A 56,877-nucleotide genomic window follows, 5' to 3' on the forward strand; every position below is an offset into this window, starting at 1 on the left:
CAGCGGGAAGCGGTGGTACAGCCACACACAGTGGGCAATGACCTCGACCGGGTACCGATGCCCCTTGTACGACGGCGATGCGCTGTCCACGGACGACCCCTCCCAGCATGACCAACCAGAAGATCATCCCACCCAGTCAGTCAACGTGACAGTGCCTGTTTCCGCCAGTTACGAGGATGCGCTACCCCGGGTTTTGACACTGGCACGCCTGGCCGGAGACATCAGGCTCCGGGGGGCCTGTGTTCTTCTACTGGGTGGGGCGGTCGACCAGGGAAAGGCCCTGGTTCCCGTACTTCAGGAGCTCTATGGCCAGGTGGGCGAGGAGCCGCTGAAGATCGATGTCATCGAAGCGGTGGCCAACCTGGGGATCGGGCCCCGCAGCGATGAGGCGATGAGGCCGTCCGTCGCGGAGTGGCTGAGGCTCGGGCTGGTCGATCCCGCTGCTGGCGTACGGCTCGGAACCGCACTCAGCCTGCTGGCCCGCGTGGGCGCCGAGGAGCACGACATGCTCCGGGAAGCTGTCGTGGACTCGGTGCACCGGGGCACGTCGACCCTGGAGAGCGCGATGTGGATGTTCGGGAGGCCCGTCGGATGGGCGCTCGACCGGAGACTTCGGCGATGAGCGGACCCCGGCAGCCGGAGCCTCGTACCCGGCGCATCCCGTACCGCCGCACTCCACACCCTCACGCCCCTCTTGGACCGCCGCCCTTGAGCCGGGCCGGTAGCCCTCCGCCCCCCGTCATCGGCCCTCAACTCCCGTACGCCCGATGCCGTTCGCCTCAGACCAGCGGAGGCTTCACCGACATCATCAGGTGCCGGTGGGTCTCCGTGCTCGACTCGTGCGTGATCAAGGCCCGCTGGCCCAGATGGCCAGCAGCAATCCACCGTCTGACCATCGAGCGCGTCACGTAGGACGGCGAGCGCGTCCTGCTCCGCCTCGGCGACCGGCCGATTCAGTTGGCCACGCCGTATGCGCTCTTGCGGGAACTTGTTGCGTCCCGGGGCACGGGCACCTTGATTCGGCATGGGAGTGACTGGCTCTTCCCTGGCGGGAGCGCGGGCCAGCCCACCCATGAGTCACGGCTGCGGCAGCGGTTGATCGCGATCGGCGTCGTGTCCGGTCAGGGCCGACACACGAGCAGGCCGCACGGGCCCAGGTAAGCGTCACAACTCACCCAACCCGTGCGGCCCTTCTCACGTCACGACCCCACCAACACCGGGACTATTCATCCCCAGGTCGTAACGATGGACCTCCGGCGCAGGACACTAGCGCGCTGCCGCCGAGGTCAGCGGCCGCGTCCGCCGCGCGCCACCCGTCGCGCCCCGCGATGACGACCTGTGTGCCTTCCGCCACCAACTCCTTGGCCGCGGCCAGTCCTCGCGATCCCCCGGTGACGACGAAGGTCTTGCCCTTCAGCTCAAGGTCCATGAACACGCTCCACGAGTCTCATCCGCTACTTCTGCAGGATCTGCGGGGAATTACCACGATCTGACCAAACTCGCCATAGTTCGGCATAGTGGCCGTTGGCAGCGAGCAGTTCGTCGTGAGTTCCCTGCTCCGTGATGGATCCGTCGTGCATCACGAGGACGCGATCGGCCGATCGAGCCTGCGTCAGCCGATGGGCCACGACAAGCGCGGTACGGTCACGCATCACCGCTTCGGCGGCCTGCTCCAGCTCTGCGGCGCCCGTCGAGCCCGCCTCCGCAGTCGCCTCGTCCAGCACAACGAACCACGGATCGCTCAACACGATGCGAGCCAAAGCGATCTGCTGCGCCTGATCCGGTGTCAGCTCATGTCCCCCGTCGCCTATGACCGTGTCAAGGCCGTCGGGGAGCGCTGCTACCCACCGGGCCGCTTGTGCAACGGCCAGCGCGTGCTGAACGTCCTCGTCCGAAGCGGTGGGATTCACCAATGTCAGCGAATCCCGCACAGTTCCGGCGAAGACATGTGCGTCCTGAGTCACCAGAAAGACACCTGAGCCCGCCCTGGTCCGCTCGAAATCGTACGCAACACCGGCAACGGTCACCGTGCCGTGAGTCGGGTGGAGCACCCCTGCGGCGATCGCGCCCAGAGTCGTCTTGCCGGCTCCGGAGGCGCCGACAAGGGCGACCCTCTCTCCGGGAGCAAGTCGCAGGTCGATATCGCGCAGCACCGGTTTGCCCGGCACGTACTGATGAGTGATCCCCTTGAGGAGGACTTCTCCCGGCCCGGTCACTGGGACCGGACCGGAAGCCGAAGGCATCGCCGCAATGCCCACGAGGCGGGCCATTGCCGCGCCGATCGCCTGAAACTGGTCGAACGTGAAAAGCACTCCTCCGATGGGTGTAAAGAGACGGAGGAAGTAGAGTGCCGCCGCGGTGACGGTTCCGACCGTTGTTGCGTCGTTGCGTACGAGCACAAACCCGGTGCCGAGCACCATGCTCATCCCGAACAGCTCCGCCAGGTTGTTCCGGTTCAGAAAGCGCAGTGAGAGCCGGTACACGGAGACGGAGAGGCCGACGGCCCGATCGGAGGTCTCTTCGATCCGCCGGTGCAGCACTGCTCCGATCCCGAAAGCCCGCGCTGTCGGAGCGGCGTTGATGCCCGTGAGGAGTGCCTCGGCGCGCTCGCCCTGTGCGATCCGCTGCTCGCGGTACAACCGCTCGGAGCGTGGAAGGAACCATCGCAGGGCGAGCACGTACAGTGGTGTCGCCGTAAGCATGGCCAGCCCCAGACGCCAGTCCAGAGTCAGCACAGCAGCGGCGGTGAACACGACGGTGACGGCCGAGGTCAGGATCACCGGTATGACGTCCTTCAGCCCTTCCGACACGGTCCGCACATCGTCGGAGAGCCGGGAGAGGAGGTCACCGGTGGTGGCCCGCTCTATCCGCTCGGCAGGCAGGTGCAGCGCCCGGCCCAGCACCCGCTCTCGCAGTTCAGCCAAGGTCGGCTCGGTCGCCCGCGCCAGGGCGGCCACCGACAGCCCTCCGAGTATCGCGGCCGCCACCGTAGCGGCGGCGATGATCAGCGCCGAGGAGACAATGGTGTCCCGGCCGGCGCGGATGTCGTCGACGACTGACCCGAGAACCCAGGGCGACGCGAGCCCAGCGGCGCTCGCCAGGACGATCGTGACCGCCGCGGCGGCATTCGCACGCCGGTTGTCCCAAGCCATGCGGCCGAGGAAGACGAAGGTCTCCCGGTAGGTTCCGACCGGCAGCAGGTTCTCACTCACCGCGTCACCATGTCCCGGTAGGCAGGCCGGCCGAGCAATTCCGCATGAGTGCCTTCCTCCGCCACACTACCGCCCTTGACCCACACCACGCGCGAAGCCTGGGCAAGTAGCGCGGGACTCGTCGTGACGATCCACGTGGTGCGTGTGCGGGCGGAGTTGTGTCGCAGGGCGTTGATACCGAGGGCGACGTGCCGCTCGGTGACCGCGTCCACCGCGGTCGTAGGATTGTCGAGGAGCAGTATTGGGGGATCCGCCGCCAACGCACGGGCCAGCGCCATGCGCTGTCGCTGACCCCCGGAATAGGTGGCGCCTGTGGGCGTCACCCGCTGATCCAGCCCCTCCTTGTCGAGGGTGACGATGTCCGCCGCTGCCGCCGCGCGGAGTATGTTCATGAGCTCGCGGTCCTCGTACTGGTCGTTCAGATCGATGTTGCTCCGCAAAGTGCCTTCCAGCAGCGCGGTGTGATGGGGGTTCACCAGGCAGCGTCGGGATCTGTCCCGGACGCTCAGGTCAGTGATCGCCGCACCGTCGAGTAGGGCCTTGCCCCTCACATCCCCGCCTTGTGCCTCACCGGCGAGGAGATTCCACAGGGTCTTGGTGGCTGCCGGATCGTCCACGACGAGACAGAGCAGTTCACCCGGCCGGGACGTCAGGGTGAATCCGTTCAGCGCACCGGTGGTCACGTCGTTGAGGGAGACAGTGGGGACGTCAGCAACCAGTGGGGCCACCGCACCGTCGGCCAGCAGTGATGGCGCATGCAGAAAGTCGACGATCCGGGATGCCGAGGCATGGGCTGCCGCGACCTGCGCGCCCACCCGTCCGAGGACCTGGACAGGCACCGCGAGGAACTGGGTGAGGCCAACAATGGCGACCAGCTGCCCGATGGTGATGGACCCGTTCAGTGCCTCGTTGCCCGCGAGGAGGGTGACACCAGCCAGGAAGAGTCCACTGAGCCCGGTCGACACGCTTTCCATGACCCCGTGGGAGCCAGCCAGCCGGATGCCCGCGGCTCTGGCACCCTGGCTCTGTGCCTGATATCGCGCGGCGGCTTCGTTCTCCGCGCCAATGCCCTTGAGCACGCGCAGGCCACGTACCAGATCAGCTGCCGTTCCACTGGTTCGAGCGATCTCGGCCTGCTGGTCGCGGCTGCGGCGGGAGAGCACTGGCGTGACGAACTGGATGGCGGCCAGTACGAGTGGGATGCCGAACAAGATCACGAGCCCGATCACCACGTCCGTACGCAGCAGGACGGCGGCGCTCAGCACCACCGCGACCGCCGAGGCGAACGCATAGCCCACGGAATGGATGAGGCCGCCGACGCTCTCCGTGTCCGCTGTGGCCAGAGAAAGGGTGGCACCGGGCAGGTCGTTGGTGCGGGCACCGCGCGGCCGCAGCACGTGGTGGGCAATCTCACCCCGGCGCCGGTGGCTCTCCCACTGATCGATCCGGAACGCGTTGGCAGCGCCGTAGCGATACGTGAGCATCAGAGAGGCGAACACCAGACACAGTGCGCCGCCACCCCAGCCAAGTGTGGTGACGCTGCCCCCTGCCACTGCATGGTCGATGATGAGGCCTACCACCACGGACACCATCGCTTCGGAAACCTGCCATACCGCCAGCAGACCGAAGACACGTGCCACACCGGACTTGTTGCGTCGGATCCCCTGAAACAGCAATTCCCCTGCGGTTCCGGGAGCCGCGCCTCCCCAGCCCGGGTCGAAGGGTGGCGTTGAGCTGTTGTTCACGCGGCTCCTGTCGGGTTGTGCGCCGTGCAGTCGAGTGACCGCGACGCGCGCGGGGACGATGACACAGATGCCTCAGAACTACGATCAGAGCCGGCAGTTGGCGCTGCCAGACTTCGCGGTCGCATGTCAGTCCAGCTCGCCTCGACGAACTCGAGGCAGGCGGTCCGTCGGCTTGCACCGAGAGCGACCGTCCATCCGGTGGGGACATCGGCAAAGGCAGGCCAGAGCGAGTGCTGGCCCTCGTCGTTGATCAGCACACGGTATTCGGCGTCGTTGTTGTCGAACGGATTGCTCACGGATTGCTCGCACTGAGCTCACGCAGGCGGTTGAGGTAAGCAAGCCCGGCAAGGACTTGGTCAGTGGGTAGACCGAAGTCGATCAGGCACGCCACCTCGTCCACGCCGAGCTGCCGGAAACGATCGATCACCTTCTGTGCCTTGTCCACGCTGCCGAGCAGACCGTCGTTGTCGAAGTAGCGATCGAACGCGCGGTTCAGCAAGAACTCGGTTTCATCGGGTGTCAGACTCCCGGGCCCCGTCAACTCGTCACCAAGGTCCTTCGATCCGAGAATGAGTCCGAGAGAAGTACGCATGTACTCCGTCAAGGGAGTCCGCACCAGCTCTCGGATCGCCTCGTTGTCCTCCCCCAGGAAGGTGTGCACCATGACGGCGACATGGCCTTGCCAACCGTCGGGGTCGGATTCGGCTGCCGCCTGCCGGTACACCGCGATCTTGTCGGCGAGCTGGTCGGGATCCTGACCGAGCAAGTGGGTGAGCAGCCCAGCGCGCATCCGGCCCGCGCTTCGGAATGTCTCCACGTCGCCGCTACTGGTGATCCATATCGGCAGCTCCGGTTGGATCGGCGGCGGGAAGATCTTGACTGCTGCGCTGTTGCCCAGGCCGTCTGTGACGGCCAAGTGCTCACCGCGCCAGAGCTCTCGAACCTGCTTCGCGCGTTCGAAGAGGACCGACCTGCGGTCCGAATACTCGGTGGGATTGAGTGAGAAGTCGGTCGCGTGCCATCCCGAGGCAAGCGACACACCCGCGCGTCCCCCGGAGAGGTTGTCGACCACGGACCACTCCTCGGCGATCCGTAGCGGGTGATGCAACGGCGCCACGACGCTGCCGGCCCTGATGTCCACTCGCTGCGTGATCGCCGCGACGGCCGCGCCTGTCACCGACGGGTTCGGATAGATGCCCCCGAACGAATGGAAGTGGCGCTCCGGAGTCCAGACAGCCCGAAAGCCGTTCTCGTCGGCGAAACGCGCGCCTTCGAGCAGCAGCCTGTATCGGTCCGTGTCAACCTCAGAACTGTCGTTGGCGAAATAGAAAAGACTGAAGTCCACGTCACTCTACCTCCTTCATCGCGAACCGAGCACTGTGCAGTGACGGTCCATCAGTTGATCATTCCGAACGAACGGCAGCCTTGAGCCGGGGAAGCAGCGGGTCGACGTCCTCCTCGATCAGAGCGGCCCGGATGCAGGCGAGGTAGTCGCCGGCCACGCCCTGATCGTCGCGGTACGGAGCCGTCTTGGTGGCTATCAGCTCCAGCAGAGGGCGGATGTCGGGGCTGAAGCGCTCGATACCGGTGATGGTCGCGGCCTGGTAGCACGCGGCCACCAGAACGGACACGATGGTATGGACGTTCTCCACCAGCTGCAGGGACTTACGTGCAGCTATCAGGCCCATGCTCACCACGTCCTGGTTCTGCCCGTTGGACGGAATCGTCTTGATCGACGCGGGAGCTGCCAGGTCGAGGTTCTCCGAGGCGATGCTCGTGGCCAGATACTGTGAGCCCTGCAGGCCCGAGTACACGCCTTCGTCCGCGAGCGCGAGGAACGCGGGATACGCGGCGTTCAGATGCGGATCGAGGATGCGGTTGAGCTGCCGCTCGGCCAGCACGCCGATCTCGGTGACCGCGATGTTGAGGAAGTCACTGGACATCGCCACGTACTGCCCGTGGAAGTGGCCGCCGTGGAAGATCGTCTCCGGGGAATCGAAGATCAGCGGATTGTCGTTGCAGGAGTTGAGTTCCTCTTCGACCATGCGACGGCAGTACTCCATCGCATCCACCACCGGCCCGAGTATCTGCGGGACGCAGCGCAGCGTGTACGCGTTCTGCAGGTAGTCGGACACCGGAGTGACTTCGTCGCTGGCGCCTGCGGCCTCGGTGATCAGACGCATCACTTCCTCGTGCTCCCGGGTCAGTTCGCTGCCGGCCAGGAGACCGTGGATCACGCCTGCGACTGCGGTCTGGCCCTTGTGGTTCTTCAGAAGGTGACCAGCCTCCTCGAAAGCACGGGTCGAGCCGCGCATCACCTGGATGAATGCGGCCGACGCCCACAGAGCCAGGCGCAGTAGCCGCTCGGCACGGACCAGCGCGAGCGAGGCGGCACCGGTCATCCCGGAGGTCCCGTTAATCAGGGCGAGGCCGTCCTTGTAGCCAAGCCGGACGGGCGCCAGACCCTCCTCGGCGAGCACGCTCGCCGAGTCGCGGATCGCACCACGGTAACGGACCCGGCCTGCGCCGATCAGCGGCAGGGCAAGGTGGGAGAGCGGCGCCAGGTCACCACTCGCGCCGAGCGAGCCCTGCTGCGGGACCACCGGGTGGATGCCGCGGTTGATCATCTCGGCCATCAGTCGCAGGGTGTCCGCACCAATGCCCGAGTACCCCTTGCTCAGGCAGTTCAGCCTGGAGACCTGGATCGCCCGCACGACCTCATCGGGGAACAACGGGCCACCGCCCGCAGCGTGAGAGCGCAGGAGGTTCTCCTGCAGCTCTGTCTCGAACTTGGCCGGGATGCTCATGTAGACCATCTCGCCGAATCCGGTGGTCACACCGTAAATGGGGTGGCCTTCGGCGCCCCAGCGCTGGATCCGCTCGCAGGTGTCCTCGACCATCGCGAGCTGGTCCTCATCGACCTCGACCTTCTCCCCACCCACAGCGACCGCGTGAACGTCGTCGATCGTCAGGCCTTCGCCTCGAATGAGCACGGCATCTCCTTGATAGAACATAGGTGTTGACAACTGTCAAACGCGCACCGCGACCGTCCTGGGGGCTGCTCAGCCCACAGTGTCGGCCGCCGCGTTCGGCTCGGGGTCCAGTACGCCAGACCATGATCGGAACGCGCCGAGGCGGCGCGGGGCACCTGACCGGTTCCCCGGGCCATACGCATCGGGCGCCGGCAGGCGGGCCCGATCGACCTTGCCGCCCGCGTTGCGCGGCAGTGTGCCCACGGTGATGTACACCGACGGCACCATCCGCTCGTTCAGGTTTCGTAGCAGATGGGCCCGCCACACTGCGGGCGATCCCCCCGCTGGTGTGGGTACGACATAGGCGACCAGGCCTTGGACAGTGCCGTCGACGGGGTCGGTGGGCACCACCGCGCAGTCCAGAACCGACTCGTGCTCGGCCAGCGCGGCCTCGATCTCGGTCAGCTCGACCCGAACACCCCGTAGCTTGACCTGTCCGTCGCGCCGTCCGGCGAACTCAAGCAGACCGTCCGTCCGCCACCGCCCAAGGTCACCGGTCCGATAACAGGGGGCCGGCGCGGCTGGGGGCACATCGCCGGGGCCGGAGAGCATCCCGAAGCCGGAAGCAGAGCAGTGGGCCCGTCCGATGTAACCAAGCGTCAGATACTGACTGAGGACGACGATTTCACCTGTGACGCCGATGGGACACGGAAGATCCTCCGTGTCCAGAACCATAATCTGGCGACCTGGGATAGCACAACCAACGGGAACCATGCCTTCCCAGGATCCGGTCACCTCCATCCAGGTCGCCAGGATCGTCTCGGTCGAGCCGTAGAGATTGAACAGACGCAGACCTGGCAGGACGGCTGACAGACCGGAGACCAGCCTGCCGGAGAGCGGTTCCCCGGCCAGCAGCAGCCGATCGAGCCCACCGAGCCTGTGCGCATCCCCCCGGAAAGTCAGCACATGCAGCATTTCCCGGGCGAAACTCGGCACGGTCTGCAGGAGATTCACCTGCTGCTCGATCAGCCAGTCGACCAGGAGATCGCCATCGACACGGATGGGGTCAGGCACCGTGCACAACGTGCCACCCGCGACCAGCGTCGCGAAGATCTCGCAGATACTGGCGTCGTAAGCGGGAGACGCCCACTGGGCCGTCCGCTGTCCGGGGCCCATGTCGAACTCGTCGCCCATCCAACGCACGAACTGCGCGAGCCCGCGATGCGACTGCATGATCCCCTTGGGGCCACCGGTGGATCCGGAGGTGTACACCACGTAGACCGGGGCATCCAGGCCGACCTCAACCGGCGTGGGGCCGGGAACCGCCGAGGAAGTCAAGGCATCAGCCGCCGGAACAGCCAGAACCGTTCCGTCAAGCTCCTGTTGGAACCACAGGGCCACCTCGTCCGCCGCATCCGGCTGCTCGACGAGCAGGCAGCCGGCCCCCACCTCGGCCAGGACTTCGAAAGAGCGCTCGACGCCGTCGCCGACCGCGAGCGGAACGAAATAGGCGCCAGCCTTCAGGATACCCAGCAGGGCGGCGACCTGCCCGGTACCGGCAGGCATCCGCACCGCCACCGGCATGCCACCAGCGACTCCCCGGTCCCGCAACAGCGCGGCTATTCGGTCGGCCCAGGAGTCCAGTTGGCCATAGGAGAGACCTGCCAATGCGATCGCCTCGGGCTGCTGCCTGGCCCGTTCGCTCACCATCTCGTGCACTGGCGCAAGCGACATCCCGTCCGCCCACCTCATTGGTTGCCCAACTCATGGACTGTCAGAGATGGTTCGGACACGACTGCCGAGAGCAGGCGGAACAAGCGGGTGCCGATCCGGTCTGCCGTTGCGGGGTCGAACAGATCACTGGCGTACCGAAGCACACCGTGGAGCCCGTTTGCGACCCCCTGCTCATCGAAGGACTCGTGGAACTCGATGAAGAGGTCGAGATCGAATTCCTCGTCCACCGGCAACTCCCTGACGGTGAGCCCGGGGAAGTCCGGCTCGCCCTGCGGGCCGTTCTCCAGCACCACCGACACCTGGAAGAGCGGATGGCGCAAGCCCGAGCGCGCGGGCAGAAGCTCGTCTGCGATCCGCTCGAAGGGTACGTCCCGGTGCGCCTCTGCACCCAGCGTGGTCTTCCGTACCTGGGTCACGAGATCGCCGAAGGAAGGCGCGCCCGAGGAGGTGTCGAGCCTCAGCACCAGGTCCTCGCGGAAGAGGCCGATGACACCGTCCAGCACCGGGTCGACTCGCCCGGCGGTCGATGCACCCAACGGGATGTCGAACCCTGCTCCGAGATCAGTGAGCAGCACGGCGACGGTGGCCTGCAGCACCATGAGCAGGGTGGCCTTGTGCTTCCTGGCTACCGCGCGCAGGCCGAGGTGCAGTTCTGCCGGCACCATGAGCGGCATCGTGCCACTGTGGTGGCTCGGCCGCTCCGGACGAACGCGGTCGAACGGCAGCGCAAGCTCCAGCGGCAGTTCCGACAACTCCTCGCGCCAGTAGGCAAGTTGTCGAGCAACGACGCTTTCCGGGTCACCCTCTTCACCGAGCAGAGCCATGTGCCAGAGCGTCTGGTCCGCGAACTGGACCGATAGCGCCTCCCACACCGGTGCGCGCCCGGACAGCCGCGCGGCGTAGGCTCGGGAGAGGTCGCGCCGAAGGATCTGCATCGACCGCTCGTCGCACGAGGTCCGGTGGACCGCGAGCAGCAGAACGTGATCCTCGGAACCAAGTTCGAACAACACGACCCGCAATGGCAGGTCTACCGCACGGTCGAACGGTCTTGCGATCACTGCCTCCAAGCGAGGCATCAATTCCATCTCGGAGACGGCGACCGCCGTCAAGTCCAAGCGCGCCTTGTCCCGACTGACAATCACCTGCCGCAGGGCACCCGTGCTCTCCTGGTGCAGTGTCCGAAGTGCCTCGTGCCGGCCGAGAACGTCCGCCAGCGCGTCCTGCAGCCGATCGCGGTCAAGCCGTCCGGTGACTCGCAGCGCGACCGACCGAGCCCGGCGTGCGCCCTGGTCCTCCTGTTCCGCCGGACAATCGCGCGCCTGCCGGTAGCTGACCGGGATGGCCGCTGCACGCCCGGACCTTCTCATCGCCGGCCGCGGCTCACCCTGGCTGTCCAGCTGCTCGATGAGGGGGCCGATTGCCTCGGAGTCGAACAGATCACGCACGCCCACCTCCAGATCCGTGACCCTCCGGATGTGGTGTACCAACCGGGCCACCAGAAGGGAGTTGCCGCCGATCTCGAAGAAGTTGTCGTCCATGCGCACGGCGGGCAGCCCGACCACGGCGGCGAACAACTCACGTAGTAGTTCCGAACGAACCGAACGCGCGGGATCGGACGCACTCGAGCGCGGTTCCGGCAGCGCCGCACGGTCGACCTCGCCGGAGGCCGTCAGCGGCAACGCCGTCAAGACCATCACCAGATCGGGGACGGCGTACTCAGGCAGCGTATGCGCCAGGGACTCGCGCAGCTCGCCGCTCGTCGGTGGGGTCGCACCAGTGGCTCGCTCCACGTAGGTCACCAGCCGCTCGTCCCCGCGCTGGTCGGTGTGAATCACTGCGACCGCCCGGGCCACGCCCGGATGCTCGGCGACCTCTTTCTCGATCGCGCGAAGCCCGGCTTTCTCGGATGATTGTGCGTCGTCTATAGAGAGGTCGGTCATCGAAATTCCTCAGGTCTCGCATGTCTTGAAGGCGTACCGCAAAACGTGAGACACCTTCAGCGGGGAGTGGAGTGGTGGCATCGTATGTTGTCAGTCGGCTTCGTCGGCCCGCGCAGGTCGGCGCCGATGGTGCTCATCAGAGGCGGACGGGTCGGTCCACAACACACCGTCGGACCAGATGTACCGGGTCCCGCCCCACCTGGCTGCCGACGCGACATCTGGGAAGAAGCCCCGGCCGTTGAGGTTGGCGCTGGTATTGCACAACACTGGTATGCCGCTGATCTGCTCGTAAGCGGTCAGGATCCGGCTGGTCGCGGTGTCCACCGAGGCGTCGATGGTTTGCAGTCGGGCGGTGCCGTCCAGATGGAGAACGGCTGGAATACGGTCCGTCCAGTCTGCCCGCGTACGGTGCTCGAACAGCATGAACGGATCGCTGCCGCCGGGGCTGAAGACCTCCGCGGCGCGCGAGGCCAGACAGATGGGAGCCACCGGTCGGTACGACGCGCGATCCTTGATGGTGTTGAGCCGGTCCTTCATGGCGACACTGGTCGCCGGGGCCAGGATGCTGCGGTTGCCGAGCGCTCGCGGTCCGATCTCAGCCCGGCCAGAGAGTACGACCACGGGTTCGCCCTCGTGATGCAGAAGCTCCGCCAACTGCCGCTCGTCACAAGGTCTCGACTGCCAAGGCGCTGGCACGTTGCCGACGTCCGCACGCGGACCGGCATACACATTCCAGTCCAGGGCCAGTTTGCCTGTCTGTCGGAACATCTCGCAACTGGCAGTACCAATAGCTGCGCCCGCGTCGTTGGGAAACGGCGGGATCCAGATCTCCTCGAACAGCCCACTGCTCCGGAGCATGCTGTTCCACTTGATGTTCAGTGCGCACCCGCCGGCGAGAACCAGATTCGGCCGGTATGAGGACCCACGCTGTAGCCGCGAGGACAGACTCTGCCCCGGAAGCCTGCGTAGCGTCAGTGCTCGCAGCCGCTCCAGTATGAGGTTGCCCAGATAGGCCTGAAACGTGGCGATGAGATCAGCGTTGGTCAAGCCCGGGAACAGTTCGTCCCGGTTGACCGCGGCCTTCCGGCCGACGGCCTTGGCGTTCTCCGGAGACACGCCGGGAAAGCCCGCGAGGATCTCGTCCAGGAGCGGAAAGGCGGCCTTCTCCGCACTGCCCAGCGCTGCGTACGCCATGGCCTTGCCAGCGATGGACAGGTGGCTGCGGATAACCTCTTCGGGGTTGAGGTCATCGGTGTCCCTGATGAATGGTTCGAACTGCGAGCTGAAGTCGGCGAAGCTATTGCCTGTAATCGGCAGCAGTGTGGCCACCGAAGTGACGATCCGGGTCGTGGCCTCCACGTAGTACAGGCGCGGCGCCATCCCGCCGTCCCAGACCAAGACCAGCGCGTCCTCGGAGCGTACCGCGAACGGGCTCGAACAATAGGCTCCCATTAGATGGTTGCTGACATGGTGATAGCTGGCGTAGCCCCTTCCAGGCGCACCGAAGTCGTAGTCGCCAAAGGTGCGCCGGACAATCGGATCGCCGCCGCCGTCCCGGTCCTGGTACGGCGCCACCGTGATGGCACGCGGTCGGCCGCCGCTGAGTGTGGAGACCAGGGACGGCTCTGTTGAGACGGCCTCCTCGGCGCCGTCGGCCGGGAACCAGCCGTCGACCACGAACTGGTCCACATCGGCCGGCTCCAAACCCTCGGAGCGCAGGATCTCGGCTACCCGTTCCAGATCTCCCAGTGAGCTGTACCGTTCGCCGTTCCCCAGCTTCTCGACCTCAATGCTGAAGCGAAGCTGATTGTCCTCGATAATCGCGACTCCGCCGTCATGTGTGACTTTGATTCCACAGATCAACATGATCTGGTCCCCTTCCTTGCGAGGTGCTTCGTGTCGACTGTTTGTCACATGCCGCTTCCAGCTGGCGGCTCGGGTCATACCGGAAGCTCAGTCTCGGAGGCCCTCTCCTCAAGTCGGCCGGTGCCTCGCGTGCCCCGATCGAATGGACTTGCGGCACCCAGTAGCCCCATCGCCTCTCCGCTCATCTGCGCCGGGGCCAGGTTGCTGATCGCCTCGGCATCCGGTGCCAGGGCGGGGGTACACATCAGGTTCATCGGGATCAGGACGATCGCGAGCAGCCACCAGGGATGGCTGCGACGACCGCAATTGGCCCCGGTAAAACGGCCAACGCCGGCGCCGGCAAGCGTTCGAGGCAGCATCAAGTGGTCTCACCATCGGCCTTGACATGGCAGTTCAGCGCATGGGGCACTTCTCGCCGTCCTTGAACCCGCAACCGTCCGGGGCCACTCATGGCCGTTTCGACGGGGCCGCTTGTAGTCGTCGCAGCCAACCAGGGATACGCGAACAGCCCAACCGGCACCAGCAGAGCCCCTGGCAACGCGGCGAACGCCGCCTGTGGCCAGGACCTGCGGACGGCACCGTGCACCAAGCCGCCGACGATCGACGCGCATGCCCATGGCAGTCATCGGAAGCCGGGCCAGGAACGTCATCAAAGACGTCGTACGCACCCGGGGAAGCGCCAGTGCACGACGGTAGACATGCAGACCCATGGAGTGACCAGTCCTTCTTTCGCCGGGATGAACGGAGGAGATCAGCGGATTCACGGTGATGCCTGGCCAACTGACCTTCCACGGCCGGCCCGAACGCGATCGGACAGCCGGTTTCGGATCGGCGAGTCTCGTCGGCCCAGGTGTTCCAGGGTTCCGTCCGCTCGCCAGCGGGCCAGATCGTCAGTCCGGTACAGACGGGCGTCACGTCCCCCGGACCAGCACATGGTGTCCGCGCTGTCGGCCGCCGTCTGGAACGGACCGGACAGGAAACGCTCCGCGGTCAGCTCGGGCCGGTTCAGATACCCGCGTGCCAGTCCGGGCCCCGCGACGAAGAGCCGCCCGACAGCCCCCACCGGCACCGGTCGTCCCTCGGAGTCCAGTACGAATATCCGGGTGTTGAGGCTCGGCCGACTGGCGAACCCACCACCGTCGTGCCGTACCTCGCCGATCGTCGATGCCGCGGCTTCTGGCGACCCGTACTCGCGAAACAGCTCGGCACCGCATGCGTCGGCCGGCCACGGGTCGGACACCGGGCCCGTGCCTGCGTCGGCAAGGACGATCCGCTTCAGTCCCGGCACCCCACGCAGCTCGCCGTGGCGCAGCAGTGCGGTCGTGCCGCGCAGATGGGTCACACCGTTGGCACTCAGGAAGCCGGGGAGCGCTGAGCTATCCAGCCACGCGCGATCGGGGGCCAAGAGCAGCGTCCGCCCGTGGAGCAGGGCCAGCGGCGCCAGCACGAAGAGGTCATCGACGGCACGGCTGCCGGCTCCGAGCATGACGTCGGTTCCGCCGTCCTGGCAGATCCCATACCCCGCAGCGGCCGCATACGCCTGGCCGACCACCGAGTGGTGTTCCACCATCACACCCAGCGGCTTGCCGTCCTCGCCCAGGAGGTAGGCGACATAGGCCAAGTCGGTGCTCGCGGCGGGCGGTTGCGGGGGTGTCCACGATCCCGCTTCGAGCCGCCGAAGCAACAGCGGAGTGTTCAGGACGACGACAGCCAAGCTGTCCAGCGTTTCGGTGAGCCGCACCAGCCTGGTCTCGCCCTCGCCTTCACAGAGAATGATCCGGGTGTCGCTGTCCCGCACGATGAGCCGCGTGAGTTCGTCGGAATCGGTTGGATCGATCGGCACGCAGACGCCGCCGGCCTTCCAGACGGCCATGGCCGCCGCGACCATCCACGGGCCCCGGCCGACCTCAATGGCGATCAGCTGACCTGCCCGAACGCCGTGGGCCTCGGTCAAGTAGCCGGCGAGCCGGTCGGACTCCTCGTCGAGCTGGCGGTAAGTCAGGCGGTCAGTACCGCAGACGACCGCGAGCTCGGCCGGACGCGCGGCAGCCCGCTCGCGGAACAGGTCCGGGACTGTGCGGTCCTCCGGGAACGCCGTCTCGCTCCCCCGGCCGAACATGCTGAGCGCCTCCCGCTCCACGGGCGTGCCGTTCTCGAGGGCGCAGACGCTGGTGCTGGCCCGGGTCCGATCGCGGAAAGCGGTGGCCATCTGACCAAGGATCGCCCGGTAGGTCGCAACGAAGCTGTCGACGACGGCCCGGTCGAACAGGTTCACGGCGTAGGTGAGGGCTCCGGTGAGCGTGTCCGCGCTGTCGTCAATCACAACGCCCAGGTCCAGCTGGGTGACGGCATCTGATCCGGCGCCGTCCGAGGCGAAGGGGCGAAGTACGCCGTCCTCGGCCTGCGAACTGCCGATGGAATTGACGTCGAACCAGACCTGGAAGAGGGGATGCCTGCTGGTATCCCCTGCCCTGCCCAGTGCGCTGACCAGGCGTTCGAACGGGAGATCCTGGTGCTCTTGCGCCTCACTGATCCGGGCGGCCACCTTCTCGACGAGCCGCTCGATCGAATCGGTGCGGTCAATCTGGAGATCGATCGCCAGGCTGTTCACGAAGCAGCCGATGAGGTGCTGCGTCTGACTGTGTTGCCGATTGAACGCGGATACCCCGACGACCAGCTCATCCTGGCCGGCGAAGACGCGCAGCATCAGGGCGTAGCCCGCCAGTAGCACGCTGAAGAGGCTGAGGTTCATCTCCCTGGCCAGGCCCCGCAACGCCACCGACGTATCCTCATCGAGTACGAAACGGACCGTGGCGCCCCGGTGGTCGAACTTCGCCGGTCGCGGGTGGTCCGTGGCGAGATTCAGCTCGGCCCGGCCGCTCAGCCTGGCCATCCAGTGGTCGAGCAGCTCGGACAGCCGAGGGCCGCTGATGATCTGGCGCTGCCAGGCGGCGTAGTCGCGATACTGGATCGTCAGTTCAGGCAGATCGAGATGCGCCTCGGCGCCGGCCGCAAGCCTCGCGAAATATTCGTAGAACGCGCGCAGGTCGGCGAGCAGCACGCCGGTCGACCAACCGTCGAAGGCGATGTGGTGGAAGACGAACCTCACGAACGCGCGCCTGTCGGCACCCGTCCCCAGGTTGTAGAAGGCGGCCTTGAAGGGCGCCTCGCCCTCCAGGTCGAACCGGTAAGCCACCTGCCGGGTGAACTGTGACGTCAGGTCGGCGATATCCGCGACCTCGATCCGCTCGACGTTCAGGTCCACCGCCGCCACGTCGAGGACCTGCTGATAGGGCTCCCCGTCCTCGTTCTGCCTGATGACCGTCCTGAGTACCTCGTGACGCTCCAGCACGGCGTGAATGCTGCGATCGAGGAGATCGAGGTCGGCCTCGGGCGACAACTCGTAGCAGAGCGGGACATTGTATGCGTTCGTACCCTGCTCGAATTGATCGATGAACCAGAGCCCCTCCTGCGGGTACGACAGGACCTGCTCCGCCTCGTCGCTCGCGTCGAGGCGACCGATGGATGTCGGCTGTGCGTCGACCGCCTCCAGGCTCTTTGCCAGGTCTGCGACGGTCGAGCGCTTGAACAACGATGCGATGCTGACTTCAATGCCGAGGTCCCGGCTGAGCGCGCTGGCCAGTTTGACGGTCAAGACGCTGTTGCCGCCCAGGCCGAAGAAGTCGTCCCTGAGGCTGATCTGGTCCGCGTCCAGGTCGAGGACCTGGGCCATCGCGGACCGCACCCGCGCCTCCAGGACGGTTCTCGGCGCGACGAACTCGCTTGCGCCAGTGAATTCCGGCGCGGGCAGCGCGTTGCGATCCAGCTTGCCGTTGCCGGTGAGGGGCAACCGGTCGAGTGGGACGAGCGCGCTCGGGACCAGGTAGCCCGGCAGCTTCATCCGCAGGTGCTCGATGAGGTTCTCGGGGGTTGCACCGCCGTCACTGACGTAGTACCCGACCAACTCCGTGGGACTGCTCACCATCTGTGCGTCCCCTTGCTGACTGCGTGCCACCACGACGCACTGCCGCACACCGGAGAAGCCAGACATCGCCGCCTCGATCTCGCCCAGTTCGATCCGGTGCCCCCGGATCTTCACCTGCAAGTCATTGCGGCCGAAGTACTCGAGGCTGCCGTCCTGGGTCCACCGGGCCAGGTCGCCGGTCCGGTAGAGACGGGACCTGCCTCCTGGTGCGAACGGACTGGGAATGAAGCGTTCCTGGGTCAGCTCAGATCGGTTCAGATAGCCGCGGGCAAGCCCCGCACCGCCGATGAAGAGTTCACCGACCGCGCCGACCGGCAGCGGCCTCAGGTTCTCGTCCAGCACATACGCCGCCATGTCGGGCAGTACGCGGCCGAGGCCCGCGATGTCACCCTGGTCGTCCTGGCCCAGCAGCTTGCTGGTCACGTGGACCGTGGTCTCGGTGATCCCATACATGTTCACCAGCCGCGGCTGCTGGTCACCGTAGCGGTCGAACCAGCGCCTGAGCAGGGCGACGTTGAGGGCCTCTCCGCCGAAGATCACGTACCGGAGATCCTCTAGCAGCTCACCCGCTGGCTTGCCCACAGCGATGCCGGCGAACTGGTGGAAGGCCGTGGGTGTCTGGTTGAGCACGGTGACCCGCTCCGCGCGACACAGTGCGTAGAACGCGTCGGGATCACGTGTCTGGTCGAAGGTCGGAACCACGAGCCGCCCGCCGTGGACCAACGCACCCCAGATCTCCCAGACCGTGAAGTCGAACACATACGAGTGGAAGAGCGTCCATACGTCGTTCTCGTCGAAACGGAATGAATCTCCAGTCGATTCGAACAGGCGCACCACGTTCGCGTGGGTCTGCAGGACACCCTTGGGCACGCCGGTGGTACCGGAGGTGTAGATCACATACGCGAGGCTGTCGCCAGCGAGTCGGATGCCAGGGTTGTGTACCGGCTCCTGGGCAAGGCGCGCGTGGACCGTCTCCTCATCGACTGCCAGCACAGTCGTCCCCCGCAGCGGCCGCGCGTCCGTATCGGTGTGCAGGCGGTCGAGGATCGAAGCGAAGCGGTCGGCGTAGTGCTGGTGTGTGATGACGATCCGCGCGCCGGTGTCCCGCAGCAGGAACTCGATCCGGTCGTCCGGGACCGACGGATCGACCGGAACGTACGCCCCGCCGGCTTTGAGCGTCCCGAGGATGGAGCCGATCAGGAGATCGCCCCGGTCCAGGCACAGCAGGACCAGTTCCTCTCGCTCCGCCTCGTGCTGTCCGATCAGGTGGTGCGCGAGCGCGTTGGCACGCTCGTTGAGTTCTCGGTACGTGCGCCGAACGCCGTTCCACACCAATGCGATCTCTTGCGGTCGCCGCTGGGCCTGCCGCTCGAACAACTCGTGCAGCAAGGCGTTCGACTCGTAACGCTCTCGGGGCTCGCCCCAGCCGCGAACGATCTCATCGTAGGCAGCGACACTCAGGTAGGAGACATCGGCGATCGTGAGTCCTTCGCGATCCGTGCTCTGTCCGGTCAGAGCGGCGAGCTGACGGAGAATCTGAAGATAGGTCTCGGCAAAGCTGTTGACGGTCGAGGTGTCGAACAGGCTGGTCGCGTAGTTCAGGTTGACACGCAGGGTTTCGCCGGAATCGTCGATCAAAGCGCTGAGGTCGAACCTGGCCGCCGTATAGAGCTCCTCGGTCTCCGGTGCGGTGCGCAGGATCCCAGGCGTGGCGTCGGCCGGGCCTTGCGTTGGCGCGCCGAAACTCTGCACGCCGAAGGTGACCTGGAAGATCGGATGGCGACCGGCGTCGCGCGGGACGTTCAGGGCGTCCACGAGCCGCTCGAACGGAAGCTCCTGGTGCCGCAGCAACTGGACTACCTCGCCGGCAGTCTGGCGGATGTACTCGACGACCGGCATCTTCGGCAGGAGACGCGAGCGCAAGGGCAGGGTGTTGACGAAGAAACCGATGAGCCGTTCCAGTTGCGGCTGATCGCGGTTGGCGGTGGGCGTGCCGACGACGATGTCATCCTGACCGCTATAGCAGCGCAAGGTCAGGTAGTAGCCGCTGAGCAGCACACTGAACAGACTGACCTTCAACTCCTGGGAGAGTCGCCTCAGATTCCGTGAGGTCTCGGCGTCCACCTCGGCTCGCAGGTTGCCTCCGTGGTAGTCCTTGCGTTCCGGACGCGGCCGATCCGTCACCAGATCCAGATCGCTGAAGCCGTCGAGCCGGTCCAGCCAGAACCTCAGGAGGCCGGCCAGTCGATCGCCGGACAGCTGCGCGCGCTGCCATACAGCAAAGTCCCGGTAGCGGACCGCCGGCAGGCGTGGGTCGGCCGGCGAGTCGTCAACCGTTCCGAGTCTGGCGTTGAGCGTGTAGTGATTGGTCAGGTCCTGCAGCAGGACGTCGGTCGACCATCCGTCGAAGGCTATGTGGTGGATAACGAACGCGAGGTAGCGCCGCTGTGAGTCCACAAGCCGGTAGAATCGGATCCGCGCCGGGAACTCCCGCGTCAGGTCGAAGACCCGCGCGAGCTCCCCCTCAATGTCCGCGCACATCGCGGGCCGGTCCGTGACCTCCGTCCGCTCGATCCGCCACGCGTCGGGAGCCAGCGTTTCCGCAACCTGGTACGCAGTTCCGTCAGCGCGCTCCTTGATCAAGGTGCGCAGGACATCGTGGCGGCGAACCACGTCGAGGACGCTCAGGGTGAGGAGGTCAGTGTCGACGTCCGGCCCGATCTCCAGGAGCAGCGGGAGGTTGTACGCGGTCGTGCCGCCCTCAAACTTCTCGATGAACCACAGGCGTTCCTGGGCGAAGGAGAGCGCCTGCTCCTGCGACTGCTGGTCCGGCGCGGCAGTGATCCACGTACCTTCCGGAGCCCCGGTGTCCAGGTTGTCGACGAATTCACGGACCGTCCGGTTCGCCAGCATGTGGGTGACGCTAGTGGTCAGACCCGCCTCTCGGGACAGCAGCGCGATCAGCTTGATGGACAGGATGCTGTTTCCGCCGAGCCGGAAGAAGTCGTCATCGATGCCGACCTCACTCTCTCGGAGGCCGAGCAGGCGCGCGATGGCTTCGCAGATGGTCGCGTCCAACGGGGATCGCGGCGGCACGTGCGGGCGGGCGCGTACAAGGTCGGGGGCCGGCAGCGCCCGACGGTCGAGTTTGCCGTTGATGGTGAGCGGCAGAGCCTCCAGGCGCACGAACGCAGTGGGCACCATGTAGTCGGGGAGCGAGCCGCGCAGCGTGCGGTCGACCTCGTCGAAGTCGGTGTCCTCCTCGCAGACGCAGTACCCGACGAGCGTCGGGCCGTGTCCGCCCTCGGACCTGACGAGGACGACCGCCTGTCGAACCCCGAGACACCCGGCGAGAGCGGCTTCGACCTCGCCGAGCTCGAGTCGATGCCCGCGGACCTTCACTTGGAAGTCGTTGCGGCCCAGGTACTCCAGTTCACCGTCCGACCGCAGCCGCACCAGGTCACCGGTACGGTACAGCAGCGTGCGAGCCTCTCGACCCTCGCGTTGGACCAGGACGTTGGTGAACTTCTCAGCCGTCAGCTCGGCTCTGTGCAGGTAGCCGCGGGCGAGGCCGCCGCCACCGATGAGCAGCTCCCCGGTCGCACCGAGTGGCACCGGCCGCAAGCACTCGTCGAGGATATGGATGTCCTCGTTGCTGAGCGGCGTGCCCAGCCCGACTGCCTGGCCGATCGGCCTCTCGGCGTGCCGGTACAGCCGCGATGTCGACCAGATGGTGGTCTCCGTGGGTCCGTACACGTTGACCAGTTCGAGGTCTCGCGCCAGGACTCGCTCGACCAGCTCGCGGCTGAGGCTCTCGCCACCGACGAGCAGCAGCGTCCCACTGAGTCCGGTCAGCCGATCGAGCATCAGTTCGCAGACGGTGGGCGTCATCTGAAGGAAATCGAGACTGGTGCAGTCCAGGGCGTCGGGCAGTCCGACGGCCAGCTCCACCGAGCCACCTGTGATCAGCGGGAGGCCGTACTCCAAGCCGAAGATGTCGAAAACGTGGTTGGTGACGCTGTAGGTGCTGACCGTGGCCCGGTCCGCGAAGTATCGCGTCCCCACCGCATCAAGAGTCAGGCAGAACGAGCTGTGCTCGATCATCACCCCCTTGGGCAGTCCAGTCGTGCCGGAGGTATAGAGCACGTACATCAGGCACGAACCGTCGGCCGACGTCGTTGGATCGGTGTCGCAGGCGACCGAGAGTTGCTCGACGACCTCGGCAGCGTCCACCGCCACGATCCGCGGGCGACCGGTACGGCTCGCGACGGTGATCAGGCGCGCGCGGTGCTCGCTCGTCGTGAGCAGCACGGGCGATGCCGTTTCGGTCAGGATGTGCGCGATCCGGTCGTCTGGGTAGCGCGAGTCCAGCGGCACGTACGCGGCCCCAGCCTTCAGCACCGCCAGCATGGAGACGATCAGCTCCAGACCGCGGTCAAAACACAACACCACCAACTGCTCGCGCTGTACCCGGTGTTCGGTAAGGAGCACCGCCGCCAGTCGATTGGCCCGCTCGTTCAGCGCACGGTACGTCAGGCGCTTCCCCTGAAACACCACCGCGACCGCATCAGGTGTCCGCCGGGCCTGCTCCTCGAACCGTCGGTGGAATGTCTGGCCAGCGACCAGATCGGCGGCTGTCGGATTCAGCTGAGCTTCGGCGGCCGCACGCTGCTCGCGATTCATGAGCTGCAGTTCGTGCCACGGCCGCTGAACCTTCGCCAGCACCTCGTCGAGCAGGTACTCGTGCGTCCACAGCATGGCCTCGACATAGCTGGCGTCGAAGAGATCGTGGGAGTAGTTCAGGCGGAAGTCGATGCGGGTCGGCGTCTCGGAGATGACCGCGGCAAGTGGGTAGTCGAGCTTCTCGTACTCCCCTGCCGGCGTGCTCTTCAACTCGGCCTGCCAGCCGTTCTGATCGAGCTTGGGCCAGTTCTCGTAAATGAAGAGCGAGTCGAACAGGCGGGTTCCGCCCTCGGCCAGAGCCGACAGGTTCACGCTACTGCGCGCGTTGAACTCGTTGATCTGCCGCTGAACCGCACGAATGCCGTCGATGACGGCCTCGTCGGGGTCCTGGCGCTGCACGATAAGCGGGACGGTGTTGATGAAGAGGCCGACGGCGCTCTCGATGTCGTTGACCGGCAGGCCGCGGCCCGACAGCACTACCCCTGAAATGGTCGGGCCGCCGTCGCCGTACAGAGCCAGCACCTTGTGCCAGATGTAGAGGAACAACGCGTTGGTGGTGAACCCGCACTCCCGCACGACACTTCTCAGCAGCTCGCGCCGCTCTCCGAGGACCGAGAACCGGATCTCCCGCATGTCCCGCAAGTGGCGCACTTCGTTGAGCTGCACGCCGCGCGCGCGAGCCGCTACATTGAGCAGATTCTGCAGGCCGCTCCGCTCCGCTGAGCTGGCAAGATAGTTCCGCCAGAACTCCAGATTGTCCTGCCGGTGTTCCTGCAGATACCGCTGACCGGCCGCATAGCCGAAGTCAGGCACCGAGTCCACGTGCTCACCACTGACGAGCCTCAGATAGGTGTCATGGACATAGTTCAGCAGGATCGTGTTGCTCCAGCCGTCCAAGATCGAGTGGTGATGGCTGAAGAGACAGGTGTACCGATCCGGCGCCCACCGGACCAGGTGGACGCGGAACAGCGAGCCCTGGCCGAGGTCGTACGACTCCGCACGGTCGGCCTTCTGGATCCGGCGCAGCGAGTCGACCTGCTGGTGTGCTGGCTCATGGCTCAGATCGACGAACCGCCAGTCGACCGCCCCCTTGGTGTCGATGATCTGGACCAGGTCTTCCTGCCATCCGAACCTCAACCGGAGGCTGGCAAACCGACGTTGTGCGTCTCGCCATGCCTCATACAGCGAGCTCGGGTCGATTTCCGTCGCATAGTTCCAGACCATCTGGACGATATAGGCGTCGTCAAACTGCCCCTGGGTGACCGCATGGAAGATGAAACCTTCTTGCAGACTGTTGGCGAGATGGACACTCTCGACCTCACCCCCCGCCTGGATCTCGTCGAGGTAATCCGGCGAGACCACGTAGTCCACGTCGGCGGACGTGAGATAGCCGCAGTCCAGGTCGGACAGCTCGTCCACGAGCTCCGTCAGAATTTGGCTGTACCGGCCTGCCAGCAGATCGGCAGTGTCCTGAGGCAGTTTGCTGACAAAGGTGAAGCTGAGCCGGCCGTCAAGGACCTGCCCGTTGATGGTCATGATGTTGTTGTCACGGTTGTCCGGATGCACGGCGACACCGGCGCTCTCCCGGGTGATCCGCCACCTGCCGTCGGCGGACTCCCCATCGTCCGCGCCAAACTGGCCGAGGTAGTTGAAGTTGATCCGCGGCAACTGGTCGTTGTCGTATCCGAACAGGGCTCCGTACCCGATGCCCTTGGCGGGGACAGCCCGGAGTGTCTCCTTGATTCCACGAAGACTGGCCTGGCGGTCGGCCTGCGCCAGCAGCCGCACCGGGAACATCGTGGTGAACCAGCCGACCGTGCGGGCGACATCGAGGCGGGGATCGATGTCCTCCCGGCCATGTCCTTCGAGGATGACGTAATTCTCCGGGCGACCGGTGAGTTCGGCCAGCGCGTGGGCGAACGCCGTCAGCAGAATGTCGTTGATCTGCGTGTGATAGGCGCGGTTGCTCTCCCGCAGCAGTCGGCTCGTGACCTCCCGCCCGAGTTCGATCGCTGACGTCGTCCGGGTGTCCTCACTCTCGACGAGCCGAAGGAGCTCCGTCTCGCCGGTCCTGGCGAACCCGTCCCGCACACCAAGCCAGTACGCGCGTTCCTCGGCGTGGTCGGCCGGGTACTCACACACGGCCCGCGTCCACTGACGGTAGGTGCTGCCCACGGCCGGCAGGTCCGCGCCCCGATAGAGGTCTTCCAGGTCCTCAGCCAGTATCCGCCAGCTGATGGCGTCGATAGCAAGGTGGTGGCAGGCGATGAGGATCCGGGCGCTCCCGTCCGGGAACCCGTGGACATAACCTATTCGGTAGATCGGACCTTTGCTCAGCTCGAAGTCCGACTGCCATTCCGTCAGCTGCGTGTCCAGGCTGTCGGTGTCCCGAACCGAGGCTACGGCCAGGTCGGTCGGCTCGAACTCGTCGCTGTAGTGCTGGACGGCTTGCCCGCTCTCGTCCCGGCGATATCGTAGCCGGAAGGATCCATGGAGCTCTCCCAGCTCCCCTACGCATCCGCGGAGCCGCTCAATGTCCAGCTCGGGTGTCCTGATCACGAATGCCTGGTTCCAGTGATCTGGCCTGGTGAAGTCGTTCTCGAAGAACCACCGCTGTATTGGCAGCAAAGAGAGCTCGCCTGTGGGGACTTCTGGCTCGACCCGGACTTGGGCGGTGTCGAGCTGGTTCTCGGCCGTCACGGTCTCGAGGAAATCGCAGAGCTTCTCGATGGTCTTGCGCGTGAGGATCTCCACGACCGGGATGTTCACGCCCAACTTGCGACGCAGTCTGCTGAGCAGCTGGATGGCGACGATGCTGTCACCACCGAGATGAAAGAAGTCGTCCGTCACACCGAAGACCTGATCGCCGTTGTCGAGCAGCTCGGCCCACACCTCGTGCACTGAGCGTTCGAGGGCGGTTCGGGGTGCTACGTAGTTGCCGGCCGGAGTCGGTGCGGGCTTCGGCAGCGCCTCCCGGTCGATCTTGCCGTTCGAGGTCAGCGGCATTGCGTCGATGAACAGGTAGTCCTGCGGAATCATGTACTCGGGCAGGAGCCGCGCAAGGTGCTCGTCGAGTTCCGCAGCGGAGCTGCCGAACTCGCCGGGCACGACGTAGCCCAGCAGACGGGTGACGGGCTTGCCCGGTCCGTCGGCCAACCCTGTCACCAGCGCCTGCTCGATGTCGCCGTGCTTCTCGATGGCTGCGGCGACTTCGTCAAGTTCGATCCGGTAGCCACGGATCTTGACTTGGGAGTCGCGGCGTCCGATGTATTCGAGGTTGCCGTCGGGCAGCCATCGGACGAGGTCTCCAGTCCGGTAGAGCCGCTCGTCCCGCTCGGACGTCTGCTCCCCTGACAGGCCGAGCCGGATGTTGTCGACGAATCGCTCGGCCGTCAGATCCGGGCGGTTCAGATATCCTCGCGCCAAACAGTCGCCGCCGATGAGGAGTTCGCCGATCTCGCCGACCGGGAGCCGGCGCCCCTCCGCGTCGAGGACCAGCCCGCGGTAGTTGGCGTACAGCCGGCCGATGTTCAGGTCCCCGGAGGACAGCGGGAACACCTGGCTCACGCAGGCGCCCACCGTGGCTTCGGTCGGCCCGTACTCGTCGTATACCGCCAGCTGTTGGTCAGCCCGGGTCCGGATTCTGCGCAGGATGTTCTTGCTGAGCTTCTCTCCGCCCAGGACGACCGTCGCGACACTCGTCTCGTGCAGCGCTTCGGCGATCAGACCGAAGTAGCCAGGCGTCAGCTTGATGAACGTCACCGCGTTGTCCACCAGAAACCGATGGTAGGCGTCGAGATCCTGCACCGGTCCTTGATAGACGGCCACGCGGCCGCCCAGCGCCAGACAGGCCAGCGTCGTCGTCACCGTGAGGTCAAAGCTCAGATTGGTCGAATAACCGCAGGTGTCCGCCGGCCCCAGTCCCAGGCGACCGCGCACGTTGCTTATGTAGTTCATGACGGTGCGGTGCTCGATCATCACCCCCTTCGGGCGGCCCGTGGTACCGGAGGTATAGATGATGTAGGCGAGGCTGCTCGGCTCGACGGCCTGCGGGCGGTGAGGGGCGCTACGGCGCGACAACTGTTCCGCAACCGCTTCGCCGTCCACGCTCAGGACGGTCACGCCTGCGGCGACGATGCCGTCAAGGCGTCCGCAGTGTGCCTCGTCAGTCAGGACGACCTTGGCGTCCGCGTCCTCGATCGCGAACCGGAGACGATCGTCCGGATCATTGGGATCGAGCGGAACGTACGCGCCGCCCGACTTGAGGACCGCCAACATGCTGATCACCACGTACTCGCTGCGGTCCTGTACGAGCACGACCGGCGTGTCGGGATCGATCCGTTCTGTCTCGCTCAGCAGTAGCGCGAGTTGATTGACCCGGTCATCAAGCTGATGATACGTCAGCTCAACTTCCCCGCTGGTGATCGCGATCGCATCGGGCTGCTCAAGAACCCGTTCCTCGAAGAGCTGAGGGATCGTCAGCGCGAGGGAGCGCTCGGTCTCCGAGCGGCTCCCGGCTTCGGAGTCTGAGTGGTCTGCGGCGGAAAAGATCACGGGATCATCATCCTGATCAGCGAAAGCACGAAGGGCGGATTCGTCGGGAATGCGAGATTCGCTGCACCGGTACGGCAGGGCGTCGGCCACCCGCAGGCTGAAGGGCTGTCCCGTAATCCCTGGCGGATCGGCGTGCGGCGTCGGATGCGGTGCATCGCAAGGCGGAGGGACGCCCGAATACCGGATGTGTCCGGGCGTTCCGACAACGCGGCGAGGAATGGGGGCTCCCCTGCTCAAGCGCAGCCGAGAGCTTGGGGAAGCAGCTGTCGTCGCACGCTCGCCGGGGATTACGGGTCAGCCCTTAGAGGTCCAGGTTCGGGAAGTAGGAACGCAAGCCACCGGTCCGTCGTATGTCCACGGTGCAGCAATGGAAGCTGCCGCCGAACGAGTACACATCCTGGAAGGGCAGGGCGATGACCCGGAATCCCAGGGTCTGCAGGAACTTGACCATCGGCTCCTGATGCTCCTCGCAGATGACCGTGTCCTCGTTCACACTGAAGACGTTCATGGAGATCCACTTACTCACCACGTTCTGGCCCTCGCCGGTGCCCTTCGCCGGCAGTGGGGCCTCGACCACCTCCCAACCATTCTCCTTGAACAGATCGAAGGTGCCGTCGAGAGCGGGTCGCGCTGGATTCGACATCACGAGGCCCGGGCGCAACGGGACCATGGTCGCGTCGATGTGCTGGGGGATGTAATCCTTGAAGCGCGCGCGATGGAACCGGTACTCGGGTCCCAGATGCCGGCTGAGCCACTTGGCGCCGAAGTCGTTGGTCACGATATCCGGCTGGTAGAAGATGTCCTTCCCGATGCGAGAGAAGCTCGCCGCGTCGAAGCATGGCTCGAACTCGGTCAGCGAGGCGTGGCTTTCCGCGTCGAAGTCCTCTTCGAGTGTTGAGTAGTCATTGACGTACAAGGCATCCGACATCGAGGGTTTGGGAGCCGCGGTCCACCTGGCCCCCCGGTTGAAGTAGTCCTTGACCAGTTCACGGTAGGCCAGATACTCGAAGTACCGCGCGCGCATGGCCATCGGGGCCTCGATGATCTCGTTGCCCACGACTAGCAGGACGTCCCGGGGGCACGCGCTGGTGTTCTGGCTGCCCACCTCGAAACTGGGCGTTGTAACCGGGGTGAGGTAGTCCATCGGTGTGGGGCGGCGAACGATGGCGCCCTCGGCCTCCAGGGCCCTGGCGAGTCCGTCCAACTGCTCCTCGGCCGCCATGATTTCCTGGTCCGTCCGTCGGACGGGCTCGCCGTGACGGGTCGCAGGATCGGGGTAATAGGCGTTCAGGGCCGGCTCGTAACCGGGCTTGGCCGCGCCGATCACACTTCCGACGACGACCTCTTCAAGCGGATCCCAACCGTTGTACGAGTTGACGATCTGTTGTGCCGATGCGGCGGAGATGGCGTTCACTATGTCCCTTGCCAGATGGAGGTGTCGATTCGATGCGGCGTGCGCGGAGAACAACGGCTGCGAATTCAGCCCATGGCGACAACGACCTTTCTCGGCCCCGTGAATGGGTTCCGCGCGTGCGCGAACAGGATGTTGTCCAGGATCATCACGTCGCCCTGTTCCCAGGCGAACTCGGTCTTCTCCTGTTCGTAGGCCTCACGGATGTGAGCGAGCACCTCCGGCTCGATCACCTCGCCGTTGCCGTAGAAGGCGTTCCGCGGCACGTTCTCCGCCCCGAGTTCGTCGACCAGGGTGCGCTGGTCGGCCGGGTCGAGGGCCGAGAGGTGGAAGAGGTGAGCCTGGTTGAACCACACCGGCTCCGAGGTCTCGGGATGCGTCAATGTGGCGACGCATCGCTGCCCCGTCCTCAGTTCCGGCTGGCCGCCATCTCGCCATTCCACGTCGATCCGATGCTCGGTGCAGAACCGCTCCACCGCAGACCTCTCATTGGTCTGGAACACGTCCTGCCAACTCAGATCGACGCCCGTGGTGTAGTTGCGTACATACCTGACGCCTGTACTCTCGAACTTTTCGCGGACATCCGCGTCGATGCGCCGGTAGACCCGACGGCTGTCGGCGACCGGAGTCTCGCCGCCCGACTCGGCGACCACGGCGCTGTAGAACATGATCTTCTTCGGCCACACGTCCGCGTACGAGCTCTCGTTGTGCAGGGGGATGCTCTTGTCCGCCGGGTACTCGGTCGCGGTGTAGATCTTTCCGCCGAGCTTCGTCCGCGGCGTGGAGCGGTTCACGTAGTCCAGAAGGTCGGGACAGAGGAGGTGAGCCGTCTTGTTGAACTCCGAAACCGAACTGAGTCCGAAATCCCGTAGCACCACGCCGCCGTACCGCAGAAGGAGGTGATCGATCATCTTTCGGTTCTCTTGGAGCCAGGTGAAAGTGTCCGCCGCCTTGACCGGGCGTCGCAACAGAACTGGTCCGCGGCCGTCCGGTGATACAAATTCGTGCCGCCTGTCGCCAGCGGCGAACGTCATGATGCACTCCCGAATCTGGTATAGGTTCTCTTGCGGTGGGAAGCAGGTCGGAAGATCAGTGAGGGTCTGCGGCGGCGTCGATCAGGCCGACCAGACCGGCCACCGTCGGCGCATCAAACAGTGCTCGAATATCGATCTCCACGCCCATGACCGACCGGATACGCCGCAACAGCCGGATAACCAGCAGCGAGTGACCGCCGAGCTCGAAGAAGTCTTCGTCGATTCCGACCCGCTCGACTCCCAGGATGTCGGCGAACAGCCCGCACATGGCCTCCTCGCGCGGATTGCGCGGCTCCCCGCCAGAAGAGAAGGAACCGAAGTCGGGCGGAGGCAGGTCCGACCGGCTCAGTTTCCCGTTCGCGGTCAGCGGAAGCCGGTCCAGGAGCACGACCGCGGCCGGCACCAGATAGCCTGGCAGTCGGCGCGCCACGAAGTCACGCAGCTCTGCGGGGCCGGTTCCTGTGCCCTGGGGCACCACAAATGCGACTAGACGCCGATCGCCAAGCCGGTCCTCCCGCGCGACCACCACCACCTGGTCGACTGCGGCATGCTCGGCAAGCACCGCCTCGATCTCGCCCGGCTCGATCCGGAAACCGCGGATCTTCACCTGCTCATCGACGCGGCCGAGGTACTCCAACTCGCCGTCGAAGCCCCAGCGTGCCAGGTCCCCGGTGCGATACATCCGCTCACCGGCCTCACCGTACGGGTCGGCGACAAACCGCTCCGCCGTCAACCCCGGCCGATCCAGGTACCCCTGTGCCAGGCACGAGCCGGCGAGGTACAGATCACCAGGGACTCCTGGCGGGACCAACCGCAGTCGATCGTCCAGCACATACGCGCGTGTACTCCCGATCGGGCGCCCGATCGGGACCCGGTCCGGGGAATCCGCCGACGCTTGCCAGATCGTCGCGTAGACGGTTGCCTCAGTCGGCCCATAAGCGTTCACCACGCGGGCGAGCGGGAACTTCGCGCGGGTACGTCGCACCAGATCAGGCTTCAGCTGCTCACCACAGAACATGATCGACGCAGGACTCTCGCGAAACTCGCCGTCCAGCACGGTGGCAATGGCCGACGGCACGCCACTGATCACCGTGTCGGCCAGGGAGACGTGCGGAGCCGACAGCGCGAGCAGGTCGGACATGATCTCCACGGTCTTGCCAGAGATCAGCGGAGGGAAAATCTCCAGCACCGAAATGTCAAAATTGATCGAGGTCGTCAGAGCCATGCGACGGCTTCGCGCGATCTCGTCCCTGTCAGCCGCCCACGTCGCGAACGAGCCCAGACTTCGGTGTTCGACGACCACGCCCTTGGGAGTTCCGGTCGACCCGGAAGTGTAGATGACATAGGCGGGGTGAGCAGGGTGCAGAACGGCGACGCGGTCGGAGTCGGACGGGTTGGTGCTGGGCCAGTCCCCCGGTCGCGTCGGCTGTCCGCTCTCACCGATCGTCAGGACTGGCACTTGGTGCTGGGATATCCGCGGTGGGGTGCCGCCGTCGGCAAGCAGCAATGCGGGAGCGGCGTCGCCGAGCATGAAATCGATGCGCTCGGCCGGGTAGCCCGGATCGACCGGAAGATAGGCGGCGCCGGCCTTGAGGACGCCCAGCATGGAGATGATGACCTGCTCGGAACGCGGCAGGGACAGGGCGACCAATCGGCCCGGTCCGAGGCCGGCGGCGATGAGCTCGTGGGCGAGTTCGTTCGCGCGGGCATTGAGTTCCGCGTAGGTCAGGGTGACGGCACCGAAGGCCACGGCGTCCGCGTCCGGGGTCCGGGCGACCTGTGCCTCGAACAACGCGGGCACCGGAGTGGCGGGAGCCTCGCCGGCGATGTTGCGCTGGTCCGGAAGCAGGTCGCGCCGTTCCTCAACGGTCAGCAGCTCAATGCAGCCGACGTGAATGTCCGGATCGGCCACGACGGCTTCCAGGAGCCGCACCAGCCGGTCCGCCAACGCTTCGATGGTGGACCGGTCGAACAGGTCCGTGGAGTACGCGATGTCGCCGCTCATCCCGGCGGGCCGGCCGTCGCGGTCATAGGTCTCCCACACGTCCAACGAGAGATCAAACCGAGCGGTGGGAGCATCGAAGAGGTAGTCCTCCACGCTGAGACCGGCGAATTCCGGGGCCGTCTTGACATCGGTGTGGAAGATCAGCATGACCTGGAACAGGGCCTGGCGGGCCACAGATCGGGTCGGATTGACGATTTCCACCACGCGGTCGAACGGAAGGTCCTGATGACTGTAAGCATCGATGTCGACATCGCGGACCCGGGCGACGAGTTCGCGAAACGTCGGGTCTCCTGACACATCGGTGCGCAGGACCAAGGTGTTGACGAACAGTCCGATCAGGTCGTCCACGTCGTCATCGGTCCGGCCCGCGACGATGTTTCCGATCGGAATGTCCGTCCCTGCCCCGAGGCGGTGGAGCAGTGCGACCAGGCCGGCCTGCACCACCATGAACAGGCTGCTGCGGGTCCTCCGTGCCAGCTTCAGTAACTGGTCATGCAGCTCGGAACCCACCGCGAGCCTGGCATGCTCGCCCCGAAAAGTGGCAGTCGCGGGGCGCTGGCGGTCGGTTGGCAGCCGAATTTCGTCTGGAAGGTCAGCCAACTTCAAACGCCAGTAGTCCTGTTGGCGTGCCATCGGGCTATCGGGGTCGTCAGCCGAGCCCAGGGTCTGACGTTGCCTCGACGCGAAGTCATGGTACTGAAGCGGGAGCGGCTCCCACCTCGGCTCCCCGCCGGCGCGGCGAGCCTCGTACGCCGTGCCGAGATCCCGGAGCAGCGGGGCGGTGGAAGACCCATCGACGGCTATGTGGTGCATCACCAGCAGGAGCACATGGTCGTTCGGCTCCAGCTCGACAATCTGCGCGCGTATCGGCAGCTCACCCGCCAGATCAAACCCCTGCCCGACCGCTTCGATCAGCAGCTCCGGAAGCCCCGCTTCCATACACCGGGTGTGGACTAACCGAATACGCGCCTCGTCCGAGACCGGCAGAACACGCTGCCAGCCCTGACCGTCGACGGTTGGATACACCGTACGCAGGCTCTCATGCCGAGCAACCACGTCGCTCAGGGCCTGCGCCAGGGCTTCCCGGTCCAGCGGCCCACACAGGCGCAGTGCCAGCGACTGGTTGTAGGTGGCGGCTTTACCGTCCCACTCCTGTAGGAACCACAGCCGCTGCTGCGCGAACGACATGGGTGTCAGCGACAGTGTGGCCGTTGACGCACCCTCTGATTCAGTGAACGCGGGAGCATGCTCACGCGCGCTGTCGAGCTGTGGTCCTTCGGAATGCGTCGACATCTTCCACCTGTTAGAGCTCGGGGCTGATCGCTACGGTCATCCGGAGGCGGGTGCGGTCAGGGAGCCCTCTGATGGGCTCCCTGACCGATCACGGTCCGCCTACCGCGGGCGGGTCGAGGCCGGCCCTCGCTCAACCCGATCGGTCGTATCGGTCGTAGATCGATATCCGCGATCCTGGCCGGTGAATGTTTGTCGATGCTCACCAAGGCGGCCTCGATCGACCCGAGGAAATCGGCCATCTGCTTCAAGCTGCCCCACGCGGGCGGCTCCGATGATCTGCACCGGATCGGGGCATTCCCAGTCGTAGATACTGCGGAGCGTCTCGTTCGGCATACGGCTGCTCCACTCACCTCGACGGCCATCGTCAATTACTGGTTGATCACACACAACTACAGAGGCACACACCGACACCGCGAGCACCGCCACGCTGCCCGGGAGCGACCACTCCCGGAAACGCAGGCAGCGGCAGGCGGCTATTCCACGTCGCAGTAGATGAGGGATTCGACCAAGGAACTCTCTAGCTCTTTGAGAAATCCAGCGATCTCATCGGAAGGTAGGAGTTCCGTATCCGCCCGCAAGGACACAAAGTATTCGCCATCCTCTGCATACGCACCAAGATAGAACTTGATGTCATCCCACTCGCACTCTCGCACCGGAGCGACGGTAGTTTCATGCATAACCCTCCTCACCTCGGCTATTTGGACACTCGACCCCCTACCGGTGTACCGCTCGCCGGATTCGGAATCGGGAATGTCTAGATTAAAAGAGCAGGATATATCCGGTCCATGATCCTGCCGCGCGGAATAATCGCGCAGCATCTCCGTCACTTCGTCCGGATTGCATTCAGCCGACAGAACAGCCAGGAGGGTGGCCCTGTGCACCTTCCTCACAAGGTCCCGAATTCCTCTACCATCGACCTCTAAAGACACCGGAACACTCTGCACGAGGGTACCCGAATACCGTTCAGCATCATCATCGAATCGGTTATGCGAAAACACTAGAAATCCGCAACAGCTATTACCGCTGATTTCCCTTAGGAGCATGACAGAATGCGCGAGCATGACCGACCCTGGGCTCACTCCGAACTCACGGGCTAACATCACTGCTGCACCTGCCACAGCCTTCGACCGTATAGCGTGTTCCTTGAACCGAGGCTTTTCCGGCGCGCCTGTCCGCCGGGGCAGCACACGCTGGGGAAAACGCTGCAACTCCCGCCGCCAGTACTCCAGCGCCCGCTGTGAACGGGCCTGCCCTTCGGACCCCTGCTCGACCTTCAGCCTGTCCACTGGGTGGGATATCTCACCCAGGACGGGAGCTTCAATCCCGTCCGCCCGGGCCTGCAGCAGCAGTTCGAGTTCGTCAGTGATTCGCCGCATCCCCTGACCATCGATGGCCATATGGAAGACAACAAGCAGCAGATGCTTCGGGATTCCAGACGACGCGACAACGGCAGCCCGGACGGATATCTCCGGAACAGTGAAGGGCATACACGTCAGTTCTTCCTCGAGTCGCCCCATGGCACCCTCCAGACCGGACAATTCAACGTCCCGCACTTCCACAGGCAATTCGCCATCCCCCGAAAGGATCTGCCGGGGCATCCCGTGCTGATCCAAACAGAACCTGCTGCGGAGCGTCTCATGACGTTCGACAACAGTGGACAGCACAGACAGGACATCTTCCACCTGACAGCCGCGAGGGATATCCACCCTGAAAGGAGCACCCAGATGAGCGTAATGCGGGGCCCGCGAGGCGACAGCCTTCCAGATCCAGCGCTGCCCCCAGGTTAAGGGGAAAATGCCGGTTCGTCCGCCCGAGTACCTGACCGTCTCAAACCTCGACGCAGTACCCATCTACACATCCATCCCTGGGGCGCAAGAACACAATTCGACCGACTACCTTCGAAGGGTTTACTACAGATCATAGAGCAGAATAAACATGCAGTCCGCCTTCGGCGGCCGCCAGAGAAGAGTGCGACGGGAAGAGAAACATAGTGATTCTCTCACTGAAAGTCCGGAGGGCGTCTGCGATGAATCTAGCCTAGAGCATGAATTAGCGTTCAACCAGACCCTGCCTTGAATGAACTTCATCTGGCTGAAGCACTCCCTCCCGCTGACTGGTTTCCGTGGCCGAGTTCGGGGTTAAGGACATGACTGGAACCTGCATTCCCGCGCGGACGCAGGGGAAGAGGTGGATCGTTCGACGCTACTTCGGCAGGTTCAACAAGTTCAGAAACGACCGGTGGGTGTTCGGCGACCGCGGCAATGTGCTCAACGACCGCGGAGAGATCCCCATCCTCGTGAAGTTCGCCTGGACGAACATCGTCCGGCACCAGCTGATCGCAGGCGGGGCCGTCACCCGACGATCCCGAGCTGACGGACTACTGGGTCAAGCGGCGGAGGAGAGTCAAACCCCCGCTGGACAACTACAACTTGCGCCTGCTTGCCAAGCAGGACGGTCGTTGTCCGCTCTGCGGGGAACACCTTCTCACCGCCGATCAGCCCCCTCAGTCGCCCCAGGAATGGGAGCGATGGTGGCTGAACGTCGTCAAGAGAGCGATAGCCGCCGACTATCTCACTCTGCACGGACGGCACGACACGCCGGACGGGAACCGAACACGCCTTGTGCATGCCTCCTGCCATCGCGGCCTTCGGGCCGGAAACCGCAGGAGACCAGCAGCAGCTGCACTCTCGTGATGCCCGTGGGGCTTGCTTGAGCCGTGGTGCGGGGAAACCTGCTAGCCCGGTTCTGAGGGGGCGGGGACGCAGTAATGCGTCCCCGCTACCCGACATGAGGGAAAGGTCCTCGCCTCATCTCGGACGCCGAAGTGGCGGAAGCGGGTGAGGTAGGGCCTTCCCCCGTGAAGGTGGGCACGCGGTCGGGTAGTTCGAAAATGTCGACGAGAACTTCGCTGCCGAAGGCGGCCGACGGGCGGATCGTGCTGGCCGTGGACGTGAGCAACTGGCTCCGTCCCGACGCCCCGACCAGCGACGACCGCCTGTTCTGCCACGTCTACGGGCGTGGCGCCCGCAGCAAGGACCAGTTCGTGCCGGGCTGGCCGTATTCCTTCGTGGCCGCTCTGGAGACCGGCCGCACCTCCTGGGTCGCTCTGCTGGACGCCGTGCGCCTTGGTCCCGCCGACGACGCGACCGTGGTCACGGCCAGCCAACTCCGCGGCGCCGTCGAGCGGTTGATGCAAGCCGGACAGTGGGAGCCCGGGGATCCCGAGATCCTGATCGTCATGGACTCGGGCTACGACGTCACCTACCTCTCCCACGCACTGAAGGACCTGCCCGTCGTGCTGCTCGGGCGTCTGCGCTCGGACCGTGTCATGCTCCGCGACCCGGGCGAGGCCCGCTCTGGGCCCAGGGGCGGGCGTCCGCGCCGGCACGGCGGCGCCCTCGCCCTGGCCCGGCCCGAGACCTGGCACAACCCCGAGGTGACCACGTCCACGGACACCACCCGCTATGGCACCGCTGAGACGATGGCCTGGGACCATATGCACCCCCGGCTCACCCATCGTGGCCCCTGGCTGAACCACGCAAAAGATGAACTCCCAGTACTGCACGGCACGTTGATTCGACTCAAGGTCGAGCACCTGCCGGGCGATCGCGACCCCAAACCAGTCTGGCTGTGGTGCTCGGCCACCACCGCCACACCGGCGGACGTGGACCGCTGGTGGCAGTCGTTCCTCCGCAGGTTCGATCTCGAACACACCTTTCGGCTGATGAAGCAGACCCTCGGCTGGACCGCTCCGAAGGTCCGCCACGCGGACACCGCCGACCTGTGGACCTGGCTGATCGTCGCGGCCCACACCCAACTCCGCCTCGCACGTCCCCTCGCCGAGGACCTCCGCCGCCCCTGGGAACGGCCCGCCGAACCCCGCCGCCTCACCCCCGCCCGGGTCCGTCGCGGGTTTCGCAACGTCCACGCGGCCACAGCGAGGCTGTCGCACGGCTCCAGCCCGGTGAAGGTCAAGAGCGATTCGTTGTTCGGTTCCAAGGATCATTGAGGCGTCGGAATCTTGGCTGGTGGAGCGGAACTTCTTGTCGTGCGACCGTGAACGTGATCTCGAGATGCCGCGGGATATGCGGGAGTGGCTGCCCGAGCACCTGTGCTGGAAGGTGCTCGATGTCGTCGAGTTTCTTGACCTATCGGCGTTCGAGAACAGCTACCGTGACGACGGGCGGGGCGGGGTGGCCTACCCTCCCGCGAGCCTGATTGCGTTGCTCCTGTACTGCTACAGCAAGGGAGTGCGCTCCTCCCGTCGCATCGAGCAGGCTTGCTGGGACGACGTGGGCTGCCGAATCATCACAGCGAACCGCCGAGTGGACCACTCCACCGTCGCGCGGTTCGTACGACGCCACCGTGCCGCCTTGAACTCGCTGTTCGTGCAGGTGTTGTCGCTGTGTGGCCGACGTGGCCTGGTCGATCTTTCGGCGGTGGCCGTGGACGGCTCGCCGATGGAGGCGAATGCCTCACGCGACGCCAACCAGCGGCTCCAGCGCCTGGAGGGGACCATCTCCCAGTGCGAGAAAGAGATCCACGCGCTGATGGAGGATGTAGTCGACCACGCGCTGAGCGTCGAGGCCGACGGCTCGGCAGCACAGGGCGATGGCGAGGGCGCGTGCGATAACTGGCCTCGCCTGTCCCGGCTGTGCGACCGGCTCACCCGGGCCCACATGGCCAGGGACAGACTGCATGAACGGGCTATGCCTTCACCCACCGGGATCCGGATCAAGGTCGAAGCTGCCGAGCGGATGGTGGCCCGCGCGGAGAAGCGCCTGGCCGCTGAGACCGAGGTTCACCAGGAGAAGCTGAAGAAGTACGAGCTCCGCGTCCAAGAGGACCGGGCGGCAGGACGTCGTGGAGCGAACGGACGGCCGCCGGTCCCGACGGAACGCAAGACCGTCCTCGTTCGCCAGCGAACACGACTGGTGAAGATGCGGGCCTGGCTGGAGCGGGCCCGCACACCCCGACCGGCCCCCTCCCCGGATTCCCGTGCCTGCCTGAGCGATCCCGACTCCCGGCTGATTCCCGGCAAACGCGGCGGCTACCTGCAGGGATACAACATCCAGATCGTGTGTGCCCGCCGTCAATTCTTGCTGGCCATCGAAGCGCACGACAATCCCTCGGACAGGACGGCCCTCGTTCCCATGGTGAAGAAGACCCAGCACAATCACCAGGCCGCACGACTTCCCGGCGACATCCAACTCTGGCTTGCCGACAGCGGGTACGCTTCCGCCGCTTCCTTCGAGGCCCTCGCCGACCTCCCGCTACTGGTCTCGGTCACCAGCGATGCCGACCAGGCAGGCTTTCCCGCGAAACGTCAGCAGGCCCCGGCCGGCCAACAGGACATGGCGGCCCGCCTCGCCACTCCAACAGGACGGGCCCAGTACCGGCAACGCAGTGCCCTGGTCGAGCCGGGATTCGCCCAGATCTTCCAACGGTTCGGACGACACCTCAACTACCGCGGTCGCCAGGCGGAGGACGCCGAGATCAAGCTCCTCGGCACGGTGCACAACCTCAACAAGCTCATCAATCACACGCCCAAGAATCGCTCTTGACCTTCACCGGGCAGGAGCCGTGCGACAGCCTCCAGCCCGCCCGGCAGCCGCACCAAAACCGTCCCGGCCAGGGCCCGGCAGGCCACCCGGCTCGAAGAACAAGCACCGAGCCAAACGCCACGACGTCGGCAAGACGGTCAAACGCGCCGCGTCGATCAAGGAACACAAAGCGCAGCAAGGTTAAACGCCAAGCTCAGCCGTTGACTCCCGTGTAGCGGCTGAGGCTTGCCTTCCACAACAGCCGAGACAGAACGTAGAAGCCCAGGCCCAGGAGCGGCGCGGCCGCCGCCACCGACCACGGCACCAGCAGCCCATGGGCCTGCCCTGTGAGCACCGCGGCAGGGAGATAGGCCACGAATGCCAGAGGAAGAACCCATGTGAACAGACCTTCGAGTAGGCCAGGGAGGATCTTCAGTGGGTAGTTGCCGAATGTCTCCAGCAGCTCCTGGACCCAGTGGGTCCACGCCGCCGCACCTGGATAGTGCAGGTGGAAGGCGGACAGCGCGGTGTGGATGGCGGCTTCGACCAACATCCCGCCCAACACCGCCGCGATCACATAGGCGACATGCAGTGCCGTCCACTCAAGATCGATGGTTAGCACGGCTCCTGTGAACATGGACACGCCCACGAGTAGATCGCCTATGGCGTTGCTCGGGAAGAAGGCCAGTTGCACTTGGCGGTGGACCGGCATGGGCCGCAGCAGGTAGCCGTCCACCTGCCCCTCCTGGACCAGTTGGGACAGGTAACTGACCCGCCCCAGAAACAGCACAAACAGCCCGTGGCTGAGCATGCGCATGGCGGCAATCAAGAGGACAGTGTGGCTGGGCCAGCCACCCATGCCGGAGAACCGCCCCAACAGCACGGTCGCGAATACGATGACGGATATCTGCCAGATTGCACCAATAGCGATCATGATGAGGAATTCGGCGCGGTATTCCAATTGTGCGCGCAGGTTCAGCTTCACCACGCGCCAGACCACCTGTCCGGCCGTCAATCCTCTGTTGTGCGTCTTCGCATACGTCTGCATGGTCATCCTCCCTGCGAGACGACACGGACAGCGGCCCGGGTCCACAGGAGCCGCGACAAGGCCGCCAGCAGGACCACCCATAGGGCTTGGACGGCCAATTGGGTGGGCAGCTCGGACAACGGGATGCGGCCGATGTAGAGCGACAGTGGCGTGTTGAGCGTCGACTGGAACGGAAGCAAGGAGCTCATCGCGCGAAACCAGTCGGGGAAGTACCACAACGGCGCATACGCACCGGACAGTAGATTCTGCGCAAACACCAGGATCAGCAGAACGGAGTTGTTGCGGATGATCCAGAAGCACGCCAGGTCGGTGAGGAGCGACAGGTAATACAGCACGCACTGGCCCAGCAGGAGACTCAGGAACGCGCCTCCCCCGGCTGCCGCGCTCTCCGGTCCAACCAGCACTCCGGCCAGTCGACAGATCGCGTAGCCCACAACCACCCACGCGAAGCCGTACATCTGGTCGCCGAGCGCCCGATACAGGTAGTAGCGACGCGCGGGCAGCGGACGTAGGAACCAGTAGACGATCGTGCCGTAGCGGATCTGCTGGGGCACGGTGTCGCGCCCGGGAGACCTGTCCAGGGAACGGAGACGGGTGACCAGCACCGCCAGTACTGCGTAGCTGACGGCCTGCTCCCTTACCAGTCCCGCGCTGGAGGTGGTGGAGGTGTACAGCGCCCGCCACAGGAAGATCACCAGGACCACCTGTACCGTCAGCCGTAAGGCCGTACCGGTCATCCGCGGGGGTGAGAGCAGTTCACCGAGAGCCGTGATACGGGCGGTGCGCCAGCCGCGGGGCGCAGCCAGGGTGCGTCTTGATATGGCGGGCGCGCTCATGCAGCAGGTTCTTTGGTCATGTTGCCACCCTTGTAGGCCGCCCTCATGACATCCTCCAGGTCGCTCTCCTCGATGTCGGCGCCGGCGACCTCATATCGTTCAATGATCAGTTTGAGTGCATGGTGCGCGGTCAGGCCTGGAACACTCCCGTCCGACCCGAAGAGCACAAGTGGCCCGTCCTGCCGGAGCACCTCAAGGCCCCGCGGCGGCGACTCAACGCGGCCTGAGCCGGATATGGTCGCGGACACACGCCAGCCACTTCCGAACTGCTGGCGGATGTCGGTCAGGCTGCCGTCCAGAACGATCCGGCCGTGGTTGATGAGGATCACCCGCTCCACCAGCCGCTCGACCTCGGTCATGTCATGCGTCGTCAGCAGCACTGTGCGGCCGCGCTGCTCGACCTCGTATTTGAGGAAGGCGCGAACCTGCTCCTTGACGACGACATCCATGCCGATGGTCGGCTCGTCCAGGAAGACCACCGTCGGGTCATGCAGCAGGGCTGCCGCGAGGTCACAGCGGACCCGCTGCCCCAGCGACAGATGCCGGATCCGGGTGTTCCAGAACGCGGAGAGCTCCAGGAGGTCGTCGAACTCCCGCAAGCGTGCGGTGTATGTGTGCTCGCGCACGCCGTAGATGTCCCGCAGGATGGTGAACGACTCGCGCGCGGGCAGGTCCCACCAGAGCTGAGAACGCTGTCCGAACACCGCGCCGACGTTGTGTGCGTTGCGCTCCCGCTCCCGGTACGGCACCACCCCGGCTACCGTGGCGCTTCCGGAGGTCGGTGTCAGGATCCCCGTGAGCATCTTGATCGTCGTGGACTTCCCAGCACCATTTGGTCCGAGCAGCGCGACCAGTTCGCCGGCACCGACACTGAACGACACGTCCCGCACGGCGTTCTTTACCGATTTCACCGGGGCTAACAGCGAACGCACAAAAGCTAATCGTCCATCGCGGCGCTCCCTGGTCTCGAAACTCTTGGTGAGATCGCTCACCGTAATCATTGCACCCGGAACTACGGGAGCACTCCTGGCTGCTTCTGAATGGGCCACGGGCAGAGAGTGGCCTGTCCCTACGCGACTTGGCAAGCGCACGTGGTGCATGAGCCGGTCGACGGTCGCGGTGGCCAGCGTCTTCGGCATGATCTCGTCGAATCCATCTGGGGTGGAGGTTGCTGCTGACGGCGAGCACGCGTCGTTCGTAGGCGGCGTCGACCAGGCGGTAGAAGCCCTCGGCGGCGTCGGGGCTGACGGGCAGCAGGCCGATGTCGTCGACAATGATCAGGTCGGATCGGATCATCCGGGTCAGGGCCTTGGCGATGGAATCGTCGGCCCGGTGACGGCGGACGAGGGCGCCGAGGTCTTCGATGGAGAACCAGGCGACGGCCATCCCGGCCTCGACGGCGGCCTGCCCGAGGGCCTCGCACCAGTGGCTTTTCCCGGTCCCCGACGGGCCGACTACGCAGAGATTTTCCCTGCGTAGGACCCATTCGAGGGTCTTGATGGAGTCCTGGGTGGCGCGGGGTATGGAGGATGCCTGCTCGTCCCAGTCGCCGAGGGTCTTCCCGGCGGGGAACCCGGCCCGCTTGCGTCGAGTGTGCAGTTCGCTCGGTCGCGGCCGGCGGCCTCTTCGGAGAGGAGGACGCGTACGACTTCTGCGGGGTCCCACCTCTGGGCCTTCGCGGTGGGGATCACATCGGTCAACGCCTTGCGGATGTGCGAGGAGTGGGGTCTGTCGACAGCGACTTATCTGGCCGTTCAACTGCGTGGAACTCACAGTTGAACAGCGCGCCTTGCCGACGGTCGGAGCGGAGACGCCCACCGTGGAGGCCATGACTCGATCCAGCCACTCGGGGTCCACTGGCACGGCGGTCACAGGCAGTCAGGGGTACCCCAGGTGCATGGTTGGCCCTCACGGAATAGACGAGGGCTTCGCCTTCAGTTCCGTCGAACGACCAAGCTCTAAGGCTTGTCCCGTAAATGATCTCTGACTGGGTGTGGCATGGTCGGTGGCCAGTCCGGCTGCTCGCCTATCCGGCGAGGTTGAGGTTGTGCAGGCGGGCGATGCCGAGCATGGCGTGGTGGACGCCGTCGCCTTTGAGGCGGCAGTCGCGGAGGATCTTCCAGGTCTTCATGCGGGCGAAGACGTGCTCGACGCGGGCGCGGACCTGCTTGTGGGACTTGTTGTGGGCCTGTTTCCAGTCGGGCAGTTCTTCGCCTTTGCGGCGGCGGTGGGGCATCACGAGCCCGGTGCCCGGATAGCCGCCGTCGGCGATCGTCATCGTCTTGCCGACGGCGGCCTTCGCGCCGGACTCCTCCCACGCCTTGCAGTCGTTGCGGTTGCCCGGCAGAGATCGGCCGACCACCACGACGAGCCGGGTGTCGGCGTCGACGACGACCTGGTGGTTGGTGGAGTACCTGTAGTTCTTGGACTGTGCGGCGATGGTGTGGTCGCGGGTAGGCACCAGGGTGCCGTCCACGATAAGCACGGTGTCCTTGCGGAAGCGCTTGCGTGGCTGGAGCGCGAGTGATGGGCCGAGGTGGTCGATGACGCGGTCGGCCGCGGACTTCGAGATACCGAAGAGCGGAGCGAGTTGGCGCATCGTCAAGTTCGTACGCCAGTAGGCCGCCACAAGCAGCACCCGGTCCTCCAGCGGCAGAGCCCACGGGCGACCCTTGCGGACCGGATCTACACCTTCACGGCGCAGCGCGGTCACCAGCTTGCCGAAGGAACGCGGGCTCAGCCCGGTGAACGGGGCTATCCAGGAGGGCTCCGACGCCGTGATCACACCAGACACCGCAAGATCATCTCACCTGTGACCAGCAGTTACGGGACAGCCCTTAGTCTCCACTTTTCGGCTGGGGTGACCGGTCTGACGGGAGGGGGAGCGGTCGAAGCCGGTGGCTTTGGGTGCTTTGGCACCTCCGGCTGCGGTGTTGGCGCCGGCGTTGCCCGGCCGGAGCAGACCTGCCAATCCTTCGCCGCCTGCTCCTTTTCCCAGCGGCAGGTGACCAGGGTGGCGTCGAGGTCCAGGACAAGTCCGGGCAGGTCACAGCCGCCCGCTCGGGATGACGGTATGCCCCGGCGGGCGTCGGCGGCCTGCAACCAGGCGATGCGGGTGAAACCGATGGGCCCGAACACCTCACGCTGGTCACGCACCACGCGGCAGGGGGATCCGGATGGCTGACCACTTCGCGACCGTCGGCGGTGACGACACGTCGGGGACGTGACGCGGTAGTGTGCACGCGGATAGTGCCTTCCCTCACGGACGACAGAAGCCTTAGACAAGCCTTGACGTCCCAGGCCAGAAGGCACTTTCGCGTTCCTGCTAAGAATCCGGACACGTCCCCAAGGGAAACGCGCAGGCAAGCCCCCTGTAAGCGTCCGTCACGGAGTTGACTGGTCTCGAAGGTCTCTTTGTGAGACCGCGGACCGCTGACGTACCCAATAGAGCTTGGCAAGCTTTCCCTCCGAAGAATACGGTGGCTTTGCCAACGGATAGTCGCACCGACCTCTCGGTTTTTCAATGACAGGAATGTACTGGCAGCAGCTGCTGGTAGCGTCCGAATGGCGTGCATGTATACGGTGTTCAGCGCCGTCGGCACCTCGACCCGAGACAGGAGCCGTTCTCGCATGGAGGGCGCAATGGATCGCAATGTGGTGCTCGCAGACATGGGAATGGCTGCCGAGGACTGTCAGTTGTTGTCGCTATTGGCGAATGGCCATCCACCACAGGTCATCGCACGTGAATTGAGTACCTCCGAACGCACCTTGCGGCGCCGCATCCGGACGCTGTGCGACCGCATAGGAGTCGCCACTCCCATCGAGGCGGTCGCCTGGGCGGTCAGGAACAGAGTGATCTGAACCTCTCCACTGTCCCCGCAAGCTCTGAGGCTGTGACCTCTTCGCGCACCAGCGCTGCCACGGTGAGTCGCTCCAGATCCCGCAGGAACGTCACGAGCTCCTCCTCCGGCGTACGTGAGGTGTCCGCCCGGAGATGAACCCGCAGCCCATCCTCGCCCTCCTTCCACATCTTCAGGAAAAAAGACATGTCTTCATGAGCGAAGCCTCCTTCGGAACGCACCACTGTCCCGGAAGCGGCATTATGGATCGCGGCCCGGTCGTATGAGGCCGGAATACCCGGGGGGACACCAGCTAGTTCTCCCTCCGAGAGGTCGATGTTCACCGTGCAGGAAAGGTCCGCGTACCGTCCGTCGCCCCGGGTGCTGTTCTGGAGCAGGTCTTCCAGGCCCTTCGGGTCGTATCGGGCGTGCATGCTGGCGAACACGGCCGCCCGGTAAGCGTTCCGGAAGACGTCCGGCATCCTTTGCCCGGCTATCCTCAGGAACATGGGGGCATCCTGAACAAGCGTCCCCGACTCGGCGCTCGCCTGTTTGTCGAATCGGTTGTGGCTGAAAAGAATCAACCCACACCCGTCGTTTCCCGACTTGGCGGCGAGCAGGACGGCGGAGAGCCCGAGAGCCACCGCCCAAGCAGGCATGCCGTCTCGCGCGGCGAGCGATCTCGTTGCCAAGTACATCGACTTCGACCTCATGGAGAATTCCTGGAACCGCAAGGCCCGGTGAGGTCCGCATACGGGCGGAAGCGCACGGTCTGGAAACCTGGCGATTGTCTTTTCCCAGTATCGAAGCGACCTTTGTGACCGCTTCTCACCCTCTGGGCTGCTCTCGTACAGTGCTGTGTCGACCGGATGCACGACCGGGGGGCCGGGGATGTCATTGCCGGTTTGTTCCCGGGTCGACAGGAAGTACGTCAGGTCGGTCATCAGGGTGTTGAAGCTCTCCCCGTCGGCCGCCAGGTGGAAGACCGTGAGGGCGACTCTTCGGGGTATTCCCTCGGCCGTCACCACCGCCACCCGAACCGGGAGCTCGGGCAACGTGAACGAGCGGTCGGACAGGCGTTGCGCAATGTCTTCCGCGGCGGTGGCCATGTCGCCCTCCCCGACTTCGTATATCTCGATCGGGATCCTCCCCTCGCGCACCACCGCCTGCCGGGGCGACTCTGTCTCGTCGAAGGAGAACCGGGTCCGGAGGGCCTCGTGGCGTTCCATGAGCCGACTGAGGGCCTCCAGGACGTCGTCGATGTCGCAGCCAGACGAGACCTCGACCGTGCGCGTGACGTTGAGGTGCTGGTAGTTCGGCGCCTGTGCGGCGACCGCCTTCCAGATCCATTGCTGGCCCCAGGTCAGACCGCTGACCGCAGAGCGCGAGCCTTTGAAATGGACTGTTGTGACAGACCTGTTAGCTTCCACTTTTCACCCTTCCGCGAGGAGCCGGAGCAGGTTTTCGCCGAGGATGAGCCGTCGTTCGCGCTGTCGCACGCCCGCGAACACCTGTGAGCCGTCGGCGAATTCGGCGAGCAGTCGGCGCAGTCCGCCCGACATCCGGTTGAGCGGCCAGTCGGTGCCGAAGACGATCTTGTCGTTGACGCCCGAGCGGAACAGCCTGTTCAGATGCTCCGGCCACCCGCCCGTCAGGGGCGCCCCCGCGAACCCGCCGATGTCCAGATAGACGTTGGGGCGGTAGGTGGCCATGGAGAGCGCCGTCTCGGTATGTGTGACGCCACCGTGCCCCAAGATGAAGGAGACGGTCGGGAAGTCGCGGGCGGCCCGGTCGACCTGTAGCGGGTGGGCGAGCTCGAAGTCCAGGCTTCCGGCCGTGGGCCCGGTGTGGAGGAACACCGGAAGGTGCCGCGAGGCGCAGATCTCGTAGTACGGGTACAGCCCCGGGTCGGATGGCGAATAGCCACAGGGGGGATAGAGCTTGAGGCCCTCGAACCCGTATTCGTAGACGCTCTTCTCGAATCTGTCCAGGCCTTCCGCGCCCTGCCGCGGGTCGGCCCCCATGAAGACCCAGAACCTGCCGGGATGCCTGAGCCTGATCTCGTGGTGGCGCCAGGCCATCTCCGCTGGCGGCAGGGGACAGTCCATGCGCTCACTGAAATCCGGACAGAGCAGCACACTGCGCCGCACCCCGGCCGCGTCCATCTCCCGTACCAGCTGGTCCGCGTCGTGATCCTGATGCTGGGACCTGACCCTTGCGACCAATCGCTCGATGGGCGGTGCGATCCCTTCGGCGGTGAGCCGACGGTGCATGTTGGCCGCTACGTCCCGGATGAACTGCTCGGGGATGAAGTCGGTGGTAGCCACATGGCAGTGCCCGTCGTAGATCTCCACCACAGCTCACTTGGCCTCTGCGCAGCGCGCCAGGATGCCACGCACGGTGATCTCCGCATCGGGGTCGAAGTCCGCGTAGTCGAGCTCCGTACCGGTACGGTCCTCCACGAAGGAGATGAGGCCGACCAGTCCCACCGAGTCCAGCAGTCCCCTGCCCAGCAGGTCGGTGTCGGCCTTGACGCTGTCCGCGGCCAGCCCTTCATTCCAGTCGCTGATCCAGGCGAGGATGTCGTTCTCGAGCTGGGTGACATCGTGCTGGGTCATACCGCGGCCCCTTCGCCCGTCGAGCTGCTTCGCCGAGCGACGAGGCGAAGAAGATTTGCGTGCATGATCATCCTTTGGTGGGAGGGCTTGACGCCGTCGAAGACGGGCTGTCCGTTGGCGAAGTGGCACCTCATGCTCGCGAGAGTCGTGCTCATCCGGTGCGCCGACCAGTCGGACCCATAGATGATCTTGTGGTTGACGCCTAGACGGAACAACCGGTTCAGCCGACTCAGCCAGCCGTCCGGGTGCTGGACTCCCTGGGCTCCGGCGATGTCGAGGTAGACGTTGGGACGGTGAACGCACAGGTCGACACACTCCTCGGTCTGGCGCACCCCGCCGTGTCCGAGGATGAAGTCGACCTCGGGAAAGTCTCGGGCCGCACGGTCGACGAGGAGCGGTTGCCCGTAGCGGAACTCGAGGGCCTGCCAGGAGGGCCCGGTGTGGCTGAGTACGGGCAACCCCCATTGCCGGCACAGCTCGTAGTACGGGTACAAGCCCGAATCGCTCGGCGAGTACCCGTTCACGGGGTAGACCTTGAGCCCCTCGAACCCGTACTGCGTCACGCACCGCTCGAAGAGTTCCAGGCCCGCTGGGCCGGATCGGGGATCGACCCCCCAGAAGACCAGGAAGCGGCCCGGGTGTCGACAGCGTACCCGGTCGTGCTGCTCGGCGATCGCCGGGCGGTCCAGGGAGCAGTCGGCGACAAACGAGTAGTCCGGAGCCACCAGCACGGCCTGGGCGATACCCGCGGCGTCCATCTCGGCCACCAGCGCGTCACCGTCGTGGTCCTGGTAGAGCGACAGCAGACGGTGGCGTATGCGCTCCTGCGAGATGTTCCGTCCCCCGAGCAGGCTCATCCGCGAAGCGGCGTTCTCCGCCTGCTGCTCTATGAACCGGCGTGGAATCGCCTGGTCGGAAGCGAGGTTGATGTGCGCGTCGACGACCGTTTCAGTGTTCTCTATGGGAAGGGTCATCGGGCCTCCTCCACTACGGCGGCCTTGTCGGTAGTAGCAAGAAGCTTCGCGAAGTGTTCTGTGGCGGCCTTCCGGCTGAGCTTCATGTTGGCGGTCATGAAGCTCGCTTCGCTGCGCACGGATGTGGGCGTGAAGACGATCGAGACGATCCGCTGATGGGGGTCCAATGTGGTGTTCAGTTCGACGATCTCCTTGCGGATGCCGTCCTCGGCGTCCCGACTCCCCGGTTCGTGCGCGGTGATCAGCGCTCCCAGCCGGTTGGCCACAGGGGTGGGAACCACCACGATGTCCGCCACGCTGGGCAGCCGTGCGAACATCCTTTCCACCTCGACCGGATGAACCTTGCGGCCGCTGCCCAGCATGATCAAGTCCTTCTTGCGCCCGTTCAGGACGAGGAAGCCGTCCGGATCCAGCGAACCGAAGTCCCCGGTGGCGATGGCCCCGTCGGGCCGGTAGGTCTCTTCTTCGACAACGCTGGGCGTCTCGAAGTACCCGGTACTCAGAGGCATGGCGCGGCGGATGAGCAGCTCACCGTCGGGCAGGAACTCCACGCAGTCGGGATCGATGAGACGGCCCACCGACCCCGAACGGTGGTTCTCGGGAGTGTTCCAGGCGATCATTCCGGACTCGGTCATCCCGTAGGCCTCCAGCAGTGCGACGTCGGCCGCCCGATAGGCCTCCACCGTCTCGGCGCGGATGGGCGCCATGCCGGTGATCATGAACTTCATCCGTGAGCCGATGAACTCGGGCAGGGATGCCGGTGTTACGGCCTTGCGGTGGAGATGAAGGAGGGTCTCGTAGAAGACCGGCGGTGCGATGAGGAACGTCGGCCGCTCCTCACGGAGCACGGTGAAAACCCGTCCGTACGGCGCCAGTACGAGATCGCTTCCCGTCCACAGGCAGCAGTAGAGAGAAAGCCGCTGCTGGTAGTTGGCGAGCGGCAGAAAAATCAAATGACGGTCGTCGGCCCCGACGGGAAAGCACTCCATGAACCGCCTGATGACGTATTCCGTGCCGCGCCTGCTCACCTTGAGGCCCTTCAGCCCGCCGGTGGTTCCCGAGGAGTACACCAGACTGTGCAGGTCGGGGTCGGTGGTCCGGGGGGAGTCGAGCGCGGTCGCAGGCCGGTAGACGGCCGCGTTCCAGGCCACCACGGACCGGTGAGCGTGCGCCGCCGGTTCGTCGGTGATCAGGAGAGCGAGGCCGTGGCGGACCAGGAACTCCCCCGTGTCGGAGGGCCGTATCTCGTCGGGGAAGGCCTGCACCACGGCCCCCGCCCACAACGCCGCGAGATCCCAGAGGACCCAGTCGATGCCGTTCGGCCCACGCAGGCCGATCGTCTGGCCCTGCCGTACACCGGCTTCCCGCAACAGGTCCGCCCGTTGACGTGCCGCGTCGGCGAGTTCGGCGTAGGTCATCTCGCGTCGGGTTCCGGACGTGCCGATCTCAACGATCCGGGACGACTGGTTCACACCGAAACGCTCGAACAGGTCCTTCATCAGCATGGAAAACTCCCTCGGTCTGCCGCCGACGCGAACCGGCCGATGAGATCGGTGATTCGCTGCTGAACGAAATGGCTGATACGGCCCGCGAGCAGCTCCTCGTAGGGACCGGTCCCGCAGTCCCAGTTGATGGCGATGTCCACCGTGCATCCGGTGCCGTCCGGGCCGGGACGCACAGTCGTGCTGCGGTCGAGTCGACGCCAGAGCCAGCAGGGCTCGGCGTGCGCGTGCACGGTGTTCCCGGAGAGCGCCAAGGTGTCGGCCCACTCCACAGCGTCGTCCCCGAGCGTTCCCCGGAACCGATGCTCGGGCTGGTCAACGAAGGCGACGTCATTGTCGGCGGCGAAGGGATCCAGCGCTCTCGGCCGCGTCATGAGCAGGCGCAGGACCTGTTCGGTCGACGCGTCCAGGGGCACTGACCGTGTCACGGCCGCGCGCAGCGGCTCCGCCGCCCCACGGCGGAAGCCGTCGACGGTCCGCAGCACGGACGCGAGCACGGCCAGCCCGCGCTGGAGGTCCTCGTCCGATATGACCACGGGTGGCTGAACACGCAGGACCCGTGGGTTGTAGAGCGAGTACGTCGAGGTCACACCGCCCTCGTAGAGCAGCCGGAGGACCAGCCCGCCGAGGGACTCCTCGTGGAACTCCAGCCCGTGCATCATCCCCAAGCCACGGTGCTCTCGCACCAGTTGGGGAAACTCCTTGGCCAAGGCGCCCAGCTCACCGTCCAGAAGCAGAGCTTTGTCGCGGACGCCGGCGAGGAACGCCTCGTCGGAGGCAAGCGCCAGCGTCTCCAGGCCGACCCGGCAGGACAACGGGTTGCCGCCGAGGCTCGAACCGAAGGTCGAGGGGAGCGCGCGCAGGGCATGCCAGACCTCGGAGGTGCCGAGCACGGCCGAGATGGGAAGTACGCCTCCGCCGAAGGCCTTGCCGACGCACACGAGGTCGGGTGTGATGCCGAACTGCTCGTAGGCGAAGAAGGTGCCACATCTGCCGAAGGCGGTCTGCATCTCGTCCAGGACGAGAAGCGCGCCGGCTTCCGAGCACAGGCGCCGGACTCCTTCCAGGTACCCGGCTGCAGGAGTGATGACGCCGCCTTCGGCCTGTACCGGTTCGAGGATCACCGCGGCCGTGTCGGGTCCGATCGCGCGGGCGAGGGCATCGAGATCGTTGTACGGCACCTGATGGAAACCGTCGAGGAACGGTGCGAACAGTGACGCGTGCTCAGGGCGGCCCGCGGCGCTCAGCGCGCCGAAGGTCTTGCCGTGAAAGCAGTCGACCGCCGAGACGAACTGCTTGCGGCCGGTTGCGGCCCGCGCCAGTTTGAGGGCGTTGTCGATGGTCTCGCCGCCGCTGTTGGCCAGATAGGAGAAGGGCAGCCGGCCGCCGGTGACAGCCGCGAGCCGCTCGGCGAGACGGATCGACTCCTCTTCGAACATGATCTTCGTGCTGTTCAGCCGGCCGGTGTCGATCTGGTCGGCGAGCGCCGCCACGACGCGTTCGTGGTTGTAGCCGAACGATTGGTTGCCGTATTGGTCGAACAGCGCGAGGAACCTGCGGCCGTGTTCGTCGACCACATGGCTGCCCGCTCCCCTGCCCTGGACGCCACACCCCATCACATAGGACATGACCGAGTAGACGGGATGATTATGCGCCGCCTTCAGCTGCGCCAGTTCTTGCCGACGCGTGGGCATGCTTCTCCTTTCCGTCGTGAGGGCCTCATGCCCGGTGACTGCCGTAGTCGTGGAAGAAGTAGTGGAGAAGCGAGGTGCCGTCCTGCTGGTCGTCGGCCGTTCGGGAGCGTTCGGCGGCGTCCGCGAGATCCAGTACTCCGGTGACGCTGAGCGGTCCGCCCTTGAATCTTTCGTCTTGGTAGGACGGGCCGACCTGGACGAAGCCCAGCTCCCGGTAGAACGTGCGCAGGCTTCCGTCGGCCTCGGCGAAGAAGTCGCCCAGGACATGGGTGGCCCTGAACCGGACGAGGCTGTGGATCAGGGCGGCGCGCATGAGCTGGAGGCCGATGCGTCGCTTGCGCACTCGTGGAATGGTCATCAGATGCCCGAACTCCACCAGGCGGTGACCGCTGTGTCGCAGGTGGCCGATGTCGACCATCCCGTCGACCGGGAGGCCGATCTCCGAGTCGCCGACGATCTTGACCGTGCCAACGGGTGTGATTCCCGAGTCCGTTGTCTCCTCGGCGATGATGTATTCGGCGTACGGGTCGAACCGGTCGAAGGTGAGGGCGGTGTCGTGGGCGTCGCCCAATCGCCCCTGGTCGCGTACGTACACCAGGTCGCGCAGTTGCAGCAGGGTGCCCTTGTCGGCGATCGCGTGCGCTGTCCGAAGGGTGATGCTCCGGTCCTCCGTCAGGTATTCCGGCACGTCGTGGCTCCTTCTCGGCTGGGCCGCGCCCGGTGCGCGCACCCCGTGGCGCCGTTCAGATCCGTTCCGTCGGGACCGAGTCCTGCCGCGTGTCCTTCTTGGACAGCAGGCTTCTGAAGAAGTCCCGGTACGTGGGGTGGTAGTACTCCAGACGGTCTTTGATCTCCACGTGCAGTGCCGGGAGTTGACTCATGGGGAGGTTCGGCATGAGGTGATGCTCGACATGAAAGTTGTTTCCGTTCGTGAACCACGTCATGATCCAATTCGACCTGATACTCCGGGTGTTCTTGAACGGATCTTTATCGAGGGTTTCACACCGGTAATGCTCCGGCAGTTCGACAAAAGCATGGATTGGCGCCGCCACGAGTAGCGGGAGCAGCCACAGCCAGATCATCAGTGCCTCGCCGAGCAAAATAGACAAGGCCACGGATAGCACCAGCGTGAAGCAAATAATGCGGTAGTTTCTGCGAATTCGGCGAGACGTGGTCTCGGTTTCACCTTCGAACTTCCTTCGACTGATGGAGCAGAGTACTAGTTCCTTGGCGATCTCACGGAAGTGCTGGATCATCAGAAAGCGTGACAACCATTTTCGGGCAGACACAAGTCGACTCTTTTGGGCATCGGTTCCGTACTGGTCTCCGTAGTCGAAGAACTCTCGATTCTGTGGAGTGCCGAGATACCGGTGATGTCGCAAGTGGACAGCTCGGTAGGCGGCGAAAGAGATCCCCAATGGAATTCCGAGAAGTGTGCCTGCCGCGGTATTGGTCCATACTCTGTTGAACCCGAGATTATGCAGTGCCTCGTGCTGCAGTTCCGCAGCATGAGCAAACATCAGGCCGAGAAGGAGGATACCGCCCAGACGGCACCAAAGTAACGGCTGCAGGGCTAACGCGCCGCCGACGACGACCAGCGTCGCCCAGAAAATCATCTTCACGGCAAACTTATAACCCTTGATGGGTACCCGAAGATGTTTGAATGAAGTACGCAACTGCATCTTCGCCGTCGAGGTCGCCATTTCTCTGTTTCCGGCCACGCGGAGTACCCCCGATGTCTGCTATCTGCTCTCCCGCTTGCAGCGTATGGGAGCGGATCGGATTAGTGGACACGACGGGAGTGGCTTGGCCGAGGTTGGACAATTGCCTGGGAAACTGTTGACTCAGGGCGTGCAGGTCTTTGTCTCGCGGCCTTCTGTTCGGTGGTTCGTCGATCTGGCCTGAGCGGGTTAAAAGAGCAACGGGCTGTGTTGGCAGCCAAGTTCTGGGCGATTCTGCCGACCTTGACGAATGGCAGCGTCGTCTGTTGATAGGGGCGAAGGCCCGGCCCCTCGGTCATGGCCGGATCAAAGCGGTCGCCCCTGCAGCCGTCGTCCGTGAGGCCTAAGCCTCGATCCACCGACGCGCTCTGAAGACGATCTCTTGATCGTTTTGTGAGCTGGTTTCGGTCGGTGGTCGTGGATGGGCAGGTGGTATCTGCTGGTCTGCCCAGCTTTTCCACGGGTTCGGTTCCGGTCGGGCCCTGGCGGGCGGGGTGGTCAGGGGGATCAGGCCGGTGCGGGTGGGTCGTGGACGGTGTCGAAGAGGTGTGTCCAGGCTTGCTCCCAGGGCCAGTTGTGCGGCAGATGCAGGGTGATGCGTCGTGCGGATCGCGCGATCCGGGCCGGGACCTGGACCAGATGGGCCCGGAGGGTGGCGGTGGTGGCCTTGGTGTGGAACGCGGAGGCCAGGGAACCTGCGGCCCGCAGCAGGTTGTAGGTCATCGCCCACAGGGTCAGCCAGGCCGCGTTGGCGTGGAAGTGCCCGGACGGCAGATGGGCCAGGGCACCGGCCTTGCTGTCCGCGATGACCTGCTCGACCACCGCATGGTGCCGGTGTTCCCGCTCGGCCCGCAGCGTTGCGGCAGGCTGATCGGTGAAGAAGGGGTGGTAGCGCCAGACGGGAAACAACTCGCCCTGCTCGCCCACGACGGCGGGTTTGGCCAGGTCACGGACCCGACGCACGATCGGCCGCGCGGTGACCCGCTCCGCTTTCTTTCGGCTCGCGAACGCGGTGTATTCGGGTATCTCGGCCACTTCGGCGTCCGAGATGAGTTCACCGGTCTCGGGGTCGGGCACTGCGGTCGGATAACTGATCTGCTGCCAGGCGTCGTTGGGGATGCCGAGGACAGCCCGCTTGATGGAGGGGTTCATCCCGGTGGTGATCGAGAAGTGGGCTCCGGCCCGGTGGCAGGCGGCGATCACCCCGGCGTTGTAGAACTGCGAGTCGGCCCGCAGGATGCGCAGGCCAGTGCAGCCGGACTCGACGGCGGTGGCCAGGGCCTCGCTCACGAATTTCGAGGCGCCTCGGGAGTCTGCTGCTTTGCCACGTCGCATCCGCACCCCGGCGATCACCGGCCGCGCGTGCGGGGTGCAGACCGTGGCGAGGAGGGGGTGCAGGGTGCGGATGCCCTTGAACCGGCCGTACTCGGCGCCCTGCTTGGTCCGGCCGTAGACGCGTTTGTGGGTGGAATCGACATCGATGAACGCCTTCTCTCCAGAGCCGGGCAGCAGTGGAGTGCGCGCGGCCGGCGCGGTCAGGAATCTGCGGTGCACAGCATGGAGTTGGAGGGCGTGACCGTGGGTGAACGCGCGAAGGAAGGTGCCCAGCGTGGACGGGGCGCGAATACCGCCGAACAGCGCCGGCATCGCCCCGTGCCGCAGCACGCGGAGGTCGTCGATACTGTCCGCGCCCGCCGCCATGCCGGCCACGATGCTGCTGATCTTGGAGTCCGCCGCAGCCCCCGCGCCGTTCGTCGTCCCGGTCAGCTTCACCTTCTGCGTCACCAGGTCCGACAGCCCACACCGTTCGGCCAGCCGCATCACCGGAACCAGCCCGGCATGCGCAACCAGGTTCGGGTCATCGAACACAGCGGACACCGCACGTGGCGGCGTGGAAGAATGCATCCCGGAGATGCACCTCCGAACTGGTTGAGTAGAAGCCTAGAGAACTCCTATTTTCCCAGGTCAGAGTGCATCTCCACTTTCATGTCCAGGCACTGGACGAACCATCACCCGGTGGATCGAGGCTAAGGCTTGTCCCGTAAATGATCTCTGACTGGGTGTGGCATGGTCGGTGGCCAGTCCGGCTGCTCGCCTATCCGGCGAGGTTGAGGTTGTGCAGGCGGGCGATGCCGAGCATGGCGTGGTGGACGCCGTCGCCTTTGAGGCGGCAGTCGCGGAGGATCTTCCAGGTCTTCATGCGGGCGAAGACGTGCTCGACGCGGGCGCGGACCTGCTTGTGGGACTTGTTGTGGGCCTGTTTCCAGTCGGGCAGTTCTTCGCCTTTGCGGCGGCGGTGGGGCATCACGAGCCCGGTGCCCGGATAGCCGCCGTCGGCGATCGTCATCGTCTTGCCGACGGCGGCCTTCGCGCCGGACTCCTCCCACGCCTTGCAGTCGTTGCGGTTGCCCGGCAGAGATCGGCCGACCACCACGACGAGCCGGGTGTCGGCGTCGACGACGACCTGGTGGTTGGTGGAGTACCTGTAGTTCTTGGACTGTGCGGCGATGGTGTGGTCGCGGGTAGGCACCAGGGTGCCGTCCACGATAAGCACGGTGTCCTTGCGGAAGCGCTTGCGTGGCTGGAGCGCGAGTGATGGGCCGAGGTGGTCGATGACGCGGTCGGCCGCGGACTTCGAGATACCGAAGAGCGGAGCGAGTTGGCGCATCGTCAAGTTCGTACGCCAGTAGGCCGCCACAAGCAGCACCCGGTCCTCCAGCGGCAGAGCCCACGGGCGACCCTTGCGGACCGGATCTACACCTTCACGGCGCAGCGCGGTCACCAGCTTGCCGAAGGAACGCGGGCTCAGCCCGGTGAACGGGGCTATCCAGGAGGGCTCCGACGCCGTGATCACACCAGACACCGCAAGATCATCTCACCTGTGACCAGCAGTTACGGGACAGCCCTTAGCCTCGATCGTTCATGAGTCCTCGTCGGTTCGCTGACGGGGGCTTCGTGCTTGCGAGGTGCGGTCTTTTCGGGGTTGGGGCAGGTTGGCGGCCCGGCTGTCGCGTCGGGTGGGCGCCGGGTTCTACTTTCCCGGTGCGGTGATGCGGATCGTTGGGGCGGCCGGCGTGGCTGGTCAGCCGGGGCTCGGCAGGGCATTGAGCCGGTCGATTGCCTGGATGACTTCGTTTGTCCAGGGCCATCGTGTGGTGAAGCGGAGCCAGCGGCGGCGGCCGGTGGTGACGAGCTGGGCGGCGGCGGAGAACAGCCTCAGGCGGAGCTTCTTGGGTTCCCAGCGGCGCGTTTCTGTGGTCAGGGCGAGCATCGGCATCCAGGCGAGGAGGTCGAGTGCGAGGGAGACGATCTCCAGCCAGATCTGGTTCTGTGCGGTGTCGTGCAGGGGCAGGTTGCGCAGGCCGGTGTCGCGGGCGTTTCGGATGCGGTCCTCGCAGCGGGCCCGGCGGCGGTGACGCAGTTCGAGGTCGGCGAGCTGGCCGCCTTTGGTGTTGGTCGCGAAGCAGGTGAGCCGTAGTCCGTCGAGGTCGGTGAAGCGCAACTGTGCGCCGGGATGCGGGCGTTCCTTGCGGACGATCAGCCGCATGCCCTTGGGCCACGTTGTCAGGTCGGGCATGTCGGTGATCTCCGCGACCCAGGCGCCGGGCCGCTCGGTGCCGCCGGCGTCGTAGGCCGGTGTCCACGCCTTTTTCGGGATCTTCAGGACGGCCTGGTGGATGGCGTCGGTGTTGGTCATTCCGACGGAGTACGACAGCCACCGGCCCGGCTTGGAGAGCCAGTCGAGGAAGGCGTGGGTGCCGCCGGCGGAATCGGTGCGGATCAATGTCTGCCGGCCCCGCCGCAGGTGTTTGGGGAGCTGGGCCAGGGCGATCCCAGTGGTGGTGATGTGATCGCTCGCGGTGTTGGAGCCTGCGTTGCCGGGCCGCAGCAGCGCGGCCACCGGCTCTCCGGAACCGGCCCGGCCGTGGTCGACGAACGCGACGAGCGGATGATGACCGAAGGTCTTCTTCCAGGTCGCGGTGGCGTCCTGCTTCTCGGAGTGCGCAAGGACCAGCACGCCGTCGATGTCCACGATCACCGAGCCGTCGGCGGCCGGACCGTTCGCCCCGGCCAGTTCCCAGGCCCGCGAGCGTACTTCGGCCCGCGCCGACCGGATCGCGGTGAGCGCCTTCGGCCCGGCTGCGGCAAGGGCGTCGATGAGCCGTGAGACCGTCGGGTCGGATGCCACCGGGCCGAACACGTCGCGCTCGGCCCGCAGCATGGCAACATCGGCGAGGCAGTCCCCGCCCAGAGCCGTCGCGAGCGCGACCTCCAGCAAGACCTTGCCCGGATCGTGCACCGCCCGCGGCTTGCGCCACGGCGCCAACGCCGTCGATATCGCGGTGTCCAGGCCCAACTTGCGGACCGTCTCGGCCAGCAGCACCGCCCCGCCCTGCGAGACCGCCCCGCTGCCACCGCCCTCGACGCGGACACGCGGGTACAACCCGATACGCTTACTCACCTGGAGAGTGCTTCTTTCCATGCAGCCAACAGGACCCTAGACACAATACCGGTGATTTAGGTCTTTTTCCGGGAGGTTGGGGCTGGTTTGGTGGGTCCGACGAGGGTGACGACTGGGGTGTCCGGCCGGGGCTGGTTGTTGTGTTCGGTGCGTTTGAGGGCCCAGTTGGACATCTTGCGTTTGATGACACGGGGATTGGAGCGTAA

General features: G+C 65.4%; 31 protein-coding genes and 5 pseudogenes. 5 read left to right on the forward strand and 31 right to left on the reverse strand.

All coding sequences use genetic code 11. From position 1 onward, the window contains the following. Positions 1-90 (reverse strand): annotated as a pseudogene (locus tag ACZ7IB_RS39725) (IS6 family transposase); the annotation flags it as partial. A 103-nt stretch (positions 91-193) separates the two neighbouring features. Between ACZ7IB_RS39725 and ACZ7IB_RS39730 the strand changes: the two are divergent. Next, complete coding sequence (locus ACZ7IB_RS39730) at positions 194-622, forward strand: hypothetical protein (RefSeq protein WP_470919466.1); 429 nt, start codon at positions 194-196, stop codon at positions 620-622. A 600-nt stretch (positions 623-1,222) separates the two neighbouring features. Here the strand turns inward: ACZ7IB_RS39730 and ACZ7IB_RS39735 are convergent. The 14 genes and pseudogenes from ACZ7IB_RS39735 to ACZ7IB_RS39800 all read right to left on the reverse strand — a co-directional run bounded on the left by ACZ7IB_RS39735 (position 1,223) and on the right by ACZ7IB_RS39800 (position 34,284). After that, positions 1,223-1,429, reverse strand: coding sequence for a hypothetical protein (locus ACZ7IB_RS39735; protein WP_470919468.1), 207 nt, complete (start codon positions 1,427-1,429; stop codon positions 1,223-1,225). Between the two features lie 25 nt (positions 1,430-1,454). Beyond that, positions 1,455-3,152, reverse strand: coding sequence for an ABC transporter ATP-binding protein (locus ACZ7IB_RS39740; RefSeq protein WP_470919507.1), 1,698 nt, complete (start codon positions 3,150-3,152; stop codon positions 1,455-1,457). A 56-nt stretch (positions 3,153-3,208) separates the two neighbouring features. After that, entirely contained in the window at positions 3,209-4,957 is a 1,749-nt protein-coding gene (locus ACZ7IB_RS39745) for an ABC transporter transmembrane domain-containing protein (protein ID WP_470919470.1), read from the reverse strand. 107 nt (positions 4,958-5,064) lie between these two features. After that, a pseudogene (locus ACZ7IB_RS39750) lies at positions 5,065-5,253 on the reverse strand (MbtH family protein); the annotation flags it as partial. Then, complete coding sequence (locus tag ACZ7IB_RS39755) at positions 5,250-6,302, reverse strand: MupA/Atu3671 family FMN-dependent luciferase-like monooxygenase (protein ID WP_470919472.1); 1,053 nt, start codon at positions 6,300-6,302, stop codon at positions 5,250-5,252. The gene ACZ7IB_RS39755 and the pseudogene ACZ7IB_RS39750, both read right to left, overlap by 4 nt. Positions 6,303-6,360: 58 nt before the next feature. Then, positions 6,361-7,950, reverse strand: a complete 1,590-nt coding sequence (gene cmdF / locus ACZ7IB_RS39760) for a tyrosine 2,3-aminomutase (protein ID WP_470919473.1) — start codon at positions 7,948-7,950, stop codon at positions 6,361-6,363. A 69-nt stretch (positions 7,951-8,019) separates the two neighbouring features. Next, positions 8,020-9,639, reverse strand: coding sequence for an amino acid adenylation domain-containing protein (locus ACZ7IB_RS39765; protein WP_470919475.1), 1,620 nt, complete (start codon positions 9,637-9,639; stop codon positions 8,020-8,022). A 38-nt stretch (positions 9,640-9,677) separates the two neighbouring features. Then, positions 9,678-11,603 carry a condensation domain-containing protein gene (locus tag ACZ7IB_RS39770; protein WP_470919476.1) on the reverse strand — a complete coding sequence of 642 codons (1,926 nt, stop codon included), beginning with the start codon at positions 11,601-11,603 and terminating at the stop codon, positions 9,678-9,680. Positions 11,604-11,693: 90 nt separating this feature from the next. Then, on the reverse strand, positions 11,694-13,547 hold the full coding sequence (locus ACZ7IB_RS39775; protein ID WP_470919478.1) for a carbamoyltransferase N-terminal domain-containing protein: 1,854 nt from the start codon (positions 13,545-13,547) through the stop codon (positions 11,694-11,696). Positions 13,548-14,229: 682 nt separating this feature from the next. Continuing rightward, positions 14,230-26,691 carry a non-ribosomal peptide synthetase gene (locus ACZ7IB_RS39780; protein WP_470919479.1) on the reverse strand — a complete coding sequence of 4,154 codons (12,462 nt, stop codon included), beginning with the start codon at positions 26,689-26,691 and terminating at the stop codon, positions 14,230-14,232. Between the two features lie 301 nt (positions 26,692-26,992). Then, positions 26,993-28,105 carry a glycine amidinotransferase gene (locus tag ACZ7IB_RS39785; RefSeq protein WP_470919481.1) on the reverse strand — a complete coding sequence of 371 codons (1,113 nt, stop codon included), beginning with the start codon at positions 28,103-28,105 and terminating at the stop codon, positions 26,993-26,995. Between the two features lie 65 nt (positions 28,106-28,170). Beyond that, positions 28,171-29,136 carry a TauD/TfdA family dioxygenase gene (locus tag ACZ7IB_RS39790; protein ID WP_470919483.1) on the reverse strand — a complete coding sequence of 322 codons (966 nt, stop codon included), beginning with the start codon at positions 29,134-29,136 and terminating at the stop codon, positions 28,171-28,173. Positions 29,137-29,191: 55 nt separating this feature from the next. Further along, entirely contained in the window at positions 29,192-32,329 is a 3,138-nt protein-coding gene (locus tag ACZ7IB_RS39795; protein ID WP_470919484.1) for a non-ribosomal peptide synthetase, read from the reverse strand. 578 nt (positions 32,330-32,907) lie between these two features. Continuing rightward, positions 32,908-34,284, reverse strand: a complete 1,377-nt coding sequence (locus tag ACZ7IB_RS39800; protein ID WP_470919485.1) for a condensation domain-containing protein — start codon at positions 34,282-34,284, stop codon at positions 32,908-32,910. A 1,058-nt stretch (positions 34,285-35,342) separates the two neighbouring features. On the opposite strand from ACZ7IB_RS39800, the pseudogene ACZ7IB_RS39805 reads away from it, so the two are divergent. The 3 genes and pseudogenes from ACZ7IB_RS39805 to ACZ7IB_RS39815 all read left to right on the forward strand — a co-directional run. Next, positions 35,343-36,365 (forward strand): annotated as a pseudogene (locus tag ACZ7IB_RS39805) (transposase); the annotation flags it as partial. 142 nt (positions 36,366-36,507) lie between these two features. Further along, on the forward strand, positions 36,508-37,998 hold the full coding sequence (locus tag ACZ7IB_RS39810; RefSeq protein ID WP_470919486.1) for a transposase: 1,491 nt from the start codon (positions 36,508-36,510) through the stop codon (positions 37,996-37,998). 40 nt (positions 37,999-38,038) lie between these two features. Then, positions 38,039-38,182: pseudogene (locus tag ACZ7IB_RS39815) on the forward strand (NF041680 family putative transposase); the annotation flags it as partial. A 9-nt stretch (positions 38,183-38,191) separates the two neighbouring features. Here ACZ7IB_RS39815 and ACZ7IB_RS39820 read toward each other — a convergent pair. The 5 genes and pseudogenes from ACZ7IB_RS39820 to ACZ7IB_RS39840 all read right to left on the reverse strand — a co-directional run bounded on the left by ACZ7IB_RS39820 (position 38,192) and on the right by ACZ7IB_RS39840 (position 42,655). Beyond that, the gene (locus ACZ7IB_RS39820; RefSeq protein ID WP_470919487.1) at positions 38,192-39,025 is read right to left on the reverse strand and encodes an ABC transporter permease; all 834 of its coding nucleotides are present in this window, start codon (positions 39,023-39,025) and stop codon (positions 38,192-38,194) included. Positions 39,026-39,027: 2 nt separating this feature from the next. Next, on the reverse strand, positions 39,028-39,861 hold the full coding sequence (locus tag ACZ7IB_RS39825) for an ABC transporter permease (RefSeq protein WP_470919488.1): 834 nt from the start codon (positions 39,859-39,861) through the stop codon (positions 39,028-39,030). Continuing rightward, positions 39,858-40,862: an ABC transporter ATP-binding protein gene (locus ACZ7IB_RS39830; protein ID WP_470919509.1), complete on the reverse strand. Its 1,005-nt coding sequence runs from the start codon at positions 40,860-40,862 to the stop codon at positions 39,858-39,860. The genes ACZ7IB_RS39825 and ACZ7IB_RS39830 overlap by 4 nt, the downstream gene beginning before the upstream one ends. 81 nt (positions 40,863-40,943) lie before the next feature. Beyond that, a pseudogene (locus ACZ7IB_RS39835) lies at positions 40,944-41,576 on the reverse strand (ATP-binding protein); the annotation flags it as partial. Between the two features lie 311 nt (positions 41,577-41,887). Continuing rightward, complete coding sequence (locus ACZ7IB_RS39840) at positions 41,888-42,655, reverse strand: transposase (RefSeq protein WP_470919489.1); 768 nt, start codon at positions 42,653-42,655, stop codon at positions 41,888-41,890. Between the two features lie 848 nt (positions 42,656-43,503). On the opposite strand from ACZ7IB_RS39840, the gene ACZ7IB_RS39845 reads away from it, so the two are divergent. After that, positions 43,504-43,722: a helix-turn-helix transcriptional regulator gene (locus tag ACZ7IB_RS39845; protein WP_470919490.1), complete on the forward strand. Its 219-nt coding sequence runs from the start codon at positions 43,504-43,506 to the stop codon at positions 43,720-43,722. Here ACZ7IB_RS39845 and ACZ7IB_RS39850 read toward each other — a convergent pair. The 11 genes from ACZ7IB_RS39850 to ACZ7IB_RS39900 form a co-directional block, all read right to left on the reverse strand. Next, positions 43,703-45,130, reverse strand: coding sequence for a condensation domain-containing protein (locus ACZ7IB_RS39850; protein ID WP_470919492.1), 1,428 nt, complete (start codon positions 45,128-45,130; stop codon positions 43,703-43,705). The genes ACZ7IB_RS39845 and ACZ7IB_RS39850 overlap by 20 nt on opposite strands. Positions 45,131-45,133: 3 nt before the next feature. After that, the gene (locus ACZ7IB_RS39855; protein WP_470919494.1) at positions 45,134-46,054 is read right to left on the reverse strand and encodes an amidohydrolase family protein; all 921 of its coding nucleotides are present in this window, start codon (positions 46,052-46,054) and stop codon (positions 45,134-45,136) included. A 6-nt stretch (positions 46,055-46,060) separates the two neighbouring features. Next, a complete protein-coding gene (locus ACZ7IB_RS39860) occupies positions 46,061-46,318 on the reverse strand; it encodes a hypothetical protein (protein WP_470919496.1) in 258 nt (85 codons plus the stop codon). Next, positions 46,315-47,292: an amidohydrolase family protein gene (locus tag ACZ7IB_RS39865; protein WP_470919497.1), complete on the reverse strand. Its 978-nt coding sequence runs from the start codon at positions 47,290-47,292 to the stop codon at positions 46,315-46,317. Before ACZ7IB_RS39865 ends, ACZ7IB_RS39860 begins: the two co-directional genes overlap by 4 nt. Further along, positions 47,289-48,797, reverse strand: coding sequence for an AMP-binding protein (locus ACZ7IB_RS39870; RefSeq protein WP_470919498.1), 1,509 nt, complete (start codon positions 48,795-48,797; stop codon positions 47,289-47,291). Before ACZ7IB_RS39870 ends, ACZ7IB_RS39865 begins: the two co-directional genes overlap by 4 nt. Then, on the reverse strand, positions 48,791-50,488 hold the full coding sequence (locus ACZ7IB_RS39875) for an aspartate aminotransferase family protein (RefSeq protein ID WP_470919500.1): 1,698 nt from the start codon (positions 50,486-50,488) through the stop codon (positions 48,791-48,793). The genes ACZ7IB_RS39870 and ACZ7IB_RS39875 overlap by 7 nt, the downstream gene beginning before the upstream one ends. A gap of 25 nt (positions 50,489-50,513) precedes the next feature. Then, on the reverse strand, positions 50,514-51,176 hold the full coding sequence (locus ACZ7IB_RS39880) for an N-acyl amino acid synthase FeeM domain-containing protein (protein WP_470919501.1): 663 nt from the start codon (positions 51,174-51,176) through the stop codon (positions 50,514-50,516). A gap of 55 nt (positions 51,177-51,231) precedes the next feature. Continuing rightward, the gene (locus ACZ7IB_RS39885; protein WP_470919503.1) at positions 51,232-52,209 is read right to left on the reverse strand and encodes a fatty acid desaturase family protein; all 978 of its coding nucleotides are present in this window, start codon (positions 52,207-52,209) and stop codon (positions 51,232-51,234) included. 507 nt (positions 52,210-52,716) lie between these two features. Next, positions 52,717-54,114: an IS1380 family transposase gene (locus ACZ7IB_RS39890; protein WP_470919504.1), complete on the reverse strand. Its 1,398-nt coding sequence runs from the start codon at positions 54,112-54,114 to the stop codon at positions 52,717-52,719. Between the two features lie 190 nt (positions 54,115-54,304). Next, positions 54,305-55,072 carry a transposase gene (locus ACZ7IB_RS39895; RefSeq protein WP_470919489.1) on the reverse strand — a complete coding sequence of 256 codons (768 nt, stop codon included), beginning with the start codon at positions 55,070-55,072 and terminating at the stop codon, positions 54,305-54,307. Between the two features lie 219 nt (positions 55,073-55,291). After that, a complete protein-coding gene (locus ACZ7IB_RS39900) occupies positions 55,292-56,671 on the reverse strand; it encodes an IS1380 family transposase (RefSeq protein WP_470919506.1) in 1,380 nt (459 codons plus the stop codon). Between the last annotated feature and the right edge of the window lie 206 nt (positions 56,672-56,877).

It is taken from the genome of Streptomyces sp. NPDC037301 (assembly GCF_055602785.1).

What these genes read in the sequence shown, in the direction of transcription:
- ACZ7IB_RS39770 (WP_470919476.1), bottom strand. Translation starts at nt 11,603, where the DNA reads ATGACCGACCTCTCTATAGACGACGCACAATCATCCGAGAAAGCCGGG.
- ACZ7IB_RS39800 (WP_470919485.1), bottom strand. Translation starts at nt 34,284, where the DNA reads ATGGGTACTGCGTCGAGGTTTGAGACGGTCAGGTACTCGGGCGGACGA.
- ACZ7IB_RS39735 (WP_470919468.1), bottom strand. Translation starts at nt 1,429, where the DNA reads ATGGACCTTGAGCTGAAGGGCAAGACCTTCGTCGTCACCGGGGGATCG.
- ACZ7IB_RS39845 (WP_470919490.1), top strand. Translation starts at nt 43,504, where the DNA reads ATGGATCGCAATGTGGTGCTCGCAGACATGGGAATGGCTGCCGAGGAC.
- ACZ7IB_RS39740 (WP_470919507.1), bottom strand. Translation starts at nt 3,152, where the DNA reads ATGGCTTGGGACAACCGGCGTGCGAATGCCGCCGCGGCGGTCACGATC.
- ACZ7IB_RS39810 (WP_470919486.1), top strand. Translation starts at nt 36,508, where the DNA reads ATGCCGCGGGATATGCGGGAGTGGCTGCCCGAGCACCTGTGCTGGAAG.
- ACZ7IB_RS39860 (WP_470919496.1), bottom strand. Translation starts at nt 46,318, where the DNA reads ATGACCCAGCACGATGTCACCCAGCTCGAGAACGACATCCTCGCCTGG.
- ACZ7IB_RS39765 (WP_470919475.1), bottom strand. Translation starts at nt 9,639, where the DNA reads ATGGTGAGCGAACGGGCCAGGCAGCAGCCCGAGGCGATCGCATTGGCA.
- ACZ7IB_RS39830 (WP_470919509.1), bottom strand. Translation starts at nt 40,862, where the DNA reads ATGATTACGGTGAGCGATCTCACCAAGAGTTTCGAGACCAGGGAGCGC.
- ACZ7IB_RS39775 (WP_470919478.1), bottom strand. Translation starts at nt 13,547, where the DNA reads ATGACCCGAGCCGCCAGCTGGAAGCGGCATGTGACAAACAGTCGACAC.
- ACZ7IB_RS39890 (WP_470919504.1), bottom strand. Translation starts at nt 54,114, where the DNA reads ATGCATTCTTCCACGCCGCCACGTGCGGTGTCCGCTGTGTTCGATGAC.
- ACZ7IB_RS39825 (WP_470919488.1), bottom strand. Translation starts at nt 39,861, where the DNA reads ATGAGCGCGCCCGCCATATCAAGACGCACCCTGGCTGCGCCCCGCGGC.
- ACZ7IB_RS39795 (WP_470919484.1), bottom strand. Translation starts at nt 32,329, where the DNA reads ATGTCGTTCGCGCAGCAGCGGCTGTGGTTCCTACAGGAGTGGGACGGT.
- ACZ7IB_RS39820 (WP_470919487.1), bottom strand. Translation starts at nt 39,025, where the DNA reads ATGCAGACGTATGCGAAGACGCACAACAGAGGATTGACGGCCGGACAG.
- ACZ7IB_RS39870 (WP_470919498.1), bottom strand. Translation starts at nt 48,797, where the DNA reads ATGCTGATGAAGGACCTGTTCGAGCGTTTCGGTGTGAACCAGTCGTCC.
- ACZ7IB_RS39865 (WP_470919497.1), bottom strand. Translation starts at nt 47,292, where the DNA reads ATGACCCTTCCCATAGAGAACACTGAAACGGTCGTCGACGCGCACATC.
- ACZ7IB_RS39875 (WP_470919500.1), bottom strand. Translation starts at nt 50,488, where the DNA reads ATGCCCACGCGTCGGCAAGAACTGGCGCAGCTGAAGGCGGCGCATAAT.
- ACZ7IB_RS39790 (WP_470919483.1), bottom strand. Translation starts at nt 29,136, where the DNA reads ATGACGTTCGCCGCTGGCGACAGGCGGCACGAATTTGTATCACCGGAC.